The 57,671-nt window shown below is 73.9% G+C and carries 41 protein-coding genes and 1 riboswitch (2 of these 42 running past the window's edge); of the genes, 11 read left to right on the top strand and 30 right to left on the bottom strand.

What is annotated here, in order from left to right; all coding sequences use genetic code 11:
- The 7 genes from cobT to QI554_RS11110 all read right to left on the bottom strand — a co-directional run.
- Positions 1–8,050, bottom strand: the 5' portion of a protein-coding gene (gene cobT / locus QI554_RS11140) for a nicotinate-nucleotide--dimethylbenzimidazole phosphoribosyltransferase (RefSeq protein ID WP_281468656.1). 1,001 nt of this gene lie to the left of the window's left edge; the window shows 8,050 of its 9,051 coding nt (coding positions 1–8,050); the start codon lies at positions 8,048–8,050; the stop codon falls past the left edge of the window.
- A 73-nt stretch (positions 8,051–8,123) separates the two neighbouring features.
- Complete coding sequence (gene cobC, locus QI554_RS11135) at positions 8,124–9,194, bottom strand: Rv2231c family histidinol phosphate aminotransferase CobC (RefSeq protein WP_281468747.1); 1,071 nt, start codon at positions 9,192–9,194, stop codon at positions 8,124–8,126.
- 192 nt (positions 9,195–9,386) lie between these two features.
- Positions 9,387–9,830, bottom strand: a complete 444-nt coding sequence (locus QI554_RS11130; RefSeq protein ID WP_281468654.1) for a cobalamin biosynthesis protein — start codon at positions 9,828–9,830, stop codon at positions 9,387–9,389.
- Positions 9,812–11,026 (bottom strand): precorrin-6y C5,15-methyltransferase (decarboxylating) subunit CbiE, encoded by a 1,215-nt coding sequence (gene cbiE, locus QI554_RS11125; RefSeq protein WP_281468652.1) that lies wholly within the window; start codon positions 11,024–11,026, stop codon positions 9,812–9,814. The genes QI554_RS11130 and cbiE overlap by 19 nt, the downstream gene beginning before the upstream one ends.
- A gap of 633 nt (positions 11,027–11,659) precedes the next feature.
- Positions 11,660–13,069 (bottom strand): cobyrinic acid a,c-diamide synthase CobB, encoded by a 1,410-nt coding sequence (locus tag QI554_RS11120; protein ID WP_281468650.1) that lies wholly within the window; start codon positions 13,067–13,069, stop codon positions 11,660–11,662.
- Positions 13,063–13,677 carry a cob(I)yrinic acid a,c-diamide adenosyltransferase gene (cobO, locus tag QI554_RS11115; RefSeq protein ID WP_281468648.1) on the bottom strand — a complete coding sequence of 205 codons (615 nt, stop codon included), beginning with the start codon at positions 13,675–13,677 and terminating at the stop codon, positions 13,063–13,065. Before cobO ends, QI554_RS11120 begins: the two co-directional genes overlap by 7 nt.
- A gap of 759 nt (positions 13,678–14,436) precedes the next feature.
- Positions 14,437–16,548, bottom strand: a complete 2,112-nt coding sequence (locus QI554_RS11110; protein ID WP_281468745.1) for a putative cobaltochelatase — start codon at positions 16,546–16,548, stop codon at positions 14,437–14,439.
- Positions 16,549–16,674: 126 nt separating this feature from the next.
- A riboswitch (cobalamin riboswitch) is annotated at positions 16,675–16,793 on the bottom strand.
- Between the two features lie 95 nt (positions 16,794–16,888).
- On the opposite strand from QI554_RS11110, the gene QI554_RS11105 reads away from it, so the two are divergent.
- On the top strand, positions 16,889–17,857 hold the full coding sequence (locus QI554_RS11105; RefSeq protein WP_281468646.1) for an alpha/beta hydrolase: 969 nt from the start codon (positions 16,889–16,891) through the stop codon (positions 17,855–17,857).
- A gap of 108 nt (positions 17,858–17,965) precedes the next feature.
- Positions 17,966–18,847, top strand: coding sequence for a class I SAM-dependent methyltransferase (locus QI554_RS11100; RefSeq protein WP_281468643.1), 882 nt, complete (start codon positions 17,966–17,968; stop codon positions 18,845–18,847).
- On the opposite strand, the gene QI554_RS11095 is transcribed toward QI554_RS11100, so the two are convergent.
- The 7 genes from QI554_RS11095 to QI554_RS11065 form a co-directional block, all read right to left on the bottom strand.
- Positions 18,831–19,640: a MetQ/NlpA family ABC transporter substrate-binding protein gene (locus tag QI554_RS11095; RefSeq protein ID WP_281468641.1), complete on the bottom strand. Its 810-nt coding sequence runs from the start codon at positions 19,638–19,640 to the stop codon at positions 18,831–18,833. The genes QI554_RS11100 and QI554_RS11095 overlap by 17 nt on opposite strands.
- A gap of 30 nt (positions 19,641–19,670) precedes the next feature.
- Complete coding sequence (locus QI554_RS11090) at positions 19,671–20,366, bottom strand: methionine ABC transporter permease (protein ID WP_281468640.1); 696 nt, start codon at positions 20,364–20,366, stop codon at positions 19,671–19,673.
- 1 nt (position 20,367) lies between these two features.
- Positions 20,368–21,441, bottom strand: coding sequence for a methionine ABC transporter ATP-binding protein (locus QI554_RS11085; protein ID WP_281468639.1), 1,074 nt, complete (start codon positions 21,439–21,441; stop codon positions 20,368–20,370).
- Between the two features lie 419 nt (positions 21,442–21,860).
- Positions 21,861–22,337, bottom strand: coding sequence for a GNAT family N-acetyltransferase (locus QI554_RS11080; RefSeq protein ID WP_281468637.1), 477 nt, complete (start codon positions 22,335–22,337; stop codon positions 21,861–21,863).
- A gap of 212 nt (positions 22,338–22,549) precedes the next feature.
- On the bottom strand, positions 22,550–23,407 hold the full coding sequence (locus QI554_RS11075; RefSeq protein ID WP_281468635.1) for an SDR family NAD(P)-dependent oxidoreductase: 858 nt from the start codon (positions 23,405–23,407) through the stop codon (positions 22,550–22,552).
- A 7-nt stretch (positions 23,408–23,414) separates the two neighbouring features.
- The gene (locus tag QI554_RS11070) at positions 23,415–25,241 is read right to left on the bottom strand and encodes a WS/DGAT/MGAT family O-acyltransferase (RefSeq protein WP_281468633.1); all 1,827 of its coding nucleotides are present in this window, start codon (positions 25,239–25,241) and stop codon (positions 23,415–23,417) included.
- Positions 25,238–26,476, bottom strand: a complete 1,239-nt coding sequence (locus QI554_RS11065) for an alpha/beta hydrolase family protein (protein ID WP_281468631.1) — start codon at positions 26,474–26,476, stop codon at positions 25,238–25,240. Before QI554_RS11065 ends, QI554_RS11070 begins: the two co-directional genes overlap by 4 nt.
- A gap of 335 nt (positions 26,477–26,811) precedes the next feature.
- On the opposite strand from QI554_RS11065, the gene QI554_RS11060 reads away from it, so the two are divergent.
- Complete coding sequence (locus QI554_RS11060) at positions 26,812–29,337, top strand: ABC transporter substrate-binding protein (RefSeq protein WP_281468629.1); 2,526 nt, start codon at positions 26,812–26,814, stop codon at positions 29,335–29,337.
- Positions 29,338–29,396: 59 nt separating this feature from the next.
- On the opposite strand, the gene argH is transcribed toward QI554_RS11060, so the two are convergent.
- The 7 genes from argH to QI554_RS11025 form a co-directional block, all read right to left on the bottom strand.
- Entirely contained in the window at positions 29,397–30,818 is a 1,422-nt protein-coding gene (gene argH, locus QI554_RS11055; protein ID WP_281468627.1) for an argininosuccinate lyase, read from the bottom strand.
- Positions 30,819–30,892: 74 nt separating this feature from the next.
- On the bottom strand, positions 30,893–31,459 hold the full coding sequence (locus QI554_RS11050) for an arginine repressor (protein WP_281468625.1): 567 nt from the start codon (positions 31,457–31,459) through the stop codon (positions 30,893–30,895).
- 70 nt (positions 31,460–31,529) lie between these two features.
- Positions 31,530–32,768 (bottom strand): acetylornithine transaminase, encoded by a 1,239-nt coding sequence (locus QI554_RS11045; protein WP_281468624.1) that lies wholly within the window; start codon positions 32,766–32,768, stop codon positions 31,530–31,532.
- Positions 32,765–33,670 carry an acetylglutamate kinase gene (gene argB, locus QI554_RS11040; RefSeq protein WP_281468743.1) on the bottom strand — a complete coding sequence of 302 codons (906 nt, stop codon included), beginning with the start codon at positions 33,668–33,670 and terminating at the stop codon, positions 32,765–32,767. Before argB ends, QI554_RS11045 begins: the two co-directional genes overlap by 4 nt.
- Positions 33,671–33,732: 62 nt before the next feature.
- Positions 33,733–34,884, bottom strand: a complete 1,152-nt coding sequence (gene argJ, locus QI554_RS11035) for a bifunctional glutamate N-acetyltransferase/amino-acid acetyltransferase ArgJ (protein WP_281468622.1) — start codon at positions 34,882–34,884, stop codon at positions 33,733–33,735.
- 73 nt (positions 34,885–34,957) lie between these two features.
- Positions 34,958–35,986, bottom strand: a complete 1,029-nt coding sequence (gene argC, locus QI554_RS11030) for an N-acetyl-gamma-glutamyl-phosphate reductase (protein ID WP_281468620.1) — start codon at positions 35,984–35,986, stop codon at positions 34,958–34,960.
- 213 nt (positions 35,987–36,199) lie between these two features.
- Positions 36,200–38,419: an NADP-dependent isocitrate dehydrogenase gene (locus QI554_RS11025; protein WP_281468618.1), complete on the bottom strand. Its 2,220-nt coding sequence runs from the start codon at positions 38,417–38,419 to the stop codon at positions 36,200–36,202.
- Between the two features lie 183 nt (positions 38,420–38,602).
- On the opposite strand from QI554_RS11025, the gene QI554_RS11020 reads away from it, so the two are divergent.
- The 3 genes from QI554_RS11020 (at position 38,603) to QI554_RS11010 (ending at position 43,240) form a co-directional block, all read left to right on the top strand.
- A complete protein-coding gene (locus QI554_RS11020) occupies positions 38,603–40,426 on the top strand; it encodes an arabinofuranosyltransferase AftB family protein (protein ID WP_281468615.1) in 1,824 nt (607 codons plus the stop codon).
- Positions 40,427–40,547: 121 nt separating this feature from the next.
- The gene (locus QI554_RS11015) at positions 40,548–42,410 is read left to right on the top strand and encodes an arabinofuranosyltransferase AftB family protein (RefSeq protein WP_281468613.1); all 1,863 of its coding nucleotides are present in this window, start codon (positions 40,548–40,550) and stop codon (positions 42,408–42,410) included.
- 23 nt (positions 42,411–42,433) lie between these two features.
- Positions 42,434–43,240 (top strand): SDR family NAD(P)-dependent oxidoreductase, encoded by an 807-nt coding sequence (locus tag QI554_RS11010; protein ID WP_281468611.1) that lies wholly within the window; start codon positions 42,434–42,436, stop codon positions 43,238–43,240.
- Between the two features lie 275 nt (positions 43,241–43,515).
- Here the strand turns inward: QI554_RS11010 and pheT are convergent, their stop codons facing one another.
- From pheT to infC, 7 genes are all read right to left on the bottom strand, one after another.
- Positions 43,516–46,017 carry a phenylalanine--tRNA ligase subunit beta gene (pheT, locus tag QI554_RS11005; RefSeq protein ID WP_281468610.1) on the bottom strand — a complete coding sequence of 834 codons (2,502 nt, stop codon included), beginning with the start codon at positions 46,015–46,017 and terminating at the stop codon, positions 43,516–43,518.
- A complete protein-coding gene (gene pheS, locus QI554_RS11000; protein WP_281468608.1) occupies positions 46,017–47,138 on the bottom strand; it encodes a phenylalanine--tRNA ligase subunit alpha in 1,122 nt (373 codons plus the stop codon). Before pheS ends, pheT begins: the two co-directional genes overlap by 1 nt.
- Positions 47,139–47,355: 217 nt before the next feature.
- Entirely contained in the window at positions 47,356–48,504 is a 1,149-nt protein-coding gene (locus QI554_RS10995) for a sensor histidine kinase (RefSeq protein WP_425527952.1), read from the bottom strand.
- Positions 48,505–48,860: 356 nt separating this feature from the next.
- Positions 48,861–49,715 (bottom strand): TrmH family RNA methyltransferase, encoded by an 855-nt coding sequence (locus QI554_RS10990; protein WP_281468606.1) that lies wholly within the window; start codon positions 49,713–49,715, stop codon positions 48,861–48,863.
- A 186-nt stretch (positions 49,716–49,901) separates the two neighbouring features.
- Positions 49,902–50,288, bottom strand: a complete 387-nt coding sequence (gene rplT / locus QI554_RS10985) for a 50S ribosomal protein L20 (RefSeq protein WP_281468604.1) — start codon at positions 50,286–50,288, stop codon at positions 49,902–49,904.
- A gap of 119 nt (positions 50,289–50,407) precedes the next feature.
- Complete coding sequence (gene rpmI / locus QI554_RS10980) at positions 50,408–50,602, bottom strand: 50S ribosomal protein L35 (RefSeq protein WP_281468602.1); 195 nt, start codon at positions 50,600–50,602, stop codon at positions 50,408–50,410.
- Between the two features lie 98 nt (positions 50,603–50,700).
- A complete protein-coding gene (infC, locus tag QI554_RS10975; protein WP_281468739.1) occupies positions 50,701–51,417 on the bottom strand; it encodes a translation initiation factor IF-3 in 717 nt (238 codons plus the stop codon).
- A 428-nt stretch (positions 51,418–51,845) separates the two neighbouring features.
- On the opposite strand from infC, the gene QI554_RS10970 reads away from it, so the two are divergent.
- Positions 51,846–52,244 carry a DUF1844 domain-containing protein gene (locus QI554_RS10970; protein WP_425527951.1) on the top strand — a complete coding sequence of 133 codons (399 nt, stop codon included), beginning with the start codon at positions 51,846–51,848 and terminating at the stop codon, positions 52,242–52,244.
- A gap of 84 nt (positions 52,245–52,328) precedes the next feature.
- Positions 52,329–52,970 carry a hypothetical protein gene (locus tag QI554_RS10965; protein WP_281468600.1) on the top strand — a complete coding sequence of 214 codons (642 nt, stop codon included), beginning with the start codon at positions 52,329–52,331 and terminating at the stop codon, positions 52,968–52,970.
- 42 nt (positions 52,971–53,012) lie between these two features.
- Here QI554_RS10965 and QI554_RS10960 read toward each other — a convergent pair whose 3' ends face one another.
- Entirely contained in the window at positions 53,013–53,753 is a 741-nt protein-coding gene (locus QI554_RS10960; RefSeq protein ID WP_281468598.1) for an SseB family protein, read from the bottom strand.
- Between the two features lie 123 nt (positions 53,754–53,876).
- Here QI554_RS10960 and QI554_RS10955 point away from each other — a divergent pair, with 123 nt between their 5' ends.
- A complete protein-coding gene (locus QI554_RS10955; RefSeq protein WP_281468596.1) occupies positions 53,877–54,050 on the top strand; it encodes a type II toxin-antitoxin system HicA family toxin in 174 nt (57 codons plus the stop codon).
- Positions 54,047–54,469 (top strand): type II toxin-antitoxin system HicB family antitoxin, encoded by a 423-nt coding sequence (locus tag QI554_RS10950; protein WP_281468593.1) that lies wholly within the window; start codon positions 54,047–54,049, stop codon positions 54,467–54,469. The genes QI554_RS10955 and QI554_RS10950 overlap by 4 nt, the downstream gene beginning before the upstream one ends.
- Before the next feature lie 251 nt (positions 54,470–54,720).
- Here QI554_RS10950 and QI554_RS10945 read toward each other — a convergent pair whose 3' ends face one another.
- The gene (locus tag QI554_RS10945) at positions 54,721–56,445 is read right to left on the bottom strand and encodes a carboxyl transferase domain-containing protein (protein WP_281468591.1); all 1,725 of its coding nucleotides are present in this window, start codon (positions 56,443–56,445) and stop codon (positions 54,721–54,723) included.
- 145 nt (positions 56,446–56,590) lie between these two features.
- Between QI554_RS10945 and QI554_RS10940 the strand changes: the two genes are divergently transcribed.
- Positions 56,591–57,671 carry the 5' portion of an amino acid deaminase/aldolase gene (locus QI554_RS10940; RefSeq protein WP_281468589.1) on the top strand. The gene runs 146 nt beyond the window's last position, so 1,081 of the gene's 1,227 nt are visible here — the first part of the coding sequence; it begins with the start codon at positions 56,591–56,593; the stop codon falls past the right edge of the window.

Below are 57,671 nucleotides of genomic sequence, written 5' to 3'. Positions count from 1 at the left end.
CGCTCAGCGCCTTCGCGTCGAGCGGACGCACCGAGTTCAGCGTCTCGTCGAGCAGCCGCACCGGCTCCTCGCCGGGCAGGCCGCGCCGCCCGTACTCCTCCTCGTGCACGACCCACGACAGCGGCCGCTGCTTCGCCCAGCCGGACTGCGCGAGCTCCGGCTCGTCAGGGAAGGAGTCGACGTAGCCGACGCACAGGTACGCGACGATCTCGAGGTGCTCCGGCAGGCCGAGCGCGCGGCTGAGCTCGCGCTCGTCGAAGAAGCTCACCCAGCCGACCCCGAGGCCCTCGGCGCGCGCCGCGAGCCACAGGTTCTCGACGGCCAGCGCGCTCGAGTACGGGCCCATCTGCGGCTGCGTCTGCCGGCCCAGCGTGTGCCGGCCGCCGCGCGTCGCGTCGACCGTCACCACGATGTTGACCGGGGTCTCGAGGATCGCCTCGGTCTTGATCCCGAGGAACTGCTTCGCACGGGCCTTCGGCAGCGACGAGGCGTACGACTCGCGCTGCCGCGCCGCCAGCTCCTGGACACCCGCACGGGTCTCCTCGGACCGGATCACCACGAAGTCCCACGGCTGCGAGTAGCCGACACTGGGCGCGTGGTGCGCGGCCTCCAGGACACGGATCAGGACCTCGTCCGGAACCGGGTCCGGGCGGAAGCCGGTGCGGACGTCGCGGCGGTCGCGGATGACGCGGTGGACGGCGTCGCGCGAGGCGTCGTCGTAGGCGGGGGCGGCGTCGACGGTGTACTCCAAGGTGCGGTTCTCTGACGTGGACGGTCCGACGCCGGGTTCGCCCTCGCGGACGGCCTCGTCGGGACCCGGCACGCCGGGACGGTCCGACGCACCGGCTCCGGGCACGGGGGTCGCCTGGGCGGTGCCGCCAGGGACAGCGTCGGCTGCGGCCGGCACGCCCTCGGGGGCGCCGGCACGCGCCACGTTACCGGGGGTCGCGTTTCCGGCCGCGCCTGGGGCCGGACGGGTGCCGGGAGCCGGACGCGTACCGGGGGCGGCCTGACCGCCCGCGGGGGACGCGGCGACACCACGACGGCCCGACCGGCGCGAGCCGGCGCCGGGGGTGGGCTGGGTCTGCTCCGTTGTGGCCTGGCCGGTGCCGGGCTGGGTGGACCGCGCGGGCGGGGTGGCCTGACCGGGGACGTCGGGTGCGCCCTGGCCGGTCGTGGGGCCTGCGGGGGCACCCGACGGGGCCGACGGGACCGATGCCGCGGGGACGCCCCGCCGACCGGACGCGGCCTGGGTGGCGGCGCCGGGCTGGGGCGGGGTGGCTTGGACGGCTCCGGGCTGCTGGACGGGCGTCGCCCCGGCCTGGGCGGGGGTCGCGGACGACGCTGCGGCGTTCGGTGCGGCGTTCGCTGCCGCGTTGGGCGCGGCGTTCGCTGCCGCGTTGGGCGCGGCGTTCGCTGCCGCGTTGGGTACGACGGTGCCCGCCTGAGGCGGTACCACCGACGAGCCCGACGCGGGGGTGTCGGTCGCCGAGTCGGCCGCACCGGCCTGAGCGGCGGCGGGGCCGGCGTTGGGCGCGGCGTTCTGACCACCGGGGCCGGGCTGACCACCGGGAGCGGTACCGCCGCCCGGCTGACCGGCCACGCCCGCGACCGAACCCTGGGGAGCGGCACCGGGAGTGCCCGGCTGGGTGGACGGGACGCTTGTGCCGCCTGCGGCCTGACCCGAGGTCGGGCCGACCGGCTCCGCTGCGGCGCCGGTCCCGGGCTGGGCCTGGGCCTGGGGGGCCCCGGCGGGTGCGGCACCCGGCTGAACCGGGCTGTTCGCCGCGGACGCGGCTGCGGCCCCGGCGTTCGGGGCGGCGGCGTCCGAGCCACCGGACGTCGCGTCGGCGGGCGCACCGGGCGCGCCCACCGAGCCGGCCTCGGGGGTGCCGTCAGCCGAACCGGCGGCACCGGCCTGTGCGGCGGCGCCCGGGCCCGCGGCCTGCGCGGCCGTCGGTGCGGCGGTTGCCTGGACGGCTGCCGCGCCACTCGGGCGGCCTCCGGCGCGGTGGGCACGCCGTCGGCCGGTCGCACCCGGGACCTCGCCGGGCGCTGCCGACGAAGCACCCGTTCCGGCCTGGGCGTTGCCCGGAACGGCGGGGGCCTCAGCGGCGTTCGGAGCGGCAGGCGTTCCCGCGACAGCGGGCTGACCGGGGACGGCGCCTACGGCCTGACCGGGCGTCGGCTCAGCGGGCCCGCCCGACGGGACCGGCACGCCGGCCGCGGGCGTGTTCTGCTGAGCGGCCGCGTCGGCACCCGGGGTGCCCGCGACGGCGGGCTGACCGGCCACCGCACCTGCGGGGACTGCGCCCTGAGTGGGTGTCAGTCCGGGAGGAGCAACCTGGCCCGCCGCAACCGCGGCGCGCGGCTCGGCACCGGCCACCGGCTGTCCGGGAGCGGCGACCGCGGGCTCGCCCTGCTGACCGGGCGCGGCGGGATTGCCGGCCGCACCAGCGACGTTCGGAGCACCCGGGGTACCCGCGGCGGGCTGACCGGCCACCGCGCCTGCGGCGCCCGCACCCTGAGCAGGCGTCAGACCGACGGGACCGGCCTGCGCTGCCGGAACCGTCACGCCCGGCTGGGCACCCGGCACCGGTTGCGCGGGCACACCTTCGGCGCCGACGGGCGACGCGTTCGGAACGGCCCCAGGCACACCCGGCTGACCGGGCACCGCGCCTGCGGCGCCCGCACCCTGAGCAGGCGCGAGACCGGCAGGACCACCGGACTGGGCCGGCGCGCCGGCCACGGGAGCGTTCTGGTGACCAGGCGCCGCGTCGGCCCCCTGCGCGACGGCGGGGCCACCGGTTGCACCAGCGGCGTTCGAGGAGCCAGGCGTACCTGCGGCCACAGGCTGACCGGCTACGGCACCCGCGGCATCGGCGGGCGACGTGTTCGCGGCGACACCAGGCTGAACCGGAACGGCACCAGCGGCCACGCCGGACTGCGCGGTCGAACCGGCACCGGCCTGGGCGGACGCGGCCTGAGCGGGCGTAACGCCAACAGGACCACCCGGCTGAACCGGACCAGCACCGGCAGGCACGCCCGGAGCCCCCAGCTGACCGGCCACTGCACCGGCGCCCTGAGCAGCACCCGGAGCACCGGCCGCGTCGACTCCCGGAGCCGCCGCCGCGTCGGCCGACTCGGGAGCGGAGGCCTGAGCAGCGTTCGCACCAGCCACGCCAGGCCGGCCCGGCACGGCTCCGGCCGCATCGACGGCTTGAGCGGGTGCCTGCCCCGCGGGACCACCCGGCTGAACGGGCGCGGCCGCAGCGGCCACACCGGACTGCGCGGGGGAACCGACAGCAGCGGCCGACTCGCCGCCGGCACCCTGCTGAGCCGCCGGACCAACCTGCGCAGGCACGCCGGGCTGAGCCGGAACCTGACCAGCGGCTGCCTCGCCCTGAGCGGGCGCGGCGCCAACGGGTCCGCCCGGCTGACCGGCCACCTGCACCGCACCGTTCGGCGCGTCGGAAGGAGCGGCACCGGCAGCAGGGGCACCAGCAGGCGCACCCGCCGCGCCACCGGCGGCGTCGGCGGCCGCGGCCTCGGGCCCGGCCGTCGCCTGCACGGCGTCCGAACCAGCGGCGACACCTGCGGCGTTCTGGCCACCTGGCGTACCGACGGCACCGGGCTGACCGGGCACGGTCCCTGCGGCGACACCCTGAGCAGGCGTCACGCCTGCGGGACCGCCCGAATGAACCTGCGCGGGGGAGCCGGCACCCGCAGCGCCCTGTTGACCAGGCGCGGCAGGCGCACCAGCACCAGCACCAGCACCAGCACCAGGCGCACCGACGCCCTGAGCAGCCGCCACAGACGCGGCGTCTGCCGACTCGGGACCCTGCACCGCGTCCGAACCATCAGCGGCACCTGCGGGGTTCTGACCGCCCGGCGCGCCAACGGCACCAGGCTGACCCGGCACGTTCGCAACGACACCGCCGCCCTGAGCAGGCGTCTGCCCCACAACTCCGGCCTGCCCGGCCTGAGTCGCGGCACCAGGCACACCCGGCTGACCGGGCACCGCACCTGCGACCTGCGCGGGCGCGACACCGGCAACGCCACCCGGCTGCGCGACCGCGCCGCCGACCTGGGCGCCCGGCTGGACCTGGGCGCCCGGCACGGCGTTCTGCACGCCCGGGACACCCTGCTGTCCGGCCACGCCGTCGCCGACGTTCGCCGCAGCGCCGGGGCCCTGCTGACCGGGCACCGCGGCTGCGGCACCGGCGCCCTGAGCAGGCGTCAGACCTGCCGCGCCCGTGCCCGCGGCCTGCGTGGCCGCGCTCGCGGGCTCTGCGCCACCCGGCTGAGCGGCCGTTCCCGCCGCGGCGGGCGCGTCGGTGCCGTTCGCCGCCGTCGAGGCCGCATCGCCCGAACCGTCAGGCTGTCCCGGCGCGTTGGCAGCGGCCGGGGTTCCGACAGCACTGTCCGCCTGCGCGGCCGACTGTCCGGCGACACCTTCCGCACCACTTGCGACCGGGCTGTTCGCCGTGCCCTGCGTGGCAGCGTCAGGGCCGGCGGGCTGAGCCGGCGTCGCGCCGACCGGACCGCTCTGACCGCTCTGCTCCCCCGCCTGCGGCTGAACGCCGCCAGGCGTACCCGCCGGGTTCTGCGTCGGAGCCGACGCGGCCGCGTTCGGCTGAACCGCGCCGTCGACGGCAGCCGTTCCCGGCTGGGCGGCGTCCGGCTGTGCGGTGCCGGGGGCGTCCTGTCCGGCCTCGTTGCCGCGTACCGCACCGGCGGCGGCGTCCGCGCCGTGCAGGCGGATGCGTCCCGCGTTGGCCCGAGTGCGGTTGCCCGGCTGTGCGGGCGTCGGCTGTGCCGTACCCGAACCGGCGTTCGCTGCACCGATGTTCGACGCGGCCTCAGGCGTGCCCGGGTCCTGCGCCGCGACAGCCCCAGCAGCCGGTCCCCCGGCGGGGTTCACCGGAGGCGGGACCGGGATCGGACCCTGGTGGGCGGGCGCGACCGGCGTGCCCTCGGCGGGCGTCGACGCGGCGGCCGAAGTCGCGGGGGCCGGAGCTGGAGCAGGCGCCGGGGCGATACGCGGTGCGCCCCCCGCACGGCGCGCTCGTCGCGCGGCCACGCGGCCGGTCGTCGGGATCGGTGCCGGAGCCACGACGGGGTTCGGCGAGCCTCCGGGCTGTCCCGGGACCGGAGTCGTCGGTGCCGTCGGTGCGACGGCAGGCGTGCCCGCCGCGGGAGTTCCGTCGGCGGGCGCGGCGACCGGCTGTCCCGGTGCGGCCGCGTCAGGCTGCGGCACGGCCCCTGGCGCGCCCGCGGCGACGGGCTGACCGGCAACGGGCGTACCGCCACCGGGGGTCGCGTTCTCCGACGCCTCCTCCGAGGCGTTCGGCTGCGCCGCCGGGACGCCCGCCTGGGCCGCGGCCTCGTCGGCCTGCGCCGCAGCGGTGGTTCCGTCCTGCGGGTCCTCCGCGTTCGCCGTACCGTCCGCGCGTGCGCGCAGGTTGCGGGCCCGCACCGTGCGCCGGTTCGCGGTGTCGGGGTCGGCGAACGCGGCGGTGCGCATACGCCGGGTCGGTCCGGCCTTCGGGACCGCGGCGGTCTCGGCGGACGCGTCCGCCACTTCGTCGGTCTGTGCCGCGTCCGCTGCGGCCGTCGAGCCGACCGCGGCCTCCTGCCCGACGCTCGGCAGCGAGCCGGGTCCGGGCGGCGGCGGAATGCGCGGCACGCCCGACGTGGCGGGGCCGGCGTCCGATTCCGCCGCGCTCTCCTCGGGAGAGCGCGAACCGGCCGCGTTCGCATCGGTGTTCGGCTGCGCTTCGGCCGAGGACCGCTCGTCCGCCTCGGACGTCTGCGCGCCCGCACCCTGCGCCTCGGCGGCCGACGGCACCGCGGCCTGCGCGGACTCACCCAGCTGAACGGCCTGCTGAGCGCCACCCGTTGCCGGAACGCCCGCGGCCGGGGCCGCCTCGGCGTCCGCCTGAGCGGCCTCCGCCTGTCCGGCCGTCGTACCGGGCTGCGCCGCCGGTACGGCCACAGCAGCCTCTCCCGACGCCGCGCCGGCCTGAGCGGCCTGCTGCGCTGCACCCGGCGCCTGCGCCGTGGCGGCCTGGCCATCCTGCGCGCCGTGCGCCGACGGCGCCTCGGCGGCACCCGCCGCCGGCACGCCGGCGGCCTGGCCACCTGGCGCCGACGAAGCCACGCCCGCAACAGCCCCGGCACCAGCAGGAGTCGCCCCCGCCGTGCCGCCCAGCGCTGCGGCGTTCTCCGCCCCGCCCGGCTGAACGGCCTGCGGTGCGGCACTCGTTCCGGCCCCGGCCGCGCCCTGCCGGCCGGCGGTCGCCTGCCCGGGAATGCCCGGCGTCCCCGGCGCGGTCCCGCCCGGAGCCCCCGAGGCTCCGGGCGCGGCCTGCGCGTTCTGCGGGTTCTGCGCGTTCTGAGCCGCCTGCGCGGCCTGGACCGCCTGGTACTGCGCCGAGCCCGGTCCGCGTCCGACGCGGCGCTGGCGGCGCGGCGGCAGCGTGCGCGGGCCGTTCGTATCGGCGACCGGCGGCTGCGCGCCGACCACCTGGACGGCCTGCGACTGCGGCGAGCCGACGGTCTGATGCGGCACCTGGAGGGGTGCCGGGGAGTCGAGGCCCGACGTCGTGAAGGCGACGCCCGACGCGCGCACCGCGCCCGAGGACCCCGGGTCGACGGCCGGCCCGGCGGCACCCTGAGGAGCCGACGGCACGCCCGGCCCCTGCGGCCCCGCAGGCGGCGGCACGGTCGGTTGAAGTCCCTGAAGCCCCGGCCGGACGCCGGAGTTCGGCACAGCGGCCTGCTCCCCCGGCTGCCCGGCCGCGCCAAGCCCCTGCGGCCCGACAGGCTGCGCGGCGGGCCGCACACCCGGGTCCGGGACCGACGCACCGGGCTGAAGCCCGTGAAGCTGCTGGGGGCCCTGCGGCCCGGTCGGCTGAAGCCCTGGCCGGACGCCGGAGTTCGGCACCTCGGCCTGCTGCCCCGGCATGAACACGGGTGCGCCGGACGCTCCCGGCGCCACCGGCACACCGCCCGAGTGCGGACCGCTCGCGTCGGCGCCCGGAACCCCGGCCTGCGCCGCCGCGTCAGGCGCCGTTCCCATGCCGGGCGTTCCCAAGCCGGGCGTTCCCATGCCGGACGGCGGCACGGCCTGTCCGGGAACCCCGAACACCTGTCCGCCCACGACCGGTTCGGCCGTCGCGCCGACGTGTCCCAGTCCCGCGCCCGGCTGCTGCTGCACGCCCGGGGCCGATCTCTCACCGACGTGCGGGGCCTCGCCCTGGACGCCGAACACCTGTCCGGGCACACCCGGTTCGCCGGTCGGCGACACCGGTCCGAAGCCCGGGACACCGCCCTGCTGCGGCGGAACGGGCCCGAGGCCCGCGACGGGCGCGGGCGTCTCCGCGGCCGCGGCCATCCGGTCGGCGAGCGACCGCACCGGGGGCGTCGGGAGCGGGCCGCCGGGCTGCGCCGCACCGGGCACACCGGGGCCGGGCTGCACCGGCGTACCGCCGAACACCTCGGGCGCCGGGACGAATCCACCGACACCGCCCGGCACGGGCGCACCGGGAACAGCCCCGTGCACGCCACCCTGGAGGCCGCCGTGGACGCCGCCCTGGAGACCACCCTGGACGCCGTCCGGCACGCCGCCGTAGACCCCCGAGTCCCCCGCCGTCGGGTGCTGCTGCGGCAGCCCCTGCGGGATCCCCTGCGGAATCCCCGCGCCCGGCTGCATCGGCTGCACCGGCGGCATCTGCTGTCCGACCGCGTGCTGCCCCGAGTCGTGGCCGGCCGGCATCTCCGCCCAGCCGCCCTGCGGACCCGGCATCAGCAGCGCGTCGTCGTCGTCGAGGTCGTCGAAGTCCTCGACCTCTTCGCCCTGGTAGCCGTACGCGGAGGTCGGCGGGGCGTGGTGCCCCGAACCCACCGCGCGACCGTGCGCGTCGTACCCGCCGTGCGGGTCGTACCCCTGCTGGTCGTACCCCTGCTGGTCGTAGCCCTGCGGGTCGTACCCGCCGGGCCCTCCGTGCTCACCCTGCACCGGACGCAGCTCCTCGTCGCCACTCACGCCGCCACCTCGCCAAGGCCGTCGAGGCAGACGCGAAACGCACCCCTCATACCGGTTCGCTCGCTTCGCTCGCTCACGTCCTCAACACTCCTTCTAGTGCAACCGCGAATGCCTCTGTGGTGGCACGGTCCCGTACCGCTATCCGAAGCCAGTCCGGGCCGAGGCCCGGAAAGGTGTCGGCCCGGCGGACCGCGAAGCCCCGCTCGCGCAGGAGTTCACGGACCGTCAGGCCGTCCTCGACGTGGGCGAGCACGAACGAGGACCGGGGTTCGACGGGCAGTCGGACCCCGGGAATCGCCCGCAGCCTCGCGACGAGGTACGCCCGGTCTGTCGCGAGCGTAACGGCCGCCGCGTCGGCGTGGGCCACGGCGACGGGGGCGCTGCACGCCTCCGCCGCGACGAGGGCGGGGGTCGAGACCGACCACAGCGGCTGCGCCTCCGCGCAGCGTCGTACCAGGTCGGCGGGGGCGAGGAGGTAGCCGATGCGCAGCCCGGCGAGCGCCCAGGTCTTGGTGAGGCTGCGCACGACGACGAGGCCGTCGACGTCGCGTCGTTCGGCGAGGCTTTCGGTTTCCCCCGGAATGGTGTCGGCGAACGCCTCGTCGACGACGAGGACGCGGCCGGGACGGGCGAGCGCCGCGAGTGTGTCCGCGGAATGCGCGACGGAGGTCGGATTGGTCGGGTTGCCGATCACCACGAGGTCGGCCTCCTCCGGGATGCGAGCCGGGTCCAGGCCGAAGCCCTCCCGTTCGGTGAGGAGGACCCGACGCACAGTATGCCCGGCGGCCCGCAGCGCGGCCTCGGGTTCCGTGAACTGGGGGTGCACGACCACCGCGTGACGCGGGGTCAGGGTGCGTGCGAGGAGGACGAACGCCTCGGCCGCGCCGCAGGTGAGGAGCACTTCGTCGACGGGCCGGCGGTGCCGCGCGGCGACGGCGGCGTGCGCGGAGGAGGCGTCCGGGTAGGCGGCGAGGCGGGTGAGGCTTTCGGCGATGCGTTCGGCCAGCCACGGGGGCGGCGCGGCGCCGCGCACGTTGACGGCGAGGTCGACGAGGCCGGGCGCGACCTCGCGGTCGCCGTGGTGGCGAAGGTCGATGCCGTCGTCGTGCGGGGGTCCGGACGCCGTTCCTGTGGTGCTGCGCATGCGTGGTGTGTCCGTGCCCCTGATCGCCGTCGTGGCGGTGTCCGCCGTGCCCGCGGTGTGTGCCGTGCCGCTGCTGTCGGCGTCCATCATGCTGGTGACTATGCCGGTGCCGGTCGGCGGGGTCGCACCATTGATCACAACCCCATCCCCTCTGATCGAATCACTGTGCGTCGACCGTCGTATTCCGGCCGTTCATCTCGTTCCCGTCCCACCAACCCGATGGCACGCAACGGCAATCGTGCACAGAGACGGGGTGCGGTCGCTGAGGGTTTTGCGAATCAGCAGGTCGCCCCCGCGCGCCGCGGCCAGGGCCGCCGCCTCCGCCACGCTCGGCGTCCCGACCGCCGCGCGCACGACGTCGGACGGGGTCGGCACGGGGACGTTCGCGAGCACCTCGGCGGGCAGCCACACCAGTTCCGCGCCGAGCGCCTCGGCGAGCGCATGGATGCCCGGTTCGCCGCGTTTGCCGTCCAGGGTCGCGACCGTTCCCACGGCGGACGCCTCAAGGGCCGCCGCCGCGAGCGCGGCCGCCAGCGTGTCGGCGAGTTCGTCGTACGACACCCCGCGCGACGCGCCCACACCGACCACCAGCGGACGACCCGGGCCGTCCGCGACCGTCACAACCGGTCGCCCCACAGCACGAACACCGGCTCCTCGGGCCGCAACCGGTGCTCGGCGCCGCTGGCGGGGGTAAGCCGCGACGACTGCAGCATCGTTCCCTCGACGGCGTATCCGGCGCCGGTCAGCGCCGCGTGCACCGGGCCGACCGACTCCAACGCCGACACCGCCGCCACCATCCGCTCGGGACGCCGCGCGGCACACGCCGCGACCACGTCCGCGCCGCCGCCGCCCACGAACACCGTGTCGGGGTCGGGCAGCCGGGACAGCACGTCCGGAGCCGTGCCGGGCACGATCTGCACCTCGACGCCGTACCGCGCCGCGTTGGCGGAGATGTGCTCGCAGCCGACCGGATCGCGCTCGACGGCGATCACCGCGGCGCCCTGACGCCCGACCTCGACGGCCAACGCGCCGCTGCCCGCGCCGACGTCCCACACCAGATCTCCAGGACGCGGCCCCAGGCGCGACAGCGCCAGCGCACGCACCTCGGCCCGGACCATGGCGGCACCGGTGTGCGCGTAGGCGTCCTCCTCCAGGCCCCAGCCGCGCACCGGCCCGGGGAAGTCCGACCGCTGCCCGGCGATCCACCCGGCGGGCGCGGACGTGGCCGGATTCGGTCCGACGACGATCACCACGTTCGGATCCGACCACGTACGGTCGGCGGCCATGTCGGCCGCGAGCATGGTGACTTCCTCGTGCTCGGTGCCGAGGTTCTCGCACACCACAAAGGTGCGGGGCACGCCGCGCAGCATCAACCCGAGCTCCGCGGGACCCGAACCCGGGCCGGTGAGCACCGCGACCTTGCCGTACGCCCGACAGACGTTCACCGCGCGGCGCAGCTCGCGCCCGTGCGCGCTGACCACCTTCGCGTCGTCCCACGGCATCGCGGCGCGCGCGAACGCGTGCGCGACCGACGACACCGCCGGCACGATCTCCAGCTCGAGGCCGTACTCGGGACGCCGCAGTATCCGCACGATGCCGAAGAACCCCGGATCGCCGGACGCCACCACAACAGCCGTACCCCGGTGCTCGCTGATCCGACGGGCGGCAACGTGCACATTGCCCATCACCACACGCTCGGCCGTCTCCGGTACGGGCACCGCCTCGAGATGGCGGGCGCCACCCGCGACGAGCGTCGCCGACGCGAGCGCACCCCGCGCCGCCGCCGACAACGGCGCCCCGTCGTACCCGATCACGGTGACCCTGTCAGCCATCTGCCGCCGTCCTGTTCCGTTCCACGTCGCCGCGCCGTCCTGCCCGGCCACCCGACACCGCCACACCCCTACCGAGGCCACGACGACGACCGACCGGTTGAGGGTTCCACCGACCGGTGCGCCATCGTGCCAGAGCCACGACGGGCTCCGCAGTCCCCGACCCCGACATACCGCCCGCCCCGACGAGATCCGCGAACGAACGCACGCCGCCGCGGCGGAGCGCTCTTCGGCGATGGGAGAAGCTGGCACAGGCCATGTTCACGCCAACCATCCACGCTGCGCCGGTCCGGACCGGCCTCAGCAGCACGACCGCCCTCGCACGCACGTGCACCCTGACCCCGCCCCGACCCGAACGAACACACCCCCGGCCAGGCCGAGCTCGACCATGCACCGTGCCCGGCACCAGGTGTCTCCCCGGTGCAGCGCCCCCCACCACGCGCCTCCACGCGGCACTGTGCCGCCGAGGTCGCGCGCCTCATCAGCAGAAGCCGCCGCCCACAAGTCAGCACGCCGTACACGCAGCCCGACACGACCGCTGAACGCCTGGCGCCGTGGCCGCCCGCTCTGTCCGCGCACGCGCGCTGCGCCCCGCCCGCGTCCACGCGCCGAGCCTCGTCGGCCGGAGCCACCTCGTCAGCACGCCGTACGTGCTGCCGCGGCGACCAGGCGCACCGCTGCGGCCGGGTTGCCTGCCCAGTGGGTGTGCAGATACGACGCGTGGACGGCGCCTGTGACGAAGCCCTCTGGGGGTGCGTCCGGCCATCGCCAGGCGGCGTTGTCGCCTGATCGGGGCGAGAGCGTGGTGCGGTGGAACTCGTGGCCTCGAACTCGGGTTCCCCGCGCGGCGAGGACCGAGTCGGATGCTGCCTCGGCGTCGCGGTAGCCGAGGGTCAGGCGCTCGGTCATGTGGGCGTCGGCGGGCAGGACGCCGCACATCGGGCTGCCGTCGAGCGTGCGCGCGAGATAGAGCAGTCCCGCGCATTCCGCGGCGATCGCCCCGCCGCGCGCGGCGAAGGCCGCGACGTCCTCGCGCAGGCTCGCGTTCGCCGACAGCTCGGCGGCGTACACCTCGGGGAAGCCTCCGCCGATCACCAGCGCGCCGGTGCCGTCCGGCAGCCGTTCGTCGCGCAGCGGGTCGACGATGACCACCTCCGCACCGGCCGCCGCGAGGAGTTCGGCCGTCTCGGCGTAGCCGAAGGTGAAGGCCGCTCCCCCGGCGACCGCGATCCGGGTCGGCGGGCGGCCTGACGAGACGACCGTGCGCCGACCCCGCCCCCCGTCGGTCTCACCGTCGACCTCAGCGGCGACCTCGGAGGCGGCGTCCCACGGCTCCGCGGCGAGCGGCGGAGCCGAGCGTGCGAGCCGCAGCACGGCGTCCAGGTCGACCGACCGCGCGACGAGCTCCCCCAACGCCCGCACGGTCTCGACGGCGTCGGCGTGCCGTTCGGCGACCGGGATCAGCCCGAGGTGCCGGGACGGCTTGGCGATCACGTCGTGCCGCCCCAGCACGCCGAGCACCGGGAGGCCGAGCGGCGCGAGCGCGGCCCGCAGCATCGCCTCGTGTCGCGCGGACCCGACCCGGTTCAGCACCACACCGGCCACCGTCGTGTCGGCGCGGAACGTCGCGAAGCCGTGGACGAGCGCGGCGACCGAATCGCTCTGCGAGCGCGCGTCGACGACCAGCACCACGGGCGCGTCGATCAGCCGCGCCACGTGTGCGGTCGAGGCGAACCCGGCGCGTCCGGCGGCGCCGTCGAACAGGCCCATGACGCCCTCGACGACGGCCACGTCGGCGCCGCGCGCGCCGTGCGCGAACAGCGGCGCCACCCGCTCCTCCCCGACCAGGAACGGGTCGAGGTTGCGCCCCGGGCGCCCGCACGCGAGCGCGTGGTAGCCCGGGTCGATGTAGTCGGGGCCGACCTTGTGCGGCGACACGCGCAGGCCGCGCGCGGCGAACGCGGCCATCAGGCCGGTCGCGACGGTGGTCTTGCCCTGGCCCGACGCGGGCGCGGCGACGACGATCCGCGGGACCGGCGTCACCATTCGATGCCCTTCTGCCCCTTCTGCCCGGCGTCCATCGGGTGCTTGACCTTGGTCATCTCGGTGACGAGGTCGGCGATCTCCACGAGATCGGGGTGCGCGTCGCGGCCGGTGATGACGACGTGCTGCTGTCCGGGGCGGGCGGTGAGCGTCTCGACGACGTCCTCGATGTCGACCCAGCCCCATTTGACGGGGTACGTGAACTCGTCGAGCACGTAGAGCCGGTAGGCCTCGGCGGCGAGGTCGCGCTTGATCTGCGCCCAGCCCTCGGCGGCGTCGGCCGCATGGTCGGCTTCGGACCCGGGGCGCTGGATCCACGACCAGCCCTCGCCCATCTTGTGCCAGGCGACGGGGCCGCCCTCGCCGGTCTCGTCGTGGAGGCGCCCGAGCGTGCGCAGCACGTTCTCCTCGCCGACCTTCCACTTCGCGGACTTGACGAACTGGAACACCCCGATCGGCCACCCCTGGTTCCAGGCGCGCAACGCGAGGCCGAACGCGGCGGTGGACTTCCCCTTGCCGGGACCGGTGTGCACCATCACCAGCGGCCGGTTGCGGCGCTGCCGCGTGGTCAGCCCGTCGTCGGGCACCTGCTCGGGCTTGCCTTGCGGCATGGGGACTCCTTCGGGGACGAGGGTCGGACGAGTCGGCCTCGCCGACGGGCGGGTAGGGACGGGTCCGCGAGATCAGACGGTCAGGTGGTCACGCGGAGGTCGGCCTTCGACGGGCCGGGAACACTGCGCGATCGCGGCGGTGTTCATGTCGGCGCACAGGAGATCGACCATCCCGCGGGCCCCGTCGGGAAGCGCCGCGCGTTGACCCGGGGCGCCTTCAAGGACGCGAGCGGCGGCTGGTCGGTGCCGATACTGGTGATGCCGGCACTGGCCGGCGTGGCGACGGCGTGCGGCCTGGGCGCGGCCCGGCCGCTGCGCGTGCGCGCGGTGGTCGCTCGCGAGCCGGGGATGGACGTGGCACCCATACACGAACACCGCGGCGAGCCCGCGTCGGCGGGGCCGGAAGGCCGCGGTCGGGAAGCCCCGCAGGGCCGCTCCGGCAGGACCTGGCAGACGCGGCGAAGCGCAGCCACCGGGCAGGGCCGTCCGCCGCACGGGCAGGCGACGACGCACCAACGCGGTTCCCCGCCACCCGCCGCGACGGACTGATCGACGACGCGCCGCCACGCTGTGCACGAACCGGGGGGCGCAGCGTGGCCGCCTGCTCGCCGGGGCGTCTTCGGCCGGTGCTCGCAAGCGGCACGCCTGTCCGGCGTGTTCGGTCGGTGGCGCCGTCCCGTCAGGCGTGGGCCGGTCGTCGCGGTCGGCGGGTCGGGTCAGGGCGGCCTCGTCGTGGCTCGGCATCGCGTCGGGTGGCCGTCAGCTGGCGGCGCGGAGGTCGCGGACCAGGCCGGCGAGGCCGTCGGCGGCGAGGTCGTTGAGGCCGAGGACCGGGCCTTGCAGGTCCGCGGCGAGGCGGGCGGCGAGGCCGAGGCGGACCGGGCCGCTTTCGCAGTCGACGACGACCGAGGCGGTGCCGGACGCGGCGAGGAGGCCCGCGGCGCGGCGGGCTTCGCCGAGGGGGTCGCGGCCGTGGGTGGCGCGGCCGTCGGTGACGACGATCAGGAGCGGGCGGCGGCGCGGGTCGCGGAGCTTTTCGACGCGCAGGGCCTCGTACGCGCGCAGCAGACCCGCGGCGAGCGGTGTGCGTCCGCCGGTCGGCAGGGCCTCGAGCCGGGCGGCGCCGGCCTCGACGGAGGACGTGGGCGGCAGCGCGAGTTCGGCGCCGGCGCCGCGGAAGGTGACGAGGCCGACCTTGTCGCGGCGCTGGTACGCGTCGAGGAGGAGTGACAGCACCGCGCCCTTGACCGTGCGCATGCGGGCGCGCGCGGCCATCGACCCCGAGGCGTCGACGACGAAGAGCACGAGGTTGCCTTCGCGGCCCTCGCGGACCGCTTCGCGGACGTCGTCGCGGCGCAGGACAAGCCCGGGGCCGGTGCGGCCGCGGGCCACCTGGTGGGGGGCGGCGGCGCGGACGGTGCCGACGAGGTGGAGGCGTCCGGCGGCGCCGCGGCCGGCGCGGCGTTCGCCGGTGGTGCGCCCGGTGCCGGTCTCGGCGCGCGAGCGGCGGCCCGCCGCGCCCTGGCCGAGGCCGGGCACCGCAAGGAGCCGGGTGCGGAACGGTTCGGCGGCCGCGACGGCGGCCTGGTCGGGCGCGACGGGTGCGGCGGTCTCGCGGGGCGGTGTGTCGCGGGGTGGTGTGTCGCGGGGCGCGGCCTCAGGTGGCGCGGTCGAGGCGGCCGGGGCCTGCGGCGGTTGGGTGCGTCCCTGGTCGGCGCCCGGGTCGGCCCGCCCCGGCGGTGTCCCGTCCGGGCGTTCGCCGTCGGGGCGTTCGTCGTCCGGGCCGCCCCCGTCGGGCCCGTCCGGCCCGCCGTCCGGGTCGTCGTCGGGTTCGGGTTCCGGCTCGGGCTCGGGGTCCTCGTCCCGCAGGGCCTCGTCGAGCAGGTCCTCGTCGAGGCCCGGCGCGTCGAACGGGTTGCGGCGGCGGCGGTGCGGGAGGGCGAGCAGCGCGGCCTGCCGGACGTCCGCGGCCTCGACCTCCACCCGGCCGTGCCAGGCGGCGAGGGCGATGGCGGTGCGCGCGGTGACCAGGTCGGCGCGCAGGCCGTCGACCTCGAAGGCGGCGCACACGCGGGCGATGCGGTCGAGTTCGCGGTCGGGCAGCGCGACGTCGGGCAGCAGCGCGCGGGCGGCGCCGATGCGGGCGGCGAGCGCCGCGTCGTCGTCGGCCCAGCGGCGCGCGAAGCCGTCGGGGTCGGCCTCGTAGGCGAGCCTGCGGCGCACGACCTCGGCGCGTTCGCGCGGGACGCGGCTGGCGGCGACCTCGACGGTCAGCCCGAACCGGTCGAGCAACTGCGGGCGCAGTTCGCCCTCTTCCGGGTTCATGGTGCCGACGAGGAGGAACCGTGCGGCGTGCCGGACGGACACGCCTTCGCGTTCGACGTGCGCGGTGCCCATGGCGGCGGCGTCGAGGAGCAGGTCGACGAGGTGGTCGTGGAGCAGGTTCACCTCGTCGACGTACAGCAGTCCGCGGTGCGCGGCGGCGAGCAGGCCGGGCTCGTACGCCTTGACGCCTTCCGCGAGGGCGCGCTCGAGGTCGAGCGATCCGACGAGGCGGTCCTCGGTGGCGCCGACGGGGAGTTCGACGAGCCGGGCGCGGCGGTCCTCGCCGGGCGCGGACGCGTCGTGGGGGCCGTCGGGGCAGGCGGGGTCGGGCGCGGCGGGGTCGCACGCGAAGCGGCAGCCGGACACGACGGACGCGTCGGGCAGCAGCGCGGCGAGCGCGCGGACCATGGTGGACTTGGCGGTGCCCTTCTCGCCGCGCACGAGCACGCCGCCGACGCCGGGTGAGACGGCGTTGAGGAGGAGGGCGAGGCGCAGGTCGGCGAGGCCGACGATCGCGGAGAACGGGTAGCCGGCGCTCATCGGCATGCGCCCGTCGGGCCTGCGGAGCACGAACAACGGCTCGGTATGCGCGGCGACATCGGCTGTCGGCCTCCCTCGGGTGTCCACGCCCTGGTCGGTGGCGGCCCCGCGGCGCGGGTCCGGACAGCCGGAAGTGTCTGGCTCCCGGAAGGCTTGTGCCCCGTGGTCGCGCGCGTCGAACGGGTCGCGCGGGCGGGGCGTCGCCTTCCGGTCACAGTGGCGGGACCGCTCCGGTGTCGCACCGGATTCCTGCCGTGCTGTCGGGCGACAGCCTCTCATATCGCCCCGCGCCACTCCGGCCCGGTGCTGCCGGGCGCGGCGCGGCCGCGATGGCAGACTGCCCGGCATGGACGAGTTGTCGTGGAAACCGGACGTGCTGGGCGACGCCTTCGAGGCCGCGGAGCTGCCGCTGCGGGACGACACGGAGGGCGCCGCGGTCGCGACGCTCGTACGCAGGCGCGCGTCGGCCCCCACGAAGCGCGCGGTGCTGTACGTGCACGGTTTCAACGACTACTTCTTCCAGACGCACCTCGCGGACTTCTACGTCGGCCTCGGATTCGACTTCTACGCGCTGGACTTGCGCTCGTACGGCCGGTCGATCCGCCCGCACCGGCGGACCAACTTCGTCGACGACCTGGGCCGGTACGCGGAGGAACTCGACCTGGCGGCCCAGCTGGTGCGCGAGGTCGACGGCCACGACACGCTGCTGGTGAACGGCCATTCGACGGGAGGCCTGATCACCGCGCTGTGGGCGCACCACCGGGCGGGCCGCGGCGTCGTCGACGGGCTGTTCCTCAACAGCCCGTTCCTGGACCTGAACGCGCCGCTGGTGACACGCACGGTCGGCGTGCGGGCGGTGCACGCGGCGCGGCACTACGTGGCGCGGCGGCCCATCCCCGGCGGCCTGGGCGGCGGTTACGGCGAGAGCCTGCACCGCGACCACCACGGCGAGTGGGTGTTCGACCCGGAGTGGAAGGCGATCACGGGCATCCCGGCGTACGCGGGCTGGGTGGCCGCCGTGCACCGCGGGCACCGTGCGGTGGCGCGCGGACTGGCCGTGGACTGCCCGGTGTTGGCGATGTCGTCGACGGCGAGCGTGGACGCCCGCGAGTGGAACGAGGGCCTGCACAGCGGCGACGCGGTGCTGGACGCGGAGCGGATCGCGATGCTCGCGCCGCGTCTGGGGCGGCATGTGACGGTGGTGCGGATCGAGGGCGGCATGCACGACCTGGTGCTGTCCTCGCCGCCGGTGCGCGCGCAGGTGTTCGACGAACTGGCGCGCTGGATCGGGGCGTACGTGCCGGACCCGGTGTAGCGCGCGCGGAGCCGGCTCGTCACCGGTTCGGGTTAACGCCCGGGGACGGCCGCACGAAATCCGTTCCACCTGCGCCGATGCGGCCGTTCGGGCTGATAGCGTCGGCGCGTGGGGGCTCACGAGGTCGCAAGGACCGGCTACACGCGCGCTGTCGACGTCTATGAACGGGCGCGGCCTTCCTATCCGTTGCCCGCACTGGCGGAGCTGAGCGACGCGCTGGGCCTGGAGGCGGGCCGCACGGTCGTCGATCTCGGCGCCGGCACGGGCCTGTTCACCAGGCTGCTGGCGTTGACCGGCGCCCGGGTGGTCGCGGTCGAGCCGGTCGCCGCGATGCGCGGGCGGCTCGCGGAGCTGCTGCCGTCGGTGGAGGTCGCGGACGGAACGGCCGAACGCACCGGGCTGCCCGAGGGTTCGGCGGACGCGGTGGTCGCCGCGCAGGCCTGGCACTGGTTCGACGGCGACGCGGCGTTGGGCGAGGTCGAGCACGTGCTGGCGCCGGGCGGCGGTCTGGGCCTGGTGTGGAACACGTACGACGACGACGTCCCGTGGGTGCGCGACTACCAGGACATCTATATGCGGCGCGCGCCGGCCGGGCTGCCGTCGCACCGCGAGGGGACGTGGCGCGCGACGCTCACCGCCCGGCCCGGCTGGGGCGGCCTGCAGGAGCGGCACTTCGCGAACCCGCACCGCATGTCGCGGGAGGGCGTGATCGACCGCATGCTGTCCAGCAGCCACATCGCGTGCCTGGACGCGGCCGAGCAGGCGCGGGTGCGCCGCGAGGTCGAGGACGTCCTGGACGGGCATCCGGAGACCCGCGGCCGCGACCACGTCGAACTCCCGTACGTGACCGACGTGTACTGGACGGTGCGCACCGGCGCGGGGGGCGGGACCCAGGCCCCCCCGCCGGGGGCCCACGGGGGCAGCGGGGCGGGCCCGCAAACGGAACGCGCCGGATCCACCTTCCGGGTTCGGATCAGAACGCCGGGATGACGCTGCCCTGGTACTTGTCCTCGATGAACTTCTTCACCTCGGGCGAGTTCAGCAGCTTCTTCAGCTTCAGCACGTTCTCGTCGTTCTCGTGGCCCTTCTTCACGACGAGGATGTTCGCGTACGGGTTGCCCTCGGCCTTCTCCGCGACCAGCGCGTCCTTGACCGTCAGCTTGGCCTGCAGCGCGTAGTTGCCGTTGATGACCGCGGCGTCGACGTCGTCGAGGGTGCGCGGCAGCAGCTCGGCGTCCTGCGCCTTGAACTTGAGGTGCTTGGGGTTGTCGGTGACGTCGCTCTCCTTGGCGAGCACGCCCACGCCGTCCTTGAGCTTGATGACGCCGTTGTCGGCGAGCAGCTTGAGCGCGCGGCCCGCGTTGGTGCCGTCGTTCGGGATGGCGACGGTGGCGCCGTCCTTGATGTCGGCGAGCGCCTTCACCTTGTGCGAGTAGACGCCGAGCGGCTCGAGGTGGACGCGGGTGACGCCGACCAGGTCCTTGCCCTTCTCCTGGTTGTACTTGTCCAGGTAGGGCTGATGCTGGAAGAAGTTGGCGGTGATGCTGCCGTCGTCCAGCGCCGGGTTCTGCAGCGAGTAGTCGTCGAAGACCTTGACGTCGAGCTTGAGGCCTTCCTTCGACGCCAGGTTCTTGTTGATGTAGTCGAGGATCTCGGCGTGCGGCACCGCGGAGGCGCCCACCTTCAGCGTGTCGGACTTCTTGTCGTCACCGGAGTCGCTGCTGCACGCCGCGAGCCCGAGGGCGAGGGTGCCGACCGCTGCGAGAGAAATGATCTTGCGCACGAAGAGTGCCTTCCTTCTTGGGTGGGGTTCTCAGCGGTGGTTCAGCCGGCGGGACACGAAGCCCCCGGTGAACTGGACCGCCTGCACGATGACGATCAGGAGGACGACGGTCACCGTCATCGTCCGGTCATCGAAGTTCTTGTAGCCGTAGCGGATGGCCAGGTCGCCCAGGCCGCCCGCGCCGATCACGCCGGCCATCGCCGAGTAGCCGATGACGGCGATCGTGGTGGTGGTGAGGCCGGCCACCAGCGACGGCAGGGCCTCGCGGACCAGCACCTTGCGCACGACGGTCGGCACCGACGCGCCCATCGCCTGCGCCGCCTCGACCAGGCCGCGGTCGACCTCGCGCACCGAGGTCTCCACCAGGCGCGCGAAGAACGGGATCGCGGCCACGGTCAGCGGGACGACCATCGCGTCGGTGCCGATCGCGGTCGCCTGGCCGAACAGGCCCATCACCCAGCGGGTGAACGGGATGAGCGCGACCAGGAGGATGAGGAACGGGAACGAGCGGCCGACGTTCACGACGAGGCCGAGCACCCGGTTGAGCGCGGTGACCGGTGAGGCGGCGCCGAAGCGGGCGTTCAGCAGGCCGCCCTTGTCGGTGAGCACGAGCAGGACGCCGATCGGCAGGCCGACCGCGACGGTGAACAGCATCGTCCAGCCGACCATAGAGAAGGTCTCCTGGGTGGCCGTCCAGAGCAGCGGGCGCAGTTCGTCCCAGGGCATGTCAGGCGTCCTTTCCGGCGGTGGCCGAGACGGCGGAGGCGGAATCGGAGTCCGAGGCGGTCGGCCCGGGGAACGGGCGCGCTGCCGTGTCCTGTCCGAGGACGTCGACCTGCAGCCCCTGTTCGCGCAGGTAGCCGATCGGCACGACGTTCTGCTCGAACGTGCCGTCGAGCGCGATGCGCATGCGGCCGACCTGGCGTCCGGCGACGGTCTCGACGGCCGCGCCGAGGATGTTGACGTCGACGTTGTACGTGCGGGCGAGCGTCGACACGAACGGCTGGGCGGTCTCGGCGCCGCGGAAGGTGATGTCCACGACCGTGCCGCCGGTGCCGTCGGCGGACAGGCCGAGCGGGAACATGTCGCGGGCGAGCCGCGAGTCGGGCCGGGTGAGCAGGTCGGTCAGGCTGCCGGACTCGACGACGCGGCCGGCCTCCATGAGTGCGGCCGAGTCGCAGACCGTCTTGACGACGTCCATCTCGTGGGTGATCAGCAGGATGGTGAGGCCGAGCGAGGAGCGCAGGTCGCGGAGCAGGTCGAGGATCGACCGGGTGGTCTCGGGGTCGAGCGCGGAGGTGGCCTCGTCGCACAGCAGCACGCGGGGGTCGTTGGCGAGCGCGCGGGCGATGCCGACGCGCTGCTTCTGGCCCCCGGACAGCTGCGCCGGATACGCCTTGGCGTGCGCGGACAGGCCGACCAGGTCGAGCAGCTCGCCGACCTTGCGGGTGCGCTCGGCGCGGCCGACGCCGGCGATCTCGAGCGGCACCGCGACGTTGCCCGCGACGTCGCGGCTGCTCAGCAGGTTGAAGTGCTGGAAGATCATGCCGATCCGGCGCCGCTCGGCGCGCAGTCGCCCGGCGGACAGCGCGGTGAGCTCGCGGCCGGCGACCTCGACGGTTCCGGAGGTCGGGCGTTCGAGCAGGTTGACGGTCCGGATGAGCGTGCTCTTGCCGGCCCCGCTGCGGCCCAGCACGCCGAAGATCTCGCCCTCGGCCACGTGCAGGTCGACGTGGTCGAGCGCGGTCACCTCGCGGTCGCGGGACCGGAAGACCTTGGTCAGGGCAGTGGTACGGATCACCGTGGAGTCCAGGTTGCTCGGGGACCGCGGCCCCCGCGGACAGGCGCAGGCGCAGGCGGGAGCCCGACGGAAAGCCGTCAGGGCGCGGTACGGGCGGAATTCGTCAGTGCGTGCGAACGGGCCCGGGGCGCCGACAGGAGGGCGCTCACCCGGTGCTGAAGATCAGTGCTTCAGCAGCCGCGCATTCGACACATTCGACACATACAGCGACAGGCCGGGGCGATAGCCTCGGTCGCGCGGATCTGTGCCGTGATGAACATGCGGACGATTAAATCAGACCATCGGGGATGTTGGGAAATCACCCGCACCCGGTTCGAGCGCGAAAAGCCCCGGCAGCCATGACTTCACAGGCCACCGGGGCTTTCCCGAGATGTTTCCAAGGTGTGAACGCGTGAGGGTTCGCGCCCACCCGGAGTGGTTCAGGCCGCGAGCGCGGCGGACTTCGTCAGGTACACCAGGCTCAGGCGCGGGCCGATCCGCTCGACGCGGGACTCGGCGTAGCCCAGGCGCGCGTACAGGCGCAGGTTGTCCTCGCTGCGGTGGCCGGTGAACAGCTCGTACGACGTGGCGCCCGGGAGCTTGGCCTCGACCGCGTGCAGCAGCCGGGTGCCCAGGCCGTGGCCCTGCAGGCGCGGGTGCACGACCAGCCGGCCGATGCGGGCCACGCCGTCCTCGACGACACCGCGCACCGAGCCGACGACCTCGTCGCCGAGGCGCGCGACCAGCACGACGTGCGTCGCGAACTCGGCGGTCAGGCTCTCCAGGCTCTGGGTCAGCGGCGCGAGGCCGTAGTCGTTGTACAGGGCGGCCTCGCCCTGGTAGCAGAGGTACTGCAGCTTGAGGATCTGCTCGGCGTCGGATACGTCCGCCGCGCCGATCCTGACGTTCTGCCCCATCCGGTGCTCCCCATGATGTCCGGGCATGTGTCGTCGGGGGGCGCCGGATCTCGGCGCTCCCCCGACGGCACAGAGCCCTGTTCGCCCTGATTTGCCGTGTGTGAAGCGAGTCCACGGGGGGCGCAACCTGCCCGCCGCCCTGTGTTCGGTCACTGTTCCACACGACGTTTCGTCTTCTTCTACCCGGGTCAAGGCATCCGGCACACCCGCATTTACGGCATTCCGATGAGCCGCCGCACCGCGCGGTCGCGGAACTCCACCGCGGCCGCGAAGTTCTCGACCAGCCGCGAGAACAGCAGCGACACCTGGGCGTCCCGGCCCACCACGTAACGGCCGCGCGGACTCGGTTCGGTGGCCGCGAGCGCGATCACCCGGGCCACCTCGTCGACATCGCTCCAGAACGGCTGCACGAGGGTGAACCCCAGGTCCAGACGGCGGAACGCGGTCGCGTACTTCGAACCCCGGTAGCGGTGCGCGACATCGGCCATGTCCTCGCTGATGCCGCTGCGGAAGCCGCCGGGCGCGACCACCACGACGGACACGCCGGATCCGGCCACTTCCAGGCGCATCGCGTCCGACAGCGCCTCCATCGCGTGCTTGCCGGCCTGGTACCAGCCCATGAGCGGGTAGGTCACCTTGCCGGCCACCGACGAGACCTGGACGACCCGGCCCCACCCGCGCTCCTGCATGAGCGGGAGCGCGAGCCGGGCCAGCCGGGTGGGGGCGAAGACCGCCGTCTCCAGGTGGTGCCGGGCCTCCTCCTCCATGACGTCGGCCACCGGCGCGTAGCAGGTGCTGCCGGCGTTGTTGACCAGGATGTCGGGGCGGACGTCCGCGACCACGTCCTTGCATCCGGCCGCGTCGGTCACGTCGAGGACCCGGGTCTCGACCTCGACCCCGGCCTCCTCTGCGGCGGCCCGGACCTTGGCGGCCTTCTCCTCCGAGCGGACGGTGCCCACCGCGCGGACGCCGTGCCGGGCCAGTTCCAGGACGGTCGCCAGCCCCAGGCCCGAATTGGCGCCGGTGACCAGGGCGGTGGCGTCCTGCGGTACGAGTTGTGCGTCGCTCACCGCGGCCTCACACCCCGGTCGCGGGCGCGGACGGACGGCTCGGCTCCGCGTGCTGCGCGTCGGACCGGTTCGCGGCCGTGGCCTGCGCCGGAATCTGCGCTGCGCCGGCCTGCGGGGCGGGGGCACCGCTCCGCTCGACGGCCGCGGCGCGCGATCCGGAGGGCTTGCGGGCCGCCGGCTTGCGCGCACCGGTGGCCGCGGTGCGGGCGGTCGTCTTGGCGCGCGTTCCGGCGGTGCGGGTGCCGCCGGTACGCGCGGCGGTGCGCCGGGTGCCGGACGCGGGCGTCGTAGCGGTCGCCTTCGGGCTCGTCGGAGCCTTGGGGGCGTCGGCGGTGCCGGGCTCGGTGTTGTCGGTCTCGGTGTCGACGGTCTCGGGCTTCGCGTCGAGGACCTCGGGCTCGGCGTCGACGGTCTCGGGCGCGGGACGCTCGGTCACCGGGCCGAACTCGTGCGCCGCCTTCAGCAGCACGTTGAGCTGCTCGACGATGCTGTCGGCGAGCGCGAACGGGTCGGGCAGCATCGCACGGTCGGCGAGCACCCCGATGTCGATCTGGTCGTCGTAGCTCATGCCTCCGACGAAGAGGCCGAATCCGTCTGCGACTATGCCCATCGAGTGGAACGCCTCCACCTTCTGCCCCTGCGAGTACAGCGTCGCCCGGGGCCCTGGAACGTTGGATATGACCGCGTTGCAGATGGGGGGCAGCAGCGTCGCGACCTTCGCGGAGCGGAAGAGGTCGCCGCCGAGGCTCAGCACGGCCGGGGGTGGGGTGTCGGCCAGGTTGGTCAGCAGGTCGTTGCCGAGCGCGCCCTGCACGGCCTTGGAGGCGAGCGCGTTCTCGTGGATGCACAGCAGGCGTTCGGCCGGGTCGTCGACGTCGGTCGACAGGCCGACGAGCATGCCGGTGATGAGGTTGCCGCTCGACCGCGTGTCGCCCTTGGTCGCGTCGACCGGCACGGTCCCCACCAGCTGCTTCTCGGGTGTCTCGCCGAAGGCGGCGAGCTGGTCGCGCATCGCCCCCGCGACGATCGCGAGGACGACGTCGTTGACCTTGACGCCGAACGCGTTCTTGACCGCCTTCACGTCGGACAGCGACACGGTGCAGAAGCCGTACGAGCGTTCCTTGCCGACCGTCCCGTTGAACCGGGTGCGCGGCATGTTCAACGGCATCGCCTGGCCGAGCCGCCCGGTCATCGCGGCGGACACCACGCCCTGCGCGGTCGAGCCGAGCTGCCCGACGAGGCGCACCGGCGTTCCCGCCACGGACTTCGCCATCTCGGCGACCCGGGCGAAGCCCTCGGGCAGCGGGTCCTCCTCGTCCGGCATCGGCAGCGGGACGAGGTCGCGCGCGGCGGCGCCGTCCGGGTCCGCATCGAAGAAGACCTCCTGCATGGACGCCCCGGCCCGGCCGTCGATGCACGCGTGGTGCACCTTCCACAGGTGGGCGATGCGGTTGTTCTCCAGCCCGTCGACCACCCACCACTCCCACATCGGCCGGTCGCGGTCCAGCCGGTGCCGGTAGATCTGCGCGGCCAGCTCGGCGAGTTCACGGCGCCCGCCGGGGGCCGGAACGGTGGCGCGGTACACGTGGTTGCGGAAGTCGAAGTCGGGGTCCGGCACCCAGTGCGGGCGGGACAGCCCCCACGGGCTCTGGACCAGCTTGCGGCTGAGCAGCGGCAGCCGCGGCAGCCGCTCCGCGAGGGTCTTCTTGAAGGACTCGTGGTCGATCCGGCCGTCCGTCGACGACGCGTCGACGACGGTGAGGCACACGACGTGCATCGGCCAGGTCTCCGACTCCAGTGCCAGGAAGGCCGAGTCCAGACCGGAGAGCTTCACCAGGTGTTCCTCCTCCCGATGCCCGACGACGTCAGGGCATCCTCGATGAAGCGGCGGGTCTGCCGGTTCCACATCGCCCCGATGTGCGAGCCGCGGTACCAGCAGACGGACGGTTCCTCCCAGTGCTTCCAGAGCCGGTACGCCTGCTGCGGCGTGGCCATGCGGTCGGCCAGGCCGGCGTAGACGAACCGGCGCTCCAGCGGCACCCGCGGTGTGACGGCGAGCGGTGAGACGACGCGGTGCACGGTCTCGGCCTCGTCGCCGAGCAGCCCCGCGGCCTGCACCTCCCGCCGGATGTCGTCCGGCACGTGGTGGGACATGACCCACGCCATGTCCACCGACGGCACGCCGACGATCACGCAGTCCAGGTCCTCGAGCCCCGCGAGCAGCGCGGCGACGTACGCGCCGAGCGAGAGCCCGTGGACGGCGACCTTGGTCGCGCCCTGGCTCCGCGCCCAGTCGATCGCGCGGCGCACGTCCCACACGGCCTGTCCGAGGCCGTGCACGTTGCCGAGGTAGTCGAACGAGATGAACGGCGCGTCCTGCGTGCGCGACGCCTTGCGCGGCCCGTGCATCGGCAGGACCACGTGCAGGACGTTCACACCGAAGTCGCGGTGTGTCTTCTGGGATCGGAACGCGGCCAGGTCGCCCGGTCTGCCCATGCCGAAGCCGTGCAGGTTGACGACCCACGGCCGGGGCTTGCCGGGGTGCCGGAGGACGTACGCCCAGACGCGCTGGTTCGCGCCGGCCGACTGCCACCGCGAGGCACCGGGGATGCCGGGCCAGGGGGTGTAGCCGCTGTCGAAGGAGAGCTGCTCGTAGCTGATGGTGCCGTACAGCTTCCCCCGGATGACCGGGTCGGTCAGCGGCGGTGGTTCGGGGTGGAACAGGTGCGGGGAGTCCAGGTAGGTCTCCGCGCGGAACTTACCGAGCGCCTCGGCGACCTCGTCGCGGATCCGGAGCGCCTCCTCCGGGCCCGGCGACAGGCGGCTGGTGGACATGAACGCGACGACGAGCTCGTCGAGGAACGCCGCCGAGACGAGCCCCGGTGTGGGGAACACCGTGGGCATGTCGGGGTAGTTGCGCCGTTCCGCGCGCAACGACCGTACGTAGGACCGCACTCCGAACCCGACCGACCGCGGCACACTGCGCAGCACCGCGCCGACCGGGATGTCGGACAACATCGACGCGGACTTCTCGCCCTCGGAACGTATCCGGCGCAAGCGGTCGAGCATTGCGGGATCCCCTCCCCAGCGGAATGGCGGCGCGGCCCTGGTCGGAGCGGGGCTCGAGGCGCGGACGATCACACACGGTGGTGCGGCGGCGACCCTGCGCCGATCCGGCACGCCCGACAGTAGTACGGAATCAACGGAGCGAACACAGTCACTCGCGAGTAGTAACGGCGAATTCACATATAGGGCCGGAACCTTTACTTCCGCTCATGACCGACCAGTTATCCGGTACAACAACGAAACGGAAGCGCAACGTGCGAGGTCACCGGCGGGAAACCGAACGACCGGTGACACGATGACACTTCGCGAACATCCGCACCCGGGGGAAGGGAAAACGCGTGCAGCCGCTGCACTCCGAGGATCCGTCACAACTGGCCGATTACCGGCTGCTCGGCCGCCTCGGGGCGGGCGGCATGGGGCGCGTGTACCTGGCGCGTTCGACCGGCGGACGGGCCGTGGCGCTCAAGGTGGTGCGGCCCGAACTCGCCGACAGCGCCGACTTCCGCGCCCGCTTCCGGCGCGAAGTCGCCGCGGCCCGACGGGTGTCCGGCGCGCACGTGGTGCCCGTGACGGACGCCAACCCGGACGGCCCGACGCCGTGGCTGGCCACCGCCTACGTCCCCGGCCCCTCGCTCGCGGACGCCGTGGCCGGGCACGGCCCGCTGCCGGAACCGGCGGTGCGGGTGCTGGCCGCCGGACTCGCCGCGGCCCTCGCCGAGGTGCACGGCTCCGGGCTGGTGCACCGCGACCTGAAGCCGTCCAACGTCCTGCTGGCCCTCGACGGCCCGCGGCTGATCGACTTCGGCATCGCCCGCGCCGCCGACGAGACCGCGCTCACCGGCACCGGCCTCACGATCGGCTCCCCCGGCTACATGTCCCCCGAACAGGCCGACGGCCGCGACATCACGGCCGCGTCCGACGTGTTCTCCCTCGGCGCCGTCCTGGTCTTCGCCGCCACCGGCCAGGGCCCGTTCGGCACCGGCTCGACGCCCGCGCTGCTCTACCGCGTCGTCCACACCGCGCCCGACCTGACCGCGGTCCCGAGCTCCCTACTTCCGCTCGTCACCGCCTGCCTGCGCAAGAACCCACACGAACGCCCCGCCCCCGCCGAGCTGATGGCGTTCGCCGAGGGCCCGAGCGGAGCGACGGCCCACGGCGGCTGGCTCCCCCCGCCCATCACCTACGCCATCGCCGAACGCAGCTCGGCTCTCCTCGACCTCGACACCACCCCACCCGACGACACCGGCCTGACACCACCCCCGACGCCAGTCGCGGAACACCCCTCCCCGCAGCCCGACACCGCCGCCGTCTCCCCGCCGCTCCCAGGCGAGGCGGTCCCGGGCGCCGTCTCCCCGCGCGAGCCCGTGCAGGACCACCGATCCGCGCCGCCCCCGCAGTTGCCGACGTCCACGGCCGCCACCCCCGAGACCGGACCCGCCGCGTCCGCTCCGCCGATCCCGCCGCCGCCGGACTCCGTCCCGCCCACGCCGCCCGCCGAGGACGTGCAGGGCACAGAGACGCTGTGGCGCGGGCCGGTGCCTCCTCCCCCGCCCGTCCCGCCCACCCCCGCGCCGCCGTCGCCCGCCCCCGACGTGCGGGAGCGGCCGGGCCTGACGCGTCGACGGCTGCTCATCGGCGGTACCGCCGCAGGCCTCGCCGCGGCGGGCGGGGTCACGGCCTGGCTCACCACGCGCTCGGGCGGCGGTAAGAACCCGGCCAAGGCCAGTGGGTCGGGCGGTCCCGTCCCCGCCGGTGCGGCCGGTGGTACTCCGACCGGCCCGAAACCGCTGTTCAAGCTGGCCTTCCAGGGTCCGCTCACCGGCTCCAACGCCGACATGGGCACCGCTGCCCGCAACGGTGCCAAGCTCGCCGTCGCGCAGGCCGGCCGCGACACCGGGCTGCCGTTCCAGCTGGAGCTCGTCGAGGGCGACGACGCGGGAGACTCCACGAAGGCGGACGCCATCGTGCGGCAGTTCACGTCCGATTCCGCCATCGTCGCGCTGGTCGGCCCGCTGTTCAGTGCCACGGTCAAAACCGCCGCGAACGCACTGAGCGCGGGCAGACTGCCGATGGTCACGCCCGGCGCGACGAACACGGCCCTGGCGGCGGACAACCGCCCGTGGTTCCAGCGCGGGCTGCCCAGCAACACCGCGCAGGGCGAGGACCTCGGGGCCTACCTGCTCGCGAAGGTGAAGCCCGCGTCCGTCGTGGTCTGCACCGAGGGCTTCGAGTACGCGGATTCCGTGCTCACCGGGCTGAACAAGGTGCTCAGCCGCGGCGGCGTGCGCATCGTGGACGAGATCGGTGTCGTCCACGGCAAGGCCGACTATTCCGCCGAGGTGGCGAAGGTCCTCGCGTCCGGCGCGCCGGCGATGGTGTACCTGGGCCTCGCCGACCAGGGCGGCCCGTTCGCGAAGCAGCTCAAGGCCGCCGGGTATACCGGCCGGTGCTTCAGCCCCAACGGCCTCGCCGACCCGCAGTTCGTCACGCTCGCGGGTGGGGCCGCGGAAGGCTGGCAGATCATCGACTCGTCGGTCGACGCCGCGGCGGAGCCCGCCCTGGCCGGGTTCGCCGCCGACTACAAGGCCGCGTTCGGCTCCCCGCCGCCGCCGTACGCGGCCGAGGCGTACGACGCGGTCGGCCTCATCGTCGACACGATGAAGCGCCTCGGCAACGCCCGGAACCCGGTCAGCCGCGAAAACCTGTTCACCGGCCTGCGCGCCGCGAAGTACCACGGCGCCGTCCGCGACTACGCCTTCGATCCCGCCACCGGCGAGTACCAGGGCAAGGGCACGTTCCTCTACGAGGTGCGCAACGGCGCCATCGCTTACCTCGGCAGCACCGCCAAGGTCATCTCCGGCTGACGGCGTCGGTCACCGGCACCCGCGCGCACCGCACGCGGGTGCCGGCCGACCGTCGGACGTCAGTCGCGCGCGGCCCAGGCCCGCTGGGTCTTGAGGTTCCCGCGCAGGTCCTCGAGCTGCTCGGCGACACGCGACGGCGCCGTGCCGCCGCGGCCGTCGCGGGAGCGGATCGAGCCGAGCACCGTGAGCACGCCCTTGACCTCGGGCGTCAGCGTCGGGGAGATCTCCGCGAGCTGCTCGTCGGTCAGGTCCCACAGCTCCATGCCGCGCGGCTCGCAGTACTTGACGCACGCGCCCGCGACCTCGTGCGCGACGCGGAACGGCGTGCCCTGCTTGACCAGCCACTCGGCGATGTCGGTGGCCAGCGAGAAGCCCGCCGGAGCCAGCTCCTCGAGGCGCTCGCGGTGGAAGCGCAGCGTCGCCACCATGCCGGTGAAGGCCGGCAGCAGCACCTCGAGGGTGTCGATGCTGTCGAACACCGGCTCCTTGTCCTCCTGCAGGTCGCGGTTGTACGCGAGCGGGAGGGCCTTGAGGGTCGCCATCAGGCCGGTCAGGTTGCCGATCAGCCGACCGGACTTGCCGCGCGCGAGCTCGGCGATGTCCGGGTTCTTCTTCTGGGGCATGATCGACGAGCCGGTCGAGAACGCGTCGTGCAGGGTCACGAAGGAGAACTCCTTCGTGTTCCAGATGATGATCTCCTCGGCGAGCCGGGAGAGGTTGACGCCCAGCATCGCCGTGACGAACGCGAACTCGGCGGCGAAGTCCCGGCTCGCGGTGCCGTCGATCGAGTTCCCCGCGGACGCGGAGAAGCCCAGGTCGCGGGCCACCGACTCGGGGTCGAGGCCGAGCGACGAGCCGGCCAGCGCGCCCGAGCCGTACGCGGACTCGTCGGCCCGGCGGTCCCAGTCGCGCAGCCGGTCCGCGTCGCGCGCGAACGCCTGGACGTGCGCGAGCAGGTGGTGCGCGAGCAGCACCGGCTGCGCGTGCTGCAGGTGGGTGCGGCCCGGCATCGCCACGTCCATGTTGGCGGCGGCCTGCTCGACCAGCGCCTCCTGGAGGTCGGCGAGCAGCGCGCCGATGGTGCGCGCGTGGTCCCGCAGGTACATCCGGCCGAGGGTGGCGATCTGGTCGTTGCGCGAGCGGCCGGCGCGCAGCTTGCCGCCGAGCTCGGGGCCGAGGCGCTCGAGCAGGCCGCGCTCCAGCGCGGTGTGCACGTCCTCGTCCTCGATGGTGCCGACCAGGACGCCGGCCGCGACGTCGGCCTCGAGGAGGTCCAGCCCCTCGAGCATGCGGGCCAGTTCGTCGTCGCTCAGCAGCCCGGCCTTGTGCAGCACGCGGGCGTGCGCGCGCGAGCCCGCGATGTCGTACGGCGCGAGCCGCCAGTCGAAGTGGACCGACGCGGACAGCTTGGCCAGCGCCTCGCTCGGGCCGTCGGAGAACCGGCCGCCCCACAGCCGCGTGGTCTCCTGCTCGTTCGTCACGTGTTGCCTACTCTCTCTGCTCTGCCTTCGGCCCGTGGTACCGCCGGGACGTGCGGTGCGGACCGGATGTCGTGCTAGTCGTTCGCGGGCTGGCCGCGGCCCTCGGCGAGCGAGATCAGGTGGGCGACCAGTGCGGCGCCGCCCTCCGGGTCCCGGCAGACCAGCAGGATGGTGTCGTCCCCGGCGATGGTGCCGAGGATCTCGCGGGTCTCGGCGTGGTCCATCGCCGAGGCGAGGAACTGCGCGGCCCCGGGCGGGGTGCGCACCACGACGAGGTTGCCCGAGGCCTCCGCGGAGACCATGAGCTCGGTGGCCAGCCGGGCCAGCCGGCCCTCGTTGACCGACTCCTCGAGCGGCACCCGCGGGGTGCGGTCGCCGCCTTCCGCGGGGACGGCGTAGATGAGCGCGCCGTCCCCGTCGCGGATCTTCACCGCGCCGAGCTCGTCGAGGTCGCGCGACAGCGTGGCCTGGGTGACGGCGAGGCCGTCGTCGGAGAGCAGACGGGCGAGTTGGCCCTGGGACCTGACCCGGTTGCGGGTCAGGAGGTCCACGATCCGCCGGTGCCGTGCGGCACGGGTGCTGGGCACCGCGTACACCCCGTCGGGCGACGGGGACGGCATCGTCTCCTGCTCGTTGCTCATGACGACCTCGCCTACTTCCACCGGGGCGGCACGCGTCGTCGGCGTGGCGCGGGCGCCACCGTGCGCCGGGTCACGGGGTGCCTCCCTCCGCCGCGGTGCGTGCCGCGTCCAAGATCCGGGGCAGCGCCGCGATCAGCGCGTCCACATCCGCTTCGTCGACGATCAGCGGCGGCGCGAGCCGGATGACGTCCGGCGCGACCGCGTTGACCAGGAACCCCGCCTCGCGCGCGGCGTCCGCAACCTCGCCCGCCACGGGCGAGGTGAGCACGATACCGAGCAGCAGGCCCGCGCCGCGCACGTGATCCACCAACGGGTGGCCGAGCGCCGTGACCCGCGCGGTGATCGACTCGCCCAGCGCGCGGGTGCGCGCCAGCAGGCCGTCGGCCTCGATGGTGTCGAGCACCGCGAGCCCGACCGCGCAGCACACCGGGTTGCCGCCGAACGTCGAGGCGTGCTGGCCGGGGGCGAGCAGCTCGGCGGCCGCGCCGAACGCGACGCACGCGCCGAGCGGCAGGCCACCGCCGATGCCCTTGGCCAGCGTCATGACGTCGGGCTGGACGCCCTCGAAGTACGGGTCCTGGTGGGCGTACCAGTAGCCGGTGCGGCCCGTGCCGGTCTGCACCTCGTCGAGCATGAGCAGCGCGCCGCGCTCGGCGGTGATCTCGCGGGCCCGCTTGAGGTAGCCGGGCGGCAGCGGCCGGACGCCGAACTCGCCCTGGATCGGCTCCAGGAGGACGGCGGCGGTGTCCTCGGTGACCGCGCGGTCCAGCGCGTCGATGTCGCCGAACGGCACGAAGGTGACGCCGCCGGGCAGCGGCTCGAAGCCCGCGCGCTTGCCGGGCTGGCCGGTGAGCGCGAGCGCGCCCATCGTGCGGCCGTGGAAGGAGCCCTCGACCGCGACGACCCCGGGCCGGCCGGTCATACGGGCGATCTTGAACGCCGCCTCGTTGGCCTCGGCGCCGGAGTTGCAGAAGAACACCCGGCCGTCGCGCCCGGCCAACCCCAGGATCCGCTCGGCGAGTTCGACGGCGCGGGTGGAGATGAACAGGTTGGAGACGTGGCCGACGGTGCCGATCTGCGTGGTCACCGCGTCGATCACGGCGGGGTGCGCGTGGCCGAGCACGTTGACCGCGACGCCGGACAGGAAGTCGACGTACTCGCGGCCGTCCGCGTCGGTGACGTGCGCGCCCTTGCCGGACACGAGGGCGACCTGCGGCTGGCCGAGCGACGGCATCATCGCGCCGGCCCACCGCTGCCGGAAGTCGGCGTTCCCGCCGGTGGCGGCGGTCGTGGCGTCGGTGGCGGTCATGCGTCGTCCCCCTTGGGCCGGGCGGGGACGACCATGGTCCCGACGCCCTCGTCGGTGAAGACCTCGAGCAGCAGCGAGTGCGCGACCCGGCCGTCGAGGACGTGCGCGGCCCTGACGCCGGCCTGGACGGCCCGCAGGCAGGCCTCCATCTTCGGCACCATGCCGCTGGACAGGGTCGGCAGCAGGGCGGCCAGTTCGTCGCCGTCGAGCCGGCTGATGACCTCGTCGCTGTTCGGCCAGTCGGCGTACAGGCCCTCGACGTCGGTCAGCACGACGAGGCGCTCGGCGTGCAGCGCGGCGGCCAGCGCGGCCGCGGCGGTGTCGGCGTTGACGTTGTAGACGTGGCCGTCGGCGCCGCGGGCGACCGAGGACACGATCGGGATGCGGCCGTTGTCGAGCAGCGCGCGGATCGCCCCGGGGTCGACGTCGACGACGTCGCCCACCAGGCCGATGTCGACCAGCTCGCCGTCGACGAGGGCGTGCCGCTTCTCGGCGGTCATGGTGTGCGCGTCCTCGCCGGTCAGGCCGACGGCGAACGGGCCGTGCTCGTTGATGAGCCCGACGATGTCGCGCTGCACCTGGCCGGCCAGCACCATCCGCACGACGTCCATCGCCTCGGGGGTGGTGACGCGCAGGCCGCCCGCGAAGGTCGACTCCAGGCCGAGCCGGTCGAGGTGCGCGCTGATCTGCGGGCCGCCGCCGTGCACGATGACCGGCTTGAGGCCGGCGAAGCGCAGGAACACCACGTCCTGGGCGAAGGCGCGCTTGAGCGCGTCGTCGACCATGGCGTTGCCGCCGAACTTGATGACGACGGTCTTGCCGTAATAGTGCTCGAGCCACGGCAGTGCCTCGATCAGGGTGTGCGCCTTGCCGAGTGCGACGTTGTGCCGTGCGGCCCGAATGGCCTTGCCCACCGTTTTCACCGTTCTCCCCCCGGAGTCGCTGGTGGCGGTGTCATTCGCGGTCATGACGAGTACGCCGAGTTCTCGTGGACGTAGTCCGCGGTCAGGTCGTTGGTCCACACGGTGACGGTCTCATCTCCCGCGTTGAGCCGCGCGGTGATCGCCACTTCGCGGCCCTTCATGTCGACCAGGTCGCGGTCGTCCCCGACGGCCCCGCCCTTGCAGACCCACACGCCGTTGATCGCGACGTCGAGCCGGTCGGCGTCGAACTCCGCCGAGGTGGTGCCGATCGCGGAGAGCACGCGGCCCCAGTTCGGGTCCTCGCCGTGGATGGCGCACTTGAGCAGGTTGTTGCGGGCGATCGACCGGGCGACCTCGAGCGCGTCGGCCTCGCGGGCCGCGCCCTCGACGGTGATCGCGATGTCCTTGCTCGCGCCCTCGGCGTCGGCGATCAGCTGGCGGGCCAGGCTCGCGCACACGGCCTGCACGGCCGCGGCGAACTCCGCCTGGTCGGGGGCGACGCCGGAGGCGCCGGACGCCAGCAGCAGCACGGTGTCGTTGGTCGACATGCAGCCGTCGGAGTCGACGCGGTCGAACGTGGTGTGCGTGGCGGCGCGCAGCGCCTGGTCGAGCGCCTCGGCCGGCACGTCGGCGTCGGTGGTCAGCACCACGAGCATGGTGGCCAGGCCGGGGGCCAGCATGCCGGCGCCCTTGGCCATGCCGCCGACGGTCCAGCCCGCGCCGCCGGCCGTGGCCTGCTTGTGCACGGTGTCGGTGGTCTTGATGGCGATCGCGGCGGCCTCGCCGCCGTCCTCGGACAGCGCGGCGGCCGCGGCGTCGACGCCCGGCAGCAGCTTGTCCATCGGCAGCTGGAGGCCGATCAGGCCGGTCGAGCAGACCGCGACCTCGCCCGCGTTGAGCCCGAGCACCTCGGCGACGCGCTCGGCGGTGGCGTGCGTGTTCTGGAAGCCCTCGGGCCCGGTGCACGCGTTGGCGCCGCCGGAGTTGAGGATCACGGCCTGGAGCTGACCGCCGGTGAGCACCTGGCGCGACCACTGCACCGGAGCCGCCTGCACGCGGTTGGAGGTGAACACGCCGGCGGCGGCCAGCGACGGCCCGTCGTTGACGACCAGCGCGACATCCGCCGCACCGGTGGTCTTGAGGCCGGCCGCGACGCCCCCGGCACGGAAACCCTTGGCAGCCGTAACACTCATGCCGTCACCTCGCTGCGCTCGGCGCCCGCATTCGCGAAACGCATCCCCTTATTGGTTCGCTCGCTGCGCTCGCTCACGGCGCCACCCCCGTCTTGCTCAGTCCCAGCTCCTCGGCCAACCCGAGGGCGATGTTGGTGGATTGGAGGGCGCCGCCCGCGGTGCCCTTGACCAGGTTGTCGATGGCGCCGACGGCGACCAGCCGCCCGGCCCGCTCGTCGACCGTCACCTGGAGCAGCGCGGTGTTGGCGCCGTAGGTCATCTGCGTCGCGGGCCACTGGCCCTCGGGCAGCAGGTGGACGAACTGCTCGTCCGCATACGCCTTCTCGTAGGCCTCGCGCACCTGGGCGGCGGTCACTCCGGGGCGGAGCTTGGCGCTGCAGGTGGCCAGGATGCCGCGGGACATCGGGGCGAGGATCGGCGTGAAGGACACCGTGACCGGGCCGCCCGCGACGGCGCCCAGGCCCTGGGCGATCTCGGGGGTGTGCCGGTGCGTGCCTCCCACGCCGTACGCGCTCGCGGAGCCCATGACCTCGCTGCCGAGCAGGTGGGTCTTGGCGGCCTTGCCGGCGCCCGAGGTGCCGGACGCGGCGACGACCACGACGTCGGGCTCGACCAGGCCGGCGGTGAACGCCGGGACCAGGCTGAGCAGCGAGACGGTCGGGTAGCAGCCGGGGACGGCGATCCGCTTGGTGCCGCGCAGGGCCTCGCGGTGCCCGGGCAGCTCGGGCAGGCCGTAGGGCCAGGTGCCGGCGTGCTCGGAGCCGTAGAAGTGGACCCAGTCCTCGGCGTCGGTCAGCCGGAAGTCGGCGCCGCAGTCGACGACGAGCACGTCCTCGCCGAGCTGCTCGGCTATCGCCGCGGACTGGCCGTGCGGCAGCGCGAGGAACACGACGTCGTGCCCGGCGAGGGCCTCGGCCGTGGTCTCGGCCAGCACGCGGTCGGCGAGCGGCACCAGGTGCGGTTGCAGTTCGCCCAGGCGCTTGCCGGCGTTGGACCCCGCCGTGAGCGCGCCGATCTCGATCTGCGGATGCGCGAGCAGCAGGCGCAGGATTTCCCCGCCCGCATAGCCACTGGCTCCCGCCAGCGCAGCTGTGACCCCCATGGTCGCCTCCCTCCGATGGCATGACTATACGGAGGCCGGAAGTTTTATGCAAACACGTTCGGCCGGCCCCGGTCGTCGGGCCCCGGCGGGCACACCACGGACAAAAGCGGGCGGGCCCGGAGGAATCCTCCGGGCCCGCCCAGGGTGCCAGATCGGCCGGTCTCCGCGGAGCCGGCCCCGGCCCGGCGCGCCGCGACCGGGGCCGCCGCCGGATCAGGCCAGCGAGGCCAGCGCGTTGTTGAAGGTGGCCGACGGGCGCATGACCGCCGCCGCCTTCGCCGGGTCGGGCTGGTAGTAGCCGCCGATGTCGACCGGCGAGCCCTGGACCGCGATCAGCTCGGCGCTGATGGTCTCCTCCTGCTCGGTCAGCGTCTTGGCCAGCGGCCCGAACGCCTCGGCGAGCTGCGCGTCGTCCGTCTGCTTGGCCAGCTCCTGCGCCCAGTACATGGCCAGGTAGAAGTGGCTGCCGCGGTTGTCGATGCCGCCGACGCGGCGCGCGGGCGACTTGTTCTCGTTGAGGAACGTGCCGGTGGCGCGGTCGAGCGTGTCGGCCAGCACCTGCGCGCGGGCGTTGCCGGCCACCTGGGCCAGGTGCTCGAAGCTCGCGGCCAGCGCGAAGAACTCGCCGAGGCTGTCCCAGCGCAGGTAGTTCTCCTTGACCAGCTGCTGCACGTGCTTGGGCGCGGAGCCGCCGGCGCCGGTCTCGAACAGGCCGCCGCCGTTCATGAGCGGCACGACCGACAGCATCTTGGCGCTGGTGCCCAGCTCCAGGATCGGGAACAGGTCGGTCAGGTAGTCGCGGAGCACGTTGCCGGTGACCGAGATGGTGTTCTCGCCCTTGCGGATGCGCTCGACCGACAGCTTGGTGGCCTCGACCGGCGAGAGGACCTCGATGCGCAGGCCCTCGGTGTCGTGCTCCGGCAGGTACTGCTCGACCTTCGCGATCAGGCTGGCGTCGTGCGCGCGGTCGGCGTCGAGCCAGAACACCGCCGGGTCGCCGGTGGCGCGGGCGCGGGTGACGGCCAGCTTGACCCAGTCCTGGATCGGGAGGTCCTTGGTCTGGCACATGCGGAAGATGTCGCCCGGGTTCACGGCCTGCTCGAGCACGACGGCGCCGGACGCGTCGACGACCTTGACGGTGCCCGCGGCGGCGATCTCGAACGTCTTGTCGTGGCTGCCGTACTCCTCGGCCTTCTGCGCCATCAGGCCGACGTTCGGCACCGAGCCCATGGTGGCCGGGTCGTACGCGCCGTGCGCGCGGCAGTCGTCGATGACGGCCTGGTAGACGCCCGCGTAGGAGCTGTCCGGGATGACCGCGAGGGTGTCCGCCTCCTCGCCGTCCGGGCCCCACATGTGGCCGGAGGTGCGGATCATGGCGGGCATCGACGCGTCGACGATGACGTCGCTCGGGACGTGCAGGTTGGTGATGCCGCGGTCCGAGTCGACCATCGCCAGCGCGGGGCCCTCGGCCAGCTCGGCGTCGAAGGACGCCTTGATCTCGGCGCCCTCGGGCAGCGCCTCGAGGCCCTTGAGGATGCCGCCGAGGCCGTCGTTCGGGGTCAGGCCCGCGGCCGCGAGGACCTCGCCGTACTTGGCGAACGTGTTGGGGAAGAACGCGCGCACGACGTGGCCGAAGATGATCGGGTCCGAGACCTTCATCATCGTGGCCTTCAGGTGCACGGAGAACAGCACGCCCTCGGCCTTGGCGCGGGCGACCTGCGCGGTCAGGAACTCGCGCAGCTGGGCGACGCGCAGCACGGAGGCGTCGACGACCTCGCCGGCGAGCACCGGTACCGACTCGCGGAGCACGGTGGTGGCGCCGTCCTCGGCGACCAGCTCGATGCGCAGGGTGCCGGCGTCGGCGACGATCGCGGACTTCTCGGTGGAGCGGAAGTCGTTCGCGCCCATGGTCGCGACGTTCGTCTTCGAGTCGGCGGACCAGGCGCCCATGCGGTGCGGGTGCGTCTTGGCGAAGTTCTTGACGGCCCCGGGGGCGCGGCGGTCGGAGTTGCCCTCACGCAGGACCGGGTTGACCGCGCTGCCCTTGACCTTGTCGTAGCGCGCGCGGACGTCCTTCTCCTCGTCCGTCTGCGGGTCGTCCGGGTACGCCGGCAGCGCGTAGCCCTGCTCCTGCAGCTCGGCGACCGCGGCCTTGAGCTGCGGGATCGACGCGGAGATGTTCGGCAGCTTGATGATGTTGGCGGCCGGCGTGTTCGCCAGCTCGCCGAGCTCCGCGAGGGCGTCGCCGATGCGCTGGCCCTCCTGCAGGTACTCCGGGAAGCTCGCGATGATGCGGCCCGCCAGCGAGATGTCCCGGGTCTCGACGCTGATCCCGGCGGTGGAGGCGTAGGCCTCGATCACCGGCAGGAACGAATACGTCGCGAGGGCCGGGGCCTCGTCGGTGTGCGTGTAGATGATGGTCGAGTCAGTCACCGGGTGCTCCGCTCCACGTCTGCAACATTGCTCGACATCAAGATATCCCGTGTGGGGCCCATCGACGAAAGCGCCCCGGGCGGGCCCGCCGACCCGCGGCCCAGGGGCGATGGGCGCCACCACCGCCCCGCTAGAATCTGGCCTTTGCCACAGACGGACGAGACGCGAGGCGGACGAGACGACGTGACGACACCCCTCGGTTCCGACCACCGCGCGGAAGCCCCCGCCCCGGCCCCCGCGGACCCGGACCGACCGGCACTCGCCGACCGCGTCAGAGCACGCGCCCTGCGCGTGAACCCGTTCGACCTGGTGGCCATGCTCATCCCGACCGTGGTCCTCGCGGTCATGGCGTGGCGCCAGCGCTGGATGACCGACGACGGCCTGATCTTCACGCGCGTCGTCCGCCAGATCCTCGACGGCAACGGCCCGCTCTACAACATCGGCGAACGCACCGAGACCTCCACCAGCACGCTGTGGCAGTGGGTCCTGGTCGTCGCGCACTTCCCGTCGCCGTTCTCCGACGCGGTCACCGCCGTCTACCTGGGCATGGCGCTCATGCTCGCCGGCCTGTGGCTGGCCATGGCGGGCACCCGGCGCTTCTACCGCACGCTCGACGCGGGCCGCTTCCTGCTGCCCGCCGGCGCGCTGGTGTTCGTCGCCATCCCGACCGTCTGGGACTTCTCCACGGCGGGCATGGAAACCGGCCTGATCGTCTTCTGGCTCGGCGCGTCCTGGCTGCTGCTGGTCAGCGCCTGGGACCGGCGTCCCGAGGACATCGGGTGGCGCCGCCTGCTGCTCACCGCCGTCGTGTACGGCCTCGGCCCGACCATCCGCCCCGACCTCGGCCTGGCGATGGTCGCGTTCCTGGCCGGCCTCGGCTTCGTCGCGCGCGTGACGTGGAAGCGCGGCATCGCGATGGTGCTCGCCGCCGGCGCGCTGCCCGCCGCGTACGAGATCTTCCGCATGGGCTACTACGGCGTGATCTTCCCGATGCCGGCCATGACCAAGGAGGCCTCCGACTCCGCGTGGGGTCGCGGCTGGGACTACCTCACCGACTACTCGCGCCCGTACTACCTGTGGATCCCGCTGATCCTGATCGTCGTGCTGTCCGCCTACACGGCGCTGCGCGACAAGCAGGCCGTCCGCACCCGCGTCGTCGCCGCCGTGCCGATCGCCGCCGCGCTCATGCAGACGCTGTACATCCTCAACGTCGGCGGCGACTTCATGCACGGCCGCATGTGGATGCCGGTGACGCTGCTCCTCGTGCAGCCCGTCCTGCTCGTGCCGTTCACCCGCTACTCGGTGGCGCTCGTCGCCGCCATCAGCGCGTGGGCACTGGTCTGCGGCATCACGCTGCGCTCGCCGATCATCACCACCCCGGCGAAGATCCCCGGCCCCTACGCGCAGGTCTGGAACGAGCGCGACTTCTACAAGGACTCCACCGGCACCTACAACCCGGTCAGCCAGAAGGACCACCTCGACGGCCCGATCAAGGCCACCTACGAGCAGATCCTCCAGGCCAAGGCCGAGGGCAAGCGGCTGCTGTTCTTCGACCCCAAGTACATCCCGCAGCCGCCGCTGCCGCTGCGCCCGGACGTGAAGTTCCCGGTCGGCCTGGTCATCGGCCAGCTCGGCGTCGGCGGCGCGGCCGTCCCGCTCGACGGCATCGTGGCCGACGTGTGGGGCCTCAGCCAGCCCATCGGCGCCCGCATCGAGGAGACGCAGCACATCGCGTCCGGCCACCGCAAGCTGCTGCCGGTCGCGTGGACGGTCGCCATGTACGTCGACCCCAGCGGCTGGGCCCAGGTCGACCCGAAGTACACCTCGCAGGACGAGATCCGCGCGGCCGCCCACGTCCTGCAGTGCGGCCCGGTCAAGGAGCTCATGGAGTCGGTCTCCGCGCCCATGTCGCTCGACCGCTTCTGGAAGAACTTCACCGGCGCCTACGACCGCACCAAGCTCCGCATCCCCTCCAACCCGATCGAGGCCGAGAAGAAATTCTGCTGACCGCGACAGGTCGTCCGGTAGGCGCGGCACGACGGCGGCGCGGGCTATCGTTACCAAAACGACCGCGCCCCCCACGGCCGGGCCACCACCCCGGGCCCGCCGCGACTGGAGTCCCTCGAGCATGAGCCTTGTCAGTGCGCTCTCCCGGCGCACCGGTCTCGGCAACGCGCCGGGAGACGCCGACCCCGGCGAGCGGCGCACCCGCCGCTGGAACGCGGCGATGATCGCGCTCCCCAGCGCCGTCGTCCTGCTGCTCGGCTACACGCACCGCTGGATCAGCGACGACGGGCTCATCTTCACGCGCACCGTCCGGCAGATCCTCGCCGGGCACGGCCCCGTCTACAACATGGGCGAGCGCGCCGAGGCGTCCACCAGCACCGTGTGGCAGTGGCTGCTGGTCGCCATGGGGTGGATCACCGGCGCCGACATCGGCCGCCTCGCCGTCTACCTCGGCCTCGCGTGCACCGCGCTCGGGTACGCGGTCGCCCTCGACGGCACCCGCCGCCTCTATCAGCGCAGCCTCGGCCCGCGCATCATGCTGCCCGCCGGCGTGATCGTGCTGATCGCCCTCCCGCCCGTGTGGGACTTCGCCACCTCGGGCCTCGAGACCGGCCTGACCACGCTGTGGATCGCCGGCTGCTGGTGGCTCCTCGTCCGCACCCTCGACGACCGACGCGCCCGCACCACCTACACGCTCGCCGTGCTCGCCGGGCTCGGGCCCATGGTGCGCCCCGACCTGGGGCTCGCCTCCGTCGGCTTCCTCGTCGCGCTGTGGTTCGTGCGCCGCCCCCGGCTCCGCTCGACGTTCGGGCACGCCGCCGCCGCGGCCTTCCTCCCCGCCGCGTACGAGGTCTTCCGCGCCGGCTACTACGGCGTGCTGCTGCCGCTCCCGGCGCTCGCGAAGGAGGCCTCCGGCAGCGACTGGCGGCGCGGCGGGGCGTACGCCCGCGACTTCGCCGCCCCCTACGCGCTGTGGCTTCCGCTGCTTCTGCTCGCCGCCGCGGCGGTGATCGCCGCCGTCCTGCGGATGCGCGACGGCGGCCTCGGCCCGCTGGTACGCGCGGAGAGCGGACGCACCGCCGTGTTCGTGACGCCGATCGTCGTCGCCGCCCTGATGGCCCTGTACGTCGTCCGCGTCGGCGGCGACTTCATGCACGCCCGCATGCTGCTGCCCGCGCTGTTCGTGGCCCTGCTGCCGGTGATGCTCGTCCCGGCCGGCCGCATCGCCGTGGCGGTCACCGCGGCGGTCGCCGTATGGGCGCTGGTGTGCGGCACCACCCTGCGCGTCCCCTACGACGGCCTCAGCGGCAACAACATCATCGCCGACGAACGCGCCTTCTACGTCGACGCCATGGGCATCGCCCACCCCGTCTCCGCCGACGACTACCTCAGGCACTACCCGCGCTTCCCCGAGGCCGTGCGCATGGCCACCGTCGGCCACACGCACGTGATGATCTACGCCTGGTACCACGGCTTCTACGTCACCCCGCTGAATCCCGGCGACCCCGCGCCATATGCCACCGCGTGGCTCAACCTCGGCATGAGCGGCGCCGCGGTCCCCCTCAACGGGCGCTCCATCGACATCCTCGGCCTGGCCTACCCGCTCGCCGCGCACCTCGAGCTCACCGGGCGCGGCCGCCCCGGGCACGAGAAGGAACTCGACATCGCCTGGCTGTTCGCCGAGTACGCGGCACCCGACGCGGTCCTCCCGCCGGGCATCGACCCCCACCGCGTCGCGCAGGCCAAGTACGCGCTCACCTGCGGAGCGGAGAACCGCGGCAAGATCAAGGAACTGCAGGACTCGGTGCGCGAGCCCATGTCGTGGACGCGGTTCTGGAAGAACCTCACCGGTTCGTACGAGCGCACCAAGTTCCGGTTCCCGAACGACCCCGCCGCGGCGATGCAGCAGATCTGCGGGACCTCCGAGCTGCCCGACGACTACATGAAGACCATGTTCCGGCTCGACGACAAGCAGTGGCGCTGACCCGCCGCGGCGAGGGGACCGTGATGAGCGGCGACAAGAGCACCACCGCCCTGGTGACCGGGGCCGGACGAGGCATCGGCCGCGCCGTCGCCGAACGGCTGGCCGCGGAAGGCCTCGCGGTGGCCGTCCTCGGCCGCTCCCGCGAGTCCCTGACGGACGTCCTGGACGCCCTCGGCGACGCCCGCGCCACCGCCGTCATCGCGGACGTCACCGACCCGAAAGCGGTCGCCGCCGCCGTCGCCGAAGCCGAGGACACACTCGGGCCGCTCGACCTCGTCGTCAACAACGCGGGCCGGATCGACCAGGCCGAGGTCCCGTTCTGGGAAGCCGACCTCGACCAGTGGTGGACCGTCGTCGAAGCCAACCTGCGGGGCGTCGTCAACGTCGACCACGCCGTCCTCCCCCGCATGGTCGCCCGCCGCCACGGCCGCATCGTGAACCTGAGCAGCGGCTTCGCCGTCGGCCCCGACCCCCACTACTCGGCCTACACGACCTCGAAGACCGCCGCCCTCCGCCTCACCGACACCATCGCGGGCCCCCTGGCCGACCACGGCATCACCGTCTTCGACATCTCCCCCGGCGCCGTCGCCACGGACATGACCGCCGGCATGGACATCTTCCGCGGCAAGACCGACTGGTACGACCTCAACCTCTTCCTCAACGCCGTCGTCGCAGTAGCCGAAGGCCACCTGGACCCCCTTTCAGGCCGCTTCCTCCACGCAGGCAAAGACGACCTGATCACCCTCGCCACCCGCGCGGCCGAGCTGAAGGCCAAAGACGCCCGCCGCCTCCACCTCCGCCCGTACGGCCCCGAAGACCCCCAGCAGTAACCCGACCAGACCGATTGCCGCCGAGAGTTGGCTCGCCGACGGCAACCGTCCAACATCGCGCCCGCCGCGCACCGCAGGCGTCGCGGTCCCCCACCACGGCCGCTCGTCAAGCGCGTCCCGTGCGGTCAGAGCACCCGTCCCATTCACGCGCTTGCCGCTGGCGGTGCACTCCGGTCGAGGCCATCCGCCCGTCGAAAGCGCCCACTCGTCGGCAAGCTCCCCAGGACACGCCGAAGGCCCCGGTCTCGTGGGAGACCGGGGCCTTCGGTGGTGCGTCAGGCGCCGCGGAGGGTGGCGCCGGTGCGGTCGGCGGCCAGGGCCACGGCTGCGTCGCGGGCGGCGGTGGCCTCCTCGACGGTCAGGGTGCGGTCGTCGGCGCGGAAGCGCAGGGCGTAGGCCAGCGACTTCTTGCCCTCGCCGACCTGTTCGCCGGTGAAGACGTCGAACAGGCCCAGGGACTCGAGCAGTTCGCCCGCGCCCTCGCGCAGGGCCGCCTCGACCTTCGCGGCCGGGACGGACTCGTCGACGACGAGGGCGACGTCCTGCGTGGCCACCGGGAACGAGGCGATCCGTCCGGCCGTCGCGAGCTTCTCGCCGCCCTGCTCGTCGAGAGCGGCGGTCAGGCGCGTCACGTCGACCTGCATCGCGCTGGTGCGCTCAGGCAGTTGGAGCGCCTTCACGACGCGCGGGTGCAGCTCGCCCGCGTGGCCGACGACCGTGTCGCCGACCAGGAGCTCGGCGCAGCGACCCGGGTGCCACGGCGCGAACTGCGCCGCCCGCACCTCGAGTTCGACACCGACCGCACGTCCGACCGTGCGCGCGGCCTCGACCGCGTCGGCCCAGGTCTCGGCGCGTCCGCCGCCCCACCAGCCGGCCGGCTCGCGGTCGCCCGCGAGGACCGCGGCGACGCGGTACGGCTGGTCCGGCAGCGCCGCGGCGAGCGAGTCGAGCTCGGCCTCGGTGGGCCGCCGGTCGACCGGGAGGCGCGGGGCGACCGGCCGCTCGGTCTTCGGCAGGAACACCAGGCCGGCCTCGAACAGCGCCACGTCCGTGTTGCCGCGCCCGATGTTGCGGCGCAGCGTCGCGAGCAGCCCCGGCAGCAGCGTGGTGCGCAGCCCCGGCTCCTCGTCGGAGATGGGGTTGACCAGCTTGACGGTGGCCCGCCGCGGGTCGGAGGCGTCGAGCCCGAAGGCGTCGAAGACGGCGTCGCCGACGAACGGGTAGTTCTGCACCTCGACATAGCCGGCCCCGGCCAGCGCGCGGCCGATGCGGCGGCGGAGCCGCTGCGCGGGGGTGAGCCCGCGCCCGGCCGGCACCTGCGGCAGCACGGAGGGCACGTTGTCGTAGCCCTCGAGCCGGATGACCTCTTCGGCGAGGTCGTTGGGGTCGGTCAGGTCGGGCCGCCAGGTCGGGGGCGTGACCGTGAGCGCGTCGATGCCCTCGACGGTGCAGCCGACCTCCTGGAGGCGCTGCGCGACGGTCTCCGGCGAGTACGGCACGCCGGCGACGCGCGCCGGGTGGTCCGCCGTGATCGCGATCCGCACGGGCTCGCGCGGCGCGTCGACCTCGGTGACACCGGCCTCGGCGACCGCGCCCTCGCCGCCGAGCAGCACGAGCAGGTCGACGGCCCGCTGGGCCGCGGCGCGCGCCGCCTCGGGGTCGACGCCGCGCTCGAAGCGCCGGGACGCCTCGGAGCCGAGCTTGTGCCGGCGCGCGGTGCGGGCGATGGCGACCGGGTCGAAGTTCGCGGCCTCGATGACGATGTCGCGGGTCTCCGGGCCGATCTCGGTGGTCGCCCCGCCCATGACGCCGGCCAGCCCGATGGGGCCGCTGTCGTCGGTGATGAGCAGGTCCTCGGGGTCGAGGACGCGGTTGGCGCCGTCGAGCGTGGTGAGCTTCTCGCCCTCGTGCGCGCGCCGCACCGTGATGGTGCCCTGGAGCGCGTTGCGGTCGTAGGCGTGCAGCGGCTGCCCGAGCTCGAGCATCACGTAGTTGGTGACGTCGACGGCGAGCGAGATGGGCCGCATGCCGGCCTTCTGCACGCGGCGCTGCAGCCACAGCGGCGACTTCGCCTCGGGGTCGACGCCGACGACGGTGCGCGCGACGAACCGGCGGCAGCCCTCGGGGTCCTCGACCGCGACCGGGTAGCCGTACGAGTTGGCGGTCGGCACGTCCAGCAGCGCGGGGTCGCGCAGCGGGATGCCGTAGCCGATCGCGGCCTCGCGGGCGACGCCGCGCAGCGAGAGGCAGTAGCCGCGGTCGGGGGTGACCGCGATGTCGAGCACCTCGTCGACCAGGCCGAGGAGTTCGATGGCGTCGGAGCCGACCTCGCACTCGATGGGCAGCACGATGATGCCGTCGTGGTCGTCGCCCATGCCGAGTTCGCGGGCCGAGCAGATCATGCCCTGGGAGTCGCGGCCGTAGGTCTTGCGGGCGCCGATGTGGAAGCCGCCGGGCAGCACGCCGCCGGGCAGGATCACGACGACCTTGTCGTCCACGTCGAAGTTGGTGGCGCCGCACACGATCTTCTGCGGCTCGCCGGTGCCGTTCGCGTCGCCGACGTCGACGAGGCAGAAGCGGATCGGCTTCTTGAAGCCGGTCAGCTCCTCGATCTCCAGGACCTGGCCGACGACCAGCGGCCCCTTGAGGTCGGCGCCGAGGCGCTCGACGGTCTCGACCTCGAGGCCGAGGCCGATGAGCTCGGCGGCGACGTCACGGCCGGACTCGACGGCGGGGAGGTCGACGTACTCCCGCAGCCATGAAAGCGGGACCCGCATCAGATCTCCATCCCGAACGGAAGGGTGAAACGCACGTCACCCTCGACCATGTCCCGCATGTCCTCGACGTTGTGACGGAACATCAACGTCCGTTCCAGGCCCATGCCGAACGCGAAACCGCTGTACACCTCGGGGTCGATGCCGCACGCGACGAGCACGCGCGGGTTGACCATGCCGCAGCCGCCCCACTCGATCCAGCCCTCGGACTTGCAGGTCCGGCACGGGTTGTCCGGGTCGCCGACCGAGGCGCCGCGGCACACGAAGCACTGCAGGTCGACCTCGGCGGACGGCTCGGTGAAGGGGAAGTACGACGGGCGCATGCGCGTGACGATGCCCTCGCCGAACATCGAGGACGCGAAGTGGTCCAGGGTGCCGCGCAGGTGGGCCATCGTCAGGCCCTTGTCGATGGCGAGGCCCTCGACCTGGGCGAACACCGGGGTGTGCGTCGCGTCGAGCTCGTCGGTGCGGTACACGCGGCCCGGGCAGATCACGTAGATCGGCGGGGTGCGGGTGAGCATGGTGCGGATCTGCACCGGCGAGGTGTGGGTGCGCAGCACGACGCCCGAGTCCGGCGTGCCGTCGGCGGCCTGGACGAAGAAGGTGTCCTGCATGGTGCGCGCCGGGTGGTCCGGGGCGATGTTCAGGGCGTCGAAGTTGTACCACTCGGCCTCGACCTCGGGGCCGTCGGCGACCTCGTAGCCCATGGCGACGAAGACGTCCGCGATGCGGTCGCCGATGGTGGTCAGCGGGTGCCGGGCGCCGCGCGGGGCGCGGTCCCAGGGCAGCGTGACGTCGACGGTCTCCTCGACGAGGACGCGCGCGTCGCGCTCGGCCTCCAGCTCCTCGCGGCGGGCCGCGAGCGCCTGGTTGACCCGGCCGCGGGCCTGGCCGACGCGCTTGCCGGCGTCCGCCTTGGCGTGCGGCGGCAGGGCGCCGATCTCGCGGTTGGCGAGGGCGAGCGGCGAGCGGTCGCCGGTGTGCGCGACCTTGGCCTCGTGGAGCGCGTCGAGGTCGGCGGCTGCGGCGAAAGCGGCGAGGGCGGCGTCCCGCGCCTTGTCGACCTCCTCCGGCTTTAGGCTCTCGACCTCGACCGGGTCGTACGACTTGTTCGGTGCCGACATCTTCTTCCAGTGCTCCTGTAGGGTTCCTCGCCCGCGGGGGGTGTCCGGTCGAAGACGCGCGGCACAGTGCTTCCGCCGGGTACTTCGGCCCAGTGCTCCGCCCAGTACTCCGGCGTACGGCAACGGCCTGCGGGAGCGCGGGGCGACGGGTCGAGTCTAGGTGGTTCGGGCCGTGGACCTGGAATGCGGGCCCGCGGGGCGGTGGTGCGCGGCCGTGTCAGGCCAGCGCGTCCGGCATCCCCGCGGGCAGCCGAAATCGGAACCGGGCGCCGCCGGAGGCGGCGCGGCCGACGTCGATGGTCCCGCCGTGCGCCTCGACCAGGCCCTTGACGATGTACAGGCCGAGGCCGGTGCCGCCGCGCCGGTTGCCGCGCCAGAAGCGGGTGAAGACGCGCCCGAGCAACTCGTCCGGGATGCCCGGCCCCTCGTCGCTCACGGTGATCTCCGTCCCGTCGTCCTCGCCCGCGGCACCGCCGACCCGGATGCGCGTCATCTCGATGGTGACGGCTCCCGCGCCGTGGCGCACCGCGTTTTCCAGGAGGTTCCCGAGGATCTGGTCGAGCTTGTCGCGGTCCATGTACGTCTCCGGCAGCCCGGCGTCGGCGTGCACCCGGAACCGGTCCTCGGTGTGCCCGGCGGCGATCTGGGCGCGCACGTGCCGGTCGACGGCCTCGCGCAGGTCGACGATCTCGCGGTGCAGCTGGAGCCGCCCGGAGTCGATGCGGGAGATGTCGAGCAGCTCGGTGATGAGCCGGGTGACCCGGTCGGCGTCGGCGTCGACGGTCTCGAGCATGAGCCGCTTCTGCTCGTCGGTGAACCGCTCCCACTTGGCCAGCAGCGTGGCGGTGAAGCCCTTGACGCTGGTGAGCGGCGAGCGCAGCTCGTGCGCGACGGTGGCGACCAGTTCGGCGTGGTTGCGTTCGCCGCGGCGGCGCGCGGTCGTGCAGCGCAGCGCGACGACGACGTGGGTGAGCGGCGAGTTCGGGCCGGCCTGGCGCACGTACGACGCGGTGACCAGCACTTCGCGCCCGCCGAGCAGCAGGTTGCGCTCGGGCTGCCGGGTGCGGATGCCGAGCCCGCCGTACGGGTCGGTGCACACCCACCAGCGGCGGCCGTCTATGTCCTCGAGCGGCAGCGCGTCGGAGAGGTGTTTGCCGAGGGCGTCCTCGGCCTTCACCCCGGTTATGCGTGTCGCGGCCGCGTTGAAGCAGCACACCGTGCCGTTCGCGTCCGCGACGACCAGCCCGTCGGGCAGCGCGTCGGCGGCCGGCCCGCAGAGCGCGTCCAGCCCGCCGGCCGGGAAAACCGGCGTGGCCGGCATGCCCGCCGCGGACGGATCGACCGTCAGATCCGCGTCCATGTCCATCGGCCCCCTTCCGACCCCACACGGCCGAGGGATTGCAGCATTCCGAGGCCCCCCACGGAACGGCATACCCCTATGAAGCAGATGCTCCGGGCCGGTCACACTACTCCAACGCGTCGCGCCGCTACACAGTCACGCGCGGCCGATTCCTTGCGCGCCCATGGCGTAAGCGGGCGCACGCGGGCACGGGGCGGCGCGCAGGGGCGCGTTCGTGCCCCCGCGCGCCAACGTGTGCGCCGGTCGCGGTAGTTCTCGTACTCGATGTGCGCGGCGTGCGCGGCGTGCGCGGGTAAGGCCCCGGCGCCGCTGTCCGTCCTCATGTGGCCCTCTCCCCCGTCAGCCCTCGAACGTGTGCGCCGCTACCGGCCCGCGGCCGTCCGGCAGCCCGAAGCGCCGCGCTGGGCACGCGCGGACGCATACAGGCACACGGCGGCCGCGGTCGCCAGGTTCAGACTCTCGGCGCGCCCGTGGATCGGGACGCGCACCACGGCGTCGGCGAGCGCGCGGATCTCCTCCGGGAGCCCCCACGCCTCGTTACCGAAGATCCACGCGGTGGGGCCGTCCAGGCCGCCTGCGTCCAACTCGTCGTCCAGGTCGGCCGCGCCCGCGCCGTCGGCGGCCAGGATCCGAAGGCCCGCGGCGCGCAGCCCGGCGACGGTGTCCTCGATGTGCGCGCCCACGACGACCGGCAGGTGGAACAGGCTGCCGACGGAGGCGCGGACGGTCTTGGGGTTGTACAGGTCGACGGACGCGTCCGTCAGCACCACGGCCTCGGCCCCGGCCGCGTCCGCGGCGCGCAGCACCGTGCCGGCGTTGCCGGGGTCGCGCACGTGCGCGAGCACCGCGACCAGGTCCGGGGCGCCGGCCTCGGTCAGCGACGCGAGCGGCACGTCCACGAACCGGCACAGCGCGACGATGCCCTGCGGCGTGACGGTCTGGCTGATCGCCGCGACGACCTCGTTCGTCGCGTACAGCACCGGCACCCGCGCGGCGCGGGCCGCGTCGACGATGTCGGGGTAGCGCTCGGCGGTCTCCACCGTGGCGTACAGCTCGACCAGCGTGCCCGGCAGCGCCGCGGCCTCACGGACCGCCTGCGGGCCCTCCGCGAGGAACCGGCGCTCGTCGGCGCGGAACGCGCGCTTGGCGAGCCGCCGGGCCGCCGCCACGCGCGGTGAGCGAGTCGAAGTCAGCTCGGTCAGCTCGGGACTCGCCATGGGGTGTGCAACCGTTCCTCGTCGCGGAAGTGCGCGGAGTGCGTGCGGGCCTGTCGTCCGTCGGCCGGTGTCAGGGCCCGGATGTGACCGATGGGCCCCCGCGGGCGCCGCCGCCGGTACCGAGGTACCGGGGCGGGGCGTCCTACGCGGGGACCCATCGGGCTGCCTTGCGGGTTCAGCCGGAGATCAGGCGGCTTCCTTCGGCGCGTTCACGTCCGCGGGAAGAGCCTTCTGGGCCGCCTCGACCAGCGCGGCGAACGCGGTCGGGTCGTTGACCGCGAGCTCGGCGAGCATCTTGCGGTCGATCTCGATGCTGGCGGCCTTCAGACCCTGGATGAAGCGGTTGTAGGTGATGCCGTTCAGGCGGGCAGCGGCGTTGATGCGCTGGATCCACAGCTGACGGAAGTCGCCCTTGCGCTTCTTGCGGTCGTTGTAGTTGTAGACCAGGGAGTGGGTGACCTGCTCCTTGGCCTTGCGGTACAGGCGCGAGCGCTGACCGCGGTAGCCGCTCGCCTGCTCGAGGATTGCGCGGCGCTTCTTCTGGGCGTTGACCGACCGCTTGACGCGTGCCACTTGATGAACTCCTTGACTTCAGACCGGGGCGTGGTGACCCCGACCCGGGGTACGACTGGGACCGGCGCCCGCCGCCTCCGCCACGCCGTTTCAGGCGGGCGAGGTCAGGCGCACGTGGCTCACTTGCCGAGCAGCTTCTTGATCTTCTTGGCGTCGGCCGGGGCGGCCTCGACCGTGCCCGCGAGGCGACGGGTCAGCGTCGAGGGCTTGTGCTCGAGCAGGTGGCGGCGACCGGCGCGCTGACGGAGCACCTTGCCGGAGCCGGTGATCTTGAAGCGCTTGCTGGCACCAGAGTGCGTCTTGTTCTTCGGCATGTCGCCGCTGTCTCCTCGTCGTGCCGTGCCTGCCCGACGGCGCGCGTCAGGCAGGCACAGATGTGTGTGGAACTACTGGTCGCGGGACGGTGCGAGGCTCAGGCCTCGTCCGCCGCGGTCGCGGGGGCGGCGACGTCCTCCGCGGGAGCCTCCGTCGCAGCGGCCTCGACCTGGGCTTCGGCCTCGGGCGCGACCTCGGCGGTCTCGACCTCGGCCTCACCCTCGGGCGCGGAGTGCTCCTCGCCCCGACGGGCCTCCTTGCGGGCGGCGGCGGCCTCGCGGGCCTCGGCCATGGCCTCGGTCTTCTTCTTGTGCGGACCGAGGACCATGATCATGTTGCGGCCGTCCTGCTTGGGGCTCGACTCGACGAAGCCGAGCTCCTTGACGTCCTCCGACAGACGCGTCAGCAGTCGGTACCCCAGCTCGGGGCGGGACTGCTCGCGACCACGGAACATGATCGTGATCTTGACCTTGTCGCCCTGCTTCAGGAACCGCTCGACGTGACCCTTCTTGGTCTCGTAGTCGTGCGGGTCGATCTTCGGCCGGAGCTTCATCTCCTTGATGACCGTGTGCGCCTGGTTCTTGCGCGCTTCACGGGCCTTCATGGCGGACTCGTACTTGAACTTGCCGTAGTCCATGAGCTTGCACACGGGCGGCCGGGCGTTGGCCGCGACCTCGACCAGGTCGAGGTCGTACTCCTGAGCGAGCTCCAGGGCCTTGGCAAGCGGCACGATGCCGACCTGCTCGCCGCTGGGACCGACGAGTCGCACCTCGGGGACGCGAATCCGGTCGTTGATGCGGGGCTCGGCGCTGATGGGGCCTCCTCGATTCCTGAAGTGGTCGGCGGTTCCGTCCCGCGGCCACGTACTCCTCGCCGTCGACCGGAGCGGATCTCCTCGCCGCCGGGCACCAGGCCCGACACGCGAAAAAGCCCCGCATGGGACGCATGCGAGGCTCCATAACACCGGTGAACACGCGCCTCTTCCCGGAGGAAGAAGCCACTCCGGCCCACCGCGAGGTGAACCGCTGCTACCGGACCGGAACCCGTCGGCCGTGAGGTCGATCGGGTGGGAGAACGGAGCCTCCGCTTGCGCGTCGGACACACGGGGTGCCCGACCGGTCGACGCACCACAATACCACCCGGCAGGATGAACCGGACACCGGGCGGTGGTGGCGCTGCGGCGAGTGTAGCGGGTCCGGGGCCGCGCGTCGGCCGGGGCCCGGCATGGCGGAGACTGGTCCCATGACCGACAGCGCAACCCCTCAGCCCGCCGGCGTCGACGCCGACCTCGACGCCGTGGACACCGTGGACACCGTGGACACGATGACCCGCGACCTCGCCGACGTGTCGGCGATGGAGGTCATCACCACGCTCGCCGTGCACCTCATGAGCGCCTCCGCGATCAAGCTCGGCCTCGCCGAGGACGGCGAGGCCCACAAGGACCTCGACGAGGCGCGCAAGCTCATCACCGCGCTGGCCGGCCTGGTCACGGCGGGCGCCCCCGAGCTGGGCTCGCAGCACGCCGCGCCGCTGCGCGACGGGCTCAAGACGCTGCAGCTCGCCTTCCGCGAGGCGTCCCTCTACCCGGACGAGCCGGGCAAGGGCCCGGGCGAGAAGTTCACGGGGCCGGTCTACGCCTGACACCGACATCGCCGCGGCCCGTCTCCGAACCGGGGGCGGGCCGCTCGCGTACCGTCGGCGGCACACGGGCGTAAGGGGGACGCGATGGGGCTGCTGGAGGACTTCCGCAAGGCGTATGACGGGGCGCTGCTCACCGTCGACTGGCTGGAGCGCTCGGTGCGGCTCGATGCCGCGCTCGACGCGGTGCTCAAGCCGTGGGTGCGCGAGCGCATCGCCGCCTGGGAGGACACCGTGCGGTGGTGCGACTACAGCGACATCGCGCATGCCTTCGACGGACTCGCGGCGATCGCGCCCCAGTACGCCGACCTGCGCCGGGACCTGGCCGCCGACAGCCTCGGCCGGCACCGGCCCGAGGCGCCGTGGCGGACGATCGACCGCATCCGGATCGAACTCGTGCGCCATCCGGTGGCAGTGCGCGCCCGTACCCGGAGCCGCCACCCGCACCCCCGCTACACGCTGCGGCTCGTCAAGCCCGCCATGCAGGCGGCGCGGGTGGAGACGTGGGAGTTCCGCGTCCTCACCCCGGCGCCGGGCGGCCCGGACGCGGTGGAGACCTTCACCGTGACCGTGGTCCCCGACCGCCAGACGCAGTACGGGACCCTGCACGTGCCGCCGGAGCTGGCCGAGCACGGGGTCTGGCACGAGGAGCTGTGGTTCGCGTTCGACGCGCTGGGGCGGAAGATGAGCGAGCCGTCCGTCGGCACGGTCGACGCGAGCGACGGCTGACCGGCTCGCCCGCCTGGCGGACGCGGGCCGCCTACCGACCCCTCAGCCGCCTCGCGTGTACAGCGGCTCGCCCGGCGCGGGGGCGCCCGGCGGCAGCAGGGCCAGGTCCAGGCCGCGCGTCAGGCGTCCGCGCAGGACGTCGGCCTCGGCGAGGCGCCCGGCGATCCGCTGCGCGGCGGCCGTGACGTCCTGCGGCGGGGCACCGGAGACGAGCGTCAGGCGCACGTCGGCGGCCTCGGCCTCGGCCAGGTAGGCCGCGTCGATCACCGGCTCGGCGGCGACGGCGCCGCGCACCGCGTCCGCGACCTGCGGGTCGAGGTGCGGCACGACCAGGTCGCGCCCTTCGGCGAGGGCGCGCAGCGCGGGGCCCGTGACCTCGTACGGGTGCGGGCCGGCCACGTCCAGCAGCAGCGTGTCGGCGTTCTCCGAGTACGTCGCGAGCGCAGCCCGCCGCGCGTCCACCGGAACCGGGCGCGCGTCCGGCCGCCAGCGCGCGAGCGCCTCGGTCGACGTGAACGCCGGCAGCGCGCGGCGCCCGGACGCCCCGACGATCGTCGGCACCGCCATGTCACTGGACTTCTCGCGCTTGAGCTCACCGGGGGCGGTCTCCTCCAGCTCGCCGAGGATCGCCACGACCGGCACCAGCAGACGCGCGCCCGCGAGGGGCTTCAGCACGTCGGCCGGCGACGCGTCGGCCGCCAGCGCCGCGGCGAGCGCGGGGTCGGCGGTGCCGTCGTCGCCTGAGAAGCCGGGGTCGGGGATGCTCTTGCCGGTGAAGTCCACGCCTCGACCCTAACGGCTCGCAACACACGGACTGAGCCCGCACACCTGAGGCACCTCACCCGTTCGGGCGAGGTTGTCTAGTATCGCTAGAGGGCATATGTCTAGCGACCTAGCCTTCGGCACGTGAAGAGAACCGACCTGGTGCGGCAGCTCAGGGCGATGGGCGCGGTGTTCGTCCGCCCAGGAGGCGGCCACGACATCTACGAACTGCGGGGCTCACTCCTCGCGGTGCCGCGGCACCGCGAGATCAACGAGCTCACGGCAGCGTCGATCCTGAAGAAGGCGAGGAACGCATGACCGTACCGACGACCTACACCGCTCGCGCGGAACGCTCAGGCGACTGGTGGGCCGTCAGCATCGACGACGTCGCCGGCGGCATCCACACCCAGGGCCGCACCGTGCGCGAAGCCCGTAGGATGGCCGCCGACGCCATCGCGGCCGTCCTGGACGTCCCCGTCGACACAGTGAACGTCGACCTCGTCATCGAGGGCACCAGCGCCGAGCTCAAGCAGCTGCGCACCGCCCGCGAAGCGGCCCGCCAGGCGGCACGCGACGAGGGGGAGGCGCTCACCGACGCGGTCGCCGCCCTGCTGCACACCGGCATGAGCCAACGCGACGCCGGCGACATCCTCGACCTGTCCCACCAGCGCATCAGCCAGCTCGCCAGCGCCGCGGACCGCAAGCCGAAGAGGACGCGGAAACTGCAGGGCGCCTGACATTCCGCCTCGGGCCGCGTGGGGATTCCGCTCGGGATGCCGCACGGGCTTGACCACTGGGCCGCGTGCGGCATCCCGTTCGGGGACGCGTCCGGCAGGGGCGAACGACAGTCGCGATCAAGTGTCGTCGGCCGCCACCTCGGCGCGGGCGGGGCCTGTGGGGCCCGTGTTCCCGAACGTGAATCAGGCTAGGCACCACGACAGTTGCCGTCCCAAGATCGGCAGCAAGTCACCCTTAAGAGTGAGACGGGTCAGGCCTGGGGCAGGCCGAGCGTGCGGTAGCGGGCCAGGCGCCCCGCGATCCGCGTGGTGGCGTCGAGGCCTCGCAGGGCGGTCAGTTCGTCGGCGAGGGCGTCCGCGACGCGGTGGATGAACGGCTCGGGTTCCGCTGCGGCGTCGGGGAGTTCGGGGATGATCCGGTCGACGACGCCGTTGGCCGTGAGGTCCGCCGAGCGGATGCCCTGGCGTTCGGCGATCTCGGCGGCGCGCGTGGTCGTGCGGAACAGGATCGCGGACGCGCCCTCGGGCGGCAGCGGTGACAGCCAGCCGTGTTCGGCGCACAACACCCGGTCGGCGGGCAGGAGGGCGAGCGCCCCGCCGCCGGCCCCCTCGCCGAGCAGCAGGCACACCGTGGGCGCGGGCAGCATGACGAGTTCGGCCAGGCACCGGGCGATCTCCCCGGCCAGGCCGCCCTGTTCGGCGTCGGCCGAGAGCGCCGCACCGGCGGTGTCGACCACCGTCACCAGCGGCAGCCCGAGTTCGGCGGCCAGCCGCATCCCGCGTCGGGCCTGCCGGAGCCCGGCGGGGCCGAAGGGGCCGTACTCGCTCTGCCGCGTACGGTCGTGTCCGAGCACGACACAGGGCGCGCCCGCGCCGCCGGGAGAACCGACACGCGCGAGCGCCAGGCGCAGGGACGGCTCGCTCTCCCCCTCCCCGGTGCCGCGCAGCGGTGTGACGTCCCGCGCCCCGTAGCGCAACAGCGCACGCAGCCCGGGCCTGCGCGGATCGCGGGACCGTCGAACGCTGTCCCACGCGGACGAGGCGGCCGCGTCGACGTGTGCGGCAGTCCCACCGACCGCTGACCCTCCGTCCTCGCCGCCCGCACCACCCGCACCACCAGGCACCCCGCGATCCAAGACCGCCGGCGAGCCTGAGGCCCTGCCCCCCGATGCCGCAGTCGCGGGCGAACCTCCCGCCGCGGCACTCGCGCTCGCCCACCCCGACTCGGCAGTCGGCGCGGCAGGCCCGTCAGGCTGCGGCTCCCCGTTCAGGCCGTCCCCCAGCACGTCCAGCACCTTCACCGCCACGTCCCGCAGCCGTTCCGGCGGGACCACGGCGTCGATCAGCCCGTGCTCGTACAGGTTCTCCGCGACCTGCACGCCCGCCGGGAACGGTTCGCCGTTCAGGGCCTCGAAGACGCGCGGGCCGAGGAAGCCGATCAGCGCGCCGGGCTGGGCCGCCGTGACGTGGCCGAGTGAGCCCCACGAGGCGAACACGCCGCCGGTCGTGGGGTGCCGCAGGTAGACGAGGTACGGGAGCCCAGCGGCCTTGTGCGCGGCCACCGCCGCGGAGATCTTGACCATCTGCAGGAAGGCCACGGTGCCCTCCTGCATGCGCGTGCCGCCGGAGGTCGGGGAGGCGACCAGCGGCAGGCGCTCGGCACTCGCACGCTCGATCGCCCGCACGAGCCGCTCGGCCGCCGCGACGCCGATCGAGCCGGCAAGGAACCCGAACTCGCACGCGACGACCGCGACCCTCCGGCCGTGGATCCGGCCCTCGCCGGTGACCAGCGCCTCGTCCAGGCCGGTGCGCTCGCGCGCGGCCCGCAGTTCGGCGGCGTAGCCGGGGTCGACGGCGCGCGGCTCGGGCAGCGGGTCGTCGTCCCAGCGCGTGAAACTGCCCGGGTCGAGGACACGGTCGATGAGGTCGAGGGCGGGGACGTGCATCGGCTTGCCTCCCGGGCCGGTGTCGATCATGTGAACGATGCCATGCGCCGGGCCCGCGCGGACCCCGCTGTCCACGGAAACGCCGCCGGGCCGCCCCTGTGTGCGGACATCCGCCGTCGTGGATCACCGCCCGTCCGACCTACCGCTTGGTAACCGGATCTGGCAGGCTGCGCGCATGGCCAGCATCACCGCCCCCCGCAGCACGCACCGACCGTCCGACGACCGTGCGCGCTACGACCGCGCGACCGCGCACTTGGACGCGCCGTTCGCGATCGTCGACGTCGAGGCGTTCCGCGCGAACGCCGCCGACCTGGTGCGGCGGGCCGCCGGCAAACCGGTGCGGATCGCCAGCAAGTCGGTGCGCTGCCTGCCGCTGCTGCGCGAGGCGCTGGCGACGGACGGCTTCGCGGGCGTGATGGCGTTCACGCTGCCCGAGGCCTTGTGGCTGGCCGCCGAGGGCTGCGAGGACGTGCTGGTGGCCTACCCGTCGACCGACCGCGCGGCGTACGCGGCGCTGGCCGCCGACCCGGTGGCGGCGGCGCGCGTGACCGTCATGGTCGACGACGTCGCGCAGCTGGACTTCATCGACCGCCACCGCGGCGACGGCACCGAGCGGATCCGCGTGTGCGTGGACATCGACTGCTCGTGGCAGCCGTTCGGCGGGCGCGTGCGGGTCGGCGCGCACCGGTCGCCGCTGCACACTCCCGACCAGGTCGCCGACGTGGCCGAACAGGTCGTCAAGCGCCCGCAGTTCCACCTCGTCGGGCTCATGGCGTACGAGGCGCAGATCGCCGGCGTGGGCGACGCCCCGGCCGGGCGGGCGCTGTACGGCCGCGCCATCCGCTTCATGCAGGCCCGCGCGGGCGCCGAACTCGCCGCGCGGCGGGCCGAGATCGTGCGCGCGGTGCGGCAGGTCGCCGAGCTGGAGTTCGTGAACGGCGGCGGCACCGGCAGCGTCGAACGCACGGTCGCCGAGCCGTCCGTGACCGAGGTCGCGGCGGGCTCCGGGCTGTACCAGCCGAGGCTGTTCGACGACTACACGTCGTTCTCGGGGCGGCCCGCGGCGCTGTTCGCGCTGCCGGTGGTGCGGCGGCCGGGGATGGGCTGGGTGTCGGTGCTGGGCGGCGGCTACCCGGCGTCGGGCGCCGCGGGGCGGGACCGGCTGCCGACTCCCTACCTGCCGGCCGGGCTGGCGTACGACCCGCAGGAGGGCCCGGGCGAAGTACAGACGCCGCTGCGCGGCGCGGCGGCGGACG

Source organism: Yinghuangia seranimata, assembly GCF_029953285.1.
Lineage (GTDB): Bacteria > Actinomycetota > Actinomycetes > Streptomycetales > Streptomycetaceae > Yinghuangia > Yinghuangia seranimata.
The sequence above is the reverse complement of the archived record's forward strand: the minus strand, read 5'-3'. Positions and strand labels throughout refer to the sequence as shown.

What these genes read in the sequence shown, in the direction of transcription:
- argJ (WP_281468622.1), bottom strand. Translation starts at nt 34,884, where the DNA reads ATGAGTGTTACGGCTGCCAAGGGTTTCCGTGCCGGGGGCGTCGCGGCC.
- QI554_RS11090 (WP_281468640.1), bottom strand. Translation starts at nt 20,366, where the DNA reads ATGCCCTGGGACGAACTGCGCCCGCTGCTCTGGACGGCCACCCAGGAG.
- cbiE (WP_281468652.1), bottom strand. Translation starts at nt 11,026, where the DNA reads ATGGCTGACAGGGTCACCGTGATCGGGTACGACGGGGCGCCGTTGTCG.
- QI554_RS11065 (WP_281468631.1), bottom strand. Translation starts at nt 26,476, where the DNA reads ATGCTCGACCGCTTGCGCCGGATACGTTCCGAGGGCGAGAAGTCCGCG.
- QI554_RS10970 (WP_425527951.1), top strand. Translation starts at nt 51,846, where the DNA reads ATGACCGACAGCGCAACCCCTCAGCCCGCCGGCGTCGACGCCGACCTC.
- pheT (WP_281468610.1), bottom strand. Translation starts at nt 46,017, where the DNA reads ATGCGGGTCCCGCTTTCATGGCTGCGGGAGTACGTCGACCTCCCCGCC.
- QI554_RS10945 (WP_281468591.1), bottom strand. Translation starts at nt 56,445, where the DNA reads ATGATCGACACCGGCCCGGGAGGCAAGCCGATGCACGTCCCCGCCCTC.
- rpmI (WP_281468602.1), bottom strand. Translation starts at nt 50,602, where the DNA reads ATGCCGAAGAACAAGACGCACTCTGGTGCCAGCAAGCGCTTCAAGATC.
- pheS (WP_281468608.1), bottom strand. Translation starts at nt 47,138, where the DNA reads ATGTCGGCACCGAACAAGTCGTACGACCCGGTCGAGGTCGAGAGCCTA.
- QI554_RS10995 (WP_425527952.1), bottom strand. Translation starts at nt 48,504, where the DNA reads ATGGACATGGACGCGGATCTGACGGTCGATCCGTCCGCGGCGGGCATG.
- cobO (WP_281468648.1), bottom strand. Translation starts at nt 13,677, where the DNA reads ATGCCGCAAGGCAAGCCCGAGCAGGTGCCCGACGACGGGCTGACCACG.
- QI554_RS11120 (WP_281468650.1), bottom strand. Translation starts at nt 13,069, where the DNA reads ATGGTGACGCCGGTCCCGCGGATCGTCGTCGCCGCGCCCGCGTCGGGC.
- argC (WP_281468620.1), bottom strand. Translation starts at nt 35,986, where the DNA reads ATGGGGGTCACAGCTGCGCTGGCGGGAGCCAGTGGCTATGCGGGCGGG.
- QI554_RS11080 (WP_281468637.1), bottom strand. Translation starts at nt 22,337, where the DNA reads ATGGGGCAGAACGTCAGGATCGGCGCGGCGGACGTATCCGACGCCGAG.
- QI554_RS11110 (WP_281468745.1), bottom strand. Translation starts at nt 16,548, where the DNA reads ATGCCGATGAGCGCCGGCTACCCGTTCTCCGCGATCGTCGGCCTCGCC.
- QI554_RS11050 (WP_281468625.1), bottom strand. Translation starts at nt 31,459, where the DNA reads ATGAGCAACGAGCAGGAGACGATGCCGTCCCCGTCGCCCGACGGGGTG.
- QI554_RS11045 (WP_281468624.1), bottom strand. Translation starts at nt 32,768, where the DNA reads ATGACCGCCACCGACGCCACGACCGCCGCCACCGGCGGGAACGCCGAC.
- QI554_RS10965 (WP_281468600.1), top strand. Translation starts at nt 52,329, where the DNA reads ATGGGGCTGCTGGAGGACTTCCGCAAGGCGTATGACGGGGCGCTGCTC.
- QI554_RS10950 (WP_281468593.1), top strand. Translation starts at nt 54,047, where the DNA reads ATGACCGTACCGACGACCTACACCGCTCGCGCGGAACGCTCAGGCGAC.
- cobC (WP_281468747.1), bottom strand. Translation starts at nt 9,194, where the DNA reads ATGCGCAGCACCACAGGAACGGCGTCCGGACCCCCGCACGACGACGGC.
- QI554_RS11105 (WP_281468646.1), top strand. Translation starts at nt 16,889, where the DNA reads ATGGACGAGTTGTCGTGGAAACCGGACGTGCTGGGCGACGCCTTCGAG.
- QI554_RS11010 (WP_281468611.1), top strand. Translation starts at nt 42,434, where the DNA reads ATGAGCGGCGACAAGAGCACCACCGCCCTGGTGACCGGGGCCGGACGA.
- QI554_RS10990 (WP_281468606.1), bottom strand. Translation starts at nt 49,715, where the DNA reads ATGGCGAGTCCCGAGCTGACCGAGCTGACTTCGACTCGCTCACCGCGC.
- QI554_RS11015 (WP_281468613.1), top strand. Translation starts at nt 40,548, where the DNA reads ATGAGCCTTGTCAGTGCGCTCTCCCGGCGCACCGGTCTCGGCAACGCG.